This window comes from Leifsonia araucanica (assembly GCF_051161895.1).
Lineage (GTDB): Bacteria > Actinomycetota > Actinomycetes > Actinomycetales > Microbacteriaceae > Leifsonia.
The window spans coordinates 1,636,576-1,691,231 of sequence record NZ_JBMBTW010000002.1; the positions used below are offsets into that span (position 1 = coordinate 1,636,576).

Annotated in this window: 54 protein-coding genes and 1 tRNA gene (2 of these 55 only partly in view); 26 read left to right on the top strand and 29 right to left on the bottom strand. The window is 70.2% G+C overall.

Translation table 11 applies throughout. The annotated features are described in order from the left end of the window. Both ACN6M5_RS07850 and pdhA read right to left on the bottom strand, forming a co-directional pair. On the bottom strand, positions 1 to 875 hold the 5' portion of the coding sequence (locus tag ACN6M5_RS07850; protein WP_434949175.1) for an alpha-ketoacid dehydrogenase subunit beta. 154 nt of this gene lie to the left of the window's left edge; the window shows 875 of its 1,029 coding nt (coding positions 1-875); it begins with the start codon at positions 873 to 875; the stop codon falls past the left edge of the window. Beyond that, positions 872 to 1,981 carry a pyruvate dehydrogenase (acetyl-transferring) E1 component subunit alpha gene (gene pdhA / locus ACN6M5_RS07855; protein WP_434949176.1) on the bottom strand — a complete coding sequence of 370 codons (1,110 nt, stop codon included), beginning with the start codon at positions 1,979 to 1,981 and terminating at the stop codon, positions 872 to 874. Before pdhA ends, ACN6M5_RS07850 begins: the two co-directional genes overlap by 4 nt. A 128-nt stretch (positions 1,982 to 2,109) precedes the next feature. Between pdhA and ACN6M5_RS07860 the strand changes: the two genes are divergently transcribed. Beyond that, positions 2,110 to 2,538 (top strand): Lrp/AsnC family transcriptional regulator, encoded by a 429-nt coding sequence (locus ACN6M5_RS07860; RefSeq protein ID WP_085371283.1) that lies wholly within the window; start codon positions 2,110 to 2,112, stop codon positions 2,536 to 2,538. A 29-nt stretch (positions 2,539 to 2,567) separates the two neighbouring features. Here the strand turns inward: ACN6M5_RS07860 and ACN6M5_RS07865 are convergent, their stop codons facing one another. Further along, the gene (locus tag ACN6M5_RS07865) at positions 2,568 to 2,966 is read right to left on the bottom strand and encodes a PaaI family thioesterase (RefSeq protein ID WP_168689907.1); all 399 of its coding nucleotides are present in this window, start codon (positions 2,964 to 2,966) and stop codon (positions 2,568 to 2,570) included. Positions 2,967 to 3,092: 126 nt separating this feature from the next. Between ACN6M5_RS07865 and ACN6M5_RS07870 the strand changes: the two genes are divergently transcribed. Genes ACN6M5_RS07870 through paaZ form a run of 4 tightly spaced genes read left to right on the top strand, consistent with a single transcriptional unit; the run spans position 3,093 to position 8,054 of the window. Continuing rightward, a complete protein-coding gene (locus ACN6M5_RS07870) occupies positions 3,093 to 4,277 on the top strand; it encodes a thiolase family protein (RefSeq protein ID WP_434949177.1) in 1,185 nt (394 codons plus the stop codon). After that, positions 4,274 to 5,020 (top strand): enoyl-CoA hydratase/isomerase family protein, encoded by a 747-nt coding sequence (locus ACN6M5_RS07875; RefSeq protein WP_434949179.1) that lies wholly within the window; start codon positions 4,274 to 4,276, stop codon positions 5,018 to 5,020. Before ACN6M5_RS07870 ends, ACN6M5_RS07875 begins: the two co-directional genes overlap by 4 nt. After that, complete coding sequence (locus ACN6M5_RS07880) at positions 5,017 to 5,988, top strand: 3-hydroxyacyl-CoA dehydrogenase family protein (protein ID WP_434949180.1); 972 nt, start codon at positions 5,017 to 5,019, stop codon at positions 5,986 to 5,988. The genes ACN6M5_RS07875 and ACN6M5_RS07880 overlap by 4 nt, the downstream gene beginning before the upstream one ends. Continuing rightward, complete coding sequence (paaZ, locus tag ACN6M5_RS07885; RefSeq protein WP_434949181.1) at positions 5,985 to 8,054, top strand: phenylacetic acid degradation bifunctional protein PaaZ; 2,070 nt, start codon at positions 5,985 to 5,987, stop codon at positions 8,052 to 8,054. The genes ACN6M5_RS07880 and paaZ overlap by 4 nt, the downstream gene beginning before the upstream one ends. 249 nt (positions 8,055 to 8,303) lie before the next feature. On the opposite strand, the gene ACN6M5_RS07890 is transcribed toward paaZ, so the two are convergent. The 3 genes from ACN6M5_RS07890 to paaI all read right to left on the bottom strand — a co-directional run bounded on the left by ACN6M5_RS07890 (position 8,304) and on the right by paaI (position 10,750). Beyond that, entirely contained in the window at positions 8,304 to 8,900 is a 597-nt protein-coding gene (locus tag ACN6M5_RS07890; RefSeq protein WP_085371277.1) for a TetR/AcrR family transcriptional regulator, read from the bottom strand. 65 nt (positions 8,901 to 8,965) lie between these two features. Beyond that, complete coding sequence (paaK, locus tag ACN6M5_RS07895; RefSeq protein WP_434949182.1) at positions 8,966 to 10,291, bottom strand: phenylacetate--CoA ligase PaaK; 1,326 nt, start codon at positions 10,289 to 10,291, stop codon at positions 8,966 to 8,968. A gap of 57 nt (positions 10,292 to 10,348) precedes the next feature. After that, a complete protein-coding gene (gene paaI / locus ACN6M5_RS07900; RefSeq protein ID WP_434949183.1) occupies positions 10,349 to 10,750 on the bottom strand; it encodes a hydroxyphenylacetyl-CoA thioesterase PaaI in 402 nt (133 codons plus the stop codon). Positions 10,751 to 10,847: 97 nt separating this feature from the next. On the opposite strand from paaI, the gene paaA reads away from it, so the two are divergent. The 7 genes from paaA (at position 10,848) to ACN6M5_RS07935 (ending at position 16,843) form a co-directional block, all read left to right on the top strand. Further along, complete coding sequence (paaA, locus tag ACN6M5_RS07905; protein WP_085371274.1) at positions 10,848 to 11,810, top strand: 1,2-phenylacetyl-CoA epoxidase subunit PaaA; 963 nt, start codon at positions 10,848 to 10,850, stop codon at positions 11,808 to 11,810. Further along, positions 11,810 to 12,124, top strand: coding sequence for a 1,2-phenylacetyl-CoA epoxidase subunit PaaB (paaB, locus tag ACN6M5_RS07910; protein WP_434949184.1), 315 nt, complete (start codon positions 11,810 to 11,812; stop codon positions 12,122 to 12,124). Before paaA ends, paaB begins: the two co-directional genes overlap by 1 nt. Beyond that, positions 12,121 to 12,945: a 1,2-phenylacetyl-CoA epoxidase subunit PaaC gene (paaC, locus tag ACN6M5_RS07915; RefSeq protein WP_434949185.1), complete on the top strand. Its 825-nt coding sequence runs from the start codon at positions 12,121 to 12,123 to the stop codon at positions 12,943 to 12,945. Before paaB ends, paaC begins: the two co-directional genes overlap by 4 nt. Next, positions 12,942 to 13,439: a 1,2-phenylacetyl-CoA epoxidase subunit PaaD gene (gene paaD, locus ACN6M5_RS07920; protein ID WP_434949186.1), complete on the top strand. Its 498-nt coding sequence runs from the start codon at positions 12,942 to 12,944 to the stop codon at positions 13,437 to 13,439. Before paaC ends, paaD begins: the two co-directional genes overlap by 4 nt. Next, positions 13,439 to 14,527 (top strand): 1,2-phenylacetyl-CoA epoxidase subunit PaaE, encoded by a 1,089-nt coding sequence (gene paaE, locus ACN6M5_RS07925; protein ID WP_434949187.1) that lies wholly within the window; start codon positions 13,439 to 13,441, stop codon positions 14,525 to 14,527. Before paaD ends, paaE begins: the two co-directional genes overlap by 1 nt. 21 nt (positions 14,528 to 14,548) lie before the next feature. Next, positions 14,549 to 15,319, top strand: coding sequence for an enoyl-CoA hydratase/isomerase family protein (locus tag ACN6M5_RS07930; protein ID WP_434949189.1), 771 nt, complete (start codon positions 14,549 to 14,551; stop codon positions 15,317 to 15,319). 135 nt (positions 15,320 to 15,454) lie between these two features. Then, positions 15,455 to 16,843: an LLM class flavin-dependent oxidoreductase gene (locus tag ACN6M5_RS07935; protein ID WP_434949190.1), complete on the top strand. Its 1,389-nt coding sequence runs from the start codon at positions 15,455 to 15,457 to the stop codon at positions 16,841 to 16,843. Positions 16,844 to 17,348: 505 nt separating this feature from the next. Here ACN6M5_RS07935 and ACN6M5_RS07940 read toward each other — a convergent pair. The 4 genes from ACN6M5_RS07940 to ACN6M5_RS07955 form a co-directional block, all read right to left on the bottom strand. Further along, entirely contained in the window at positions 17,349 to 18,584 is a 1,236-nt protein-coding gene (locus ACN6M5_RS07940) for an MFS transporter (protein ID WP_218775188.1), read from the bottom strand. Further along, the gene (locus ACN6M5_RS07945) at positions 18,581 to 19,243 is read right to left on the bottom strand and encodes a GntR family transcriptional regulator (protein WP_434949191.1); all 663 of its coding nucleotides are present in this window, start codon (positions 19,241 to 19,243) and stop codon (positions 18,581 to 18,583) included. Before ACN6M5_RS07945 ends, ACN6M5_RS07940 begins: the two co-directional genes overlap by 4 nt. Positions 19,244 to 19,307: 64 nt before the next feature. Then, complete coding sequence (locus tag ACN6M5_RS07950) at positions 19,308 to 20,648, bottom strand: maltokinase N-terminal cap-like domain-containing protein (protein ID WP_434949192.1); 1,341 nt, start codon at positions 20,646 to 20,648, stop codon at positions 19,308 to 19,310. 66 nt (positions 20,649 to 20,714) lie between these two features. Next, positions 20,715 to 22,190: a M23 family metallopeptidase gene (locus ACN6M5_RS07955; protein WP_434952351.1), complete on the bottom strand. Its 1,476-nt coding sequence runs from the start codon at positions 22,188 to 22,190 to the stop codon at positions 20,715 to 20,717. Between the two features lie 139 nt (positions 22,191 to 22,329). Here ACN6M5_RS07955 and lepB point away from each other — a divergent pair, with 139 nt between their 5' ends. After that, a complete protein-coding gene (gene lepB, locus ACN6M5_RS07960) occupies positions 22,330 to 23,064 on the top strand; it encodes a signal peptidase I (protein WP_085371440.1) in 735 nt (244 codons plus the stop codon). A gap of 13 nt (positions 23,065 to 23,077) precedes the next feature. On the opposite strand, the gene ACN6M5_RS07965 is transcribed toward lepB, so the two are convergent. Beyond that, positions 23,078 to 24,019 carry a siderophore-interacting protein gene (locus ACN6M5_RS07965; RefSeq protein ID WP_434949193.1) on the bottom strand — a complete coding sequence of 314 codons (942 nt, stop codon included), beginning with the start codon at positions 24,017 to 24,019 and terminating at the stop codon, positions 23,078 to 23,080. A gap of 105 nt (positions 24,020 to 24,124) precedes the next feature. Here ACN6M5_RS07965 and ACN6M5_RS07970 point away from each other — a divergent pair, with 105 nt between their 5' ends. The 4 genes from ACN6M5_RS07970 to araA all read left to right on the top strand — a co-directional run bounded on the left by ACN6M5_RS07970 (position 24,125) and on the right by araA (position 29,210). Then, positions 24,125 to 25,153, top strand: coding sequence for a LacI family DNA-binding transcriptional regulator (locus ACN6M5_RS07970; protein ID WP_434949195.1), 1,029 nt, complete (start codon positions 24,125 to 24,127; stop codon positions 25,151 to 25,153). Positions 25,154 to 25,306: 153 nt separating this feature from the next. Next, complete coding sequence (locus ACN6M5_RS07975) at positions 25,307 to 26,983, top strand: xylulokinase (RefSeq protein ID WP_434949196.1); 1,677 nt, start codon at positions 25,307 to 25,309, stop codon at positions 26,981 to 26,983. Further along, a complete protein-coding gene (locus tag ACN6M5_RS07980; protein ID WP_434949197.1) occupies positions 26,980 to 27,693 on the top strand; it encodes an L-ribulose-5-phosphate 4-epimerase in 714 nt (237 codons plus the stop codon). The genes ACN6M5_RS07975 and ACN6M5_RS07980 overlap by 4 nt, the downstream gene beginning before the upstream one ends. Further along, the gene (gene araA / locus ACN6M5_RS07985; RefSeq protein ID WP_434949198.1) at positions 27,693 to 29,210 is read left to right on the top strand and encodes an L-arabinose isomerase; all 1,518 of its coding nucleotides are present in this window, start codon (positions 27,693 to 27,695) and stop codon (positions 29,208 to 29,210) included. Before ACN6M5_RS07980 ends, araA begins: the two co-directional genes overlap by 1 nt. A 91-nt stretch (positions 29,211 to 29,301) precedes the next feature. Here the strand turns inward: araA and ACN6M5_RS07990 are convergent, their stop codons facing one another. After that, the gene (locus ACN6M5_RS07990; RefSeq protein ID WP_434949199.1) at positions 29,302 to 31,146 is read right to left on the bottom strand and encodes a glycoside hydrolase family 35 protein; all 1,845 of its coding nucleotides are present in this window, start codon (positions 31,144 to 31,146) and stop codon (positions 29,302 to 29,304) included. Here ACN6M5_RS07990 and ACN6M5_RS07995 point away from each other — a divergent pair. Further along, positions 31,133 to 31,279, top strand: coding sequence for a hypothetical protein (locus ACN6M5_RS07995; RefSeq protein WP_434949200.1), 147 nt, complete (start codon positions 31,133 to 31,135; stop codon positions 31,277 to 31,279). The two genes, ACN6M5_RS07990 and ACN6M5_RS07995, sit on opposite strands and share 14 nt — an antisense overlap. Here ACN6M5_RS07995 and ACN6M5_RS08000 read toward each other — a convergent pair. The 3 genes from ACN6M5_RS08000 to ACN6M5_RS08010 all read right to left on the bottom strand — a co-directional run bounded on the left by ACN6M5_RS08000 (position 31,266) and on the right by ACN6M5_RS08010 (position 34,581). Beyond that, positions 31,266 to 32,612: an ABC transporter substrate-binding protein gene (locus tag ACN6M5_RS08000; protein WP_434949201.1), complete on the bottom strand. Its 1,347-nt coding sequence runs from the start codon at positions 32,610 to 32,612 to the stop codon at positions 31,266 to 31,268. The two genes, ACN6M5_RS07995 and ACN6M5_RS08000, sit on opposite strands and share 14 nt — an antisense overlap. A 107-nt stretch (positions 32,613 to 32,719) precedes the next feature. Beyond that, positions 32,720 to 33,664 (bottom strand): carbohydrate ABC transporter permease, encoded by a 945-nt coding sequence (locus tag ACN6M5_RS08005; RefSeq protein WP_434949202.1) that lies wholly within the window; start codon positions 33,662 to 33,664, stop codon positions 32,720 to 32,722. Next, complete coding sequence (locus ACN6M5_RS08010) at positions 33,664 to 34,581, bottom strand: carbohydrate ABC transporter permease (RefSeq protein ID WP_085371388.1); 918 nt, start codon at positions 34,579 to 34,581, stop codon at positions 33,664 to 33,666. Before ACN6M5_RS08010 ends, ACN6M5_RS08005 begins: the two co-directional genes overlap by 1 nt. A gap of 150 nt (positions 34,582 to 34,731) precedes the next feature. Between ACN6M5_RS08010 and ACN6M5_RS08015 the strand changes: the two genes are divergently transcribed. Together ACN6M5_RS08015 and ACN6M5_RS08020 are read left to right on the top strand one after the other, a co-directional pair. Next, positions 34,732 to 35,769, top strand: a complete 1,038-nt coding sequence (locus tag ACN6M5_RS08015; protein WP_434949204.1) for a LacI family DNA-binding transcriptional regulator — start codon at positions 34,732 to 34,734, stop codon at positions 35,767 to 35,769. A 101-nt stretch (positions 35,770 to 35,870) separates the two neighbouring features. Further along, positions 35,871 to 36,200 (top strand): YciI family protein, encoded by a 330-nt coding sequence (locus ACN6M5_RS08020; RefSeq protein ID WP_085371390.1) that lies wholly within the window; start codon positions 35,871 to 35,873, stop codon positions 36,198 to 36,200. A gap of 24 nt (positions 36,201 to 36,224) precedes the next feature. Here ACN6M5_RS08020 and ACN6M5_RS08025 read toward each other — a convergent pair whose 3' ends face one another. Together ACN6M5_RS08025 and ACN6M5_RS08030 are read right to left on the bottom strand one after the other, a co-directional pair. Continuing rightward, positions 36,225 to 36,878, bottom strand: coding sequence for a response regulator (locus tag ACN6M5_RS08025; RefSeq protein ID WP_085371391.1), 654 nt, complete (start codon positions 36,876 to 36,878; stop codon positions 36,225 to 36,227). Continuing rightward, a complete protein-coding gene (locus ACN6M5_RS08030; RefSeq protein WP_434949206.1) occupies positions 36,875 to 38,545 on the bottom strand; it encodes a sensor histidine kinase in 1,671 nt (556 codons plus the stop codon). Before ACN6M5_RS08030 ends, ACN6M5_RS08025 begins: the two co-directional genes overlap by 4 nt. 201 nt (positions 38,546 to 38,746) lie before the next feature. Here ACN6M5_RS08030 and ACN6M5_RS08035 point away from each other — a divergent pair, with 201 nt between their 5' ends. From ACN6M5_RS08035 to ACN6M5_RS08045, 3 genes are all read left to right on the top strand, one after another. Further along, positions 38,747 to 40,189: a CitMHS family transporter gene (locus ACN6M5_RS08035; RefSeq protein ID WP_434952353.1), complete on the top strand. Its 1,443-nt coding sequence runs from the start codon at positions 38,747 to 38,749 to the stop codon at positions 40,187 to 40,189. Between the two features lie 74 nt (positions 40,190 to 40,263). Next, positions 40,264 to 40,653, top strand: a complete 390-nt coding sequence (locus ACN6M5_RS08040; RefSeq protein WP_434949208.1) for a PLD nuclease N-terminal domain-containing protein — start codon at positions 40,264 to 40,266, stop codon at positions 40,651 to 40,653. Between the two features lie 87 nt (positions 40,654 to 40,740). Next, complete coding sequence (locus ACN6M5_RS08045; RefSeq protein ID WP_434949211.1) at positions 40,741 to 41,931, top strand: MalY/PatB family protein; 1,191 nt, start codon at positions 40,741 to 40,743, stop codon at positions 41,929 to 41,931. Between the two features lie 122 nt (positions 41,932 to 42,053). On the opposite strand, the gene ACN6M5_RS08050 is transcribed toward ACN6M5_RS08045, so the two are convergent. Together ACN6M5_RS08050 and ACN6M5_RS08055 are read right to left on the bottom strand one after the other, a co-directional pair. After that, positions 42,054 to 43,334, bottom strand: coding sequence for an O-acetylhomoserine aminocarboxypropyltransferase/cysteine synthase family protein (locus tag ACN6M5_RS08050; RefSeq protein WP_434949213.1), 1,281 nt, complete (start codon positions 43,332 to 43,334; stop codon positions 42,054 to 42,056). A gap of 118 nt (positions 43,335 to 43,452) precedes the next feature. Beyond that, positions 43,453 to 44,304, bottom strand: a complete 852-nt coding sequence (locus tag ACN6M5_RS08055) for a siderophore-interacting protein (RefSeq protein ID WP_434949215.1) — start codon at positions 44,302 to 44,304, stop codon at positions 43,453 to 43,455. Between the two features lie 155 nt (positions 44,305 to 44,459). Here ACN6M5_RS08055 and nhaA point away from each other — a divergent pair, with 155 nt between their 5' ends. Then, the gene (nhaA, locus tag ACN6M5_RS08060) at positions 44,460 to 46,334 is read left to right on the top strand and encodes a Na+/H+ antiporter NhaA (protein ID WP_434949217.1); all 1,875 of its coding nucleotides are present in this window, start codon (positions 44,460 to 44,462) and stop codon (positions 46,332 to 46,334) included. Positions 46,335 to 46,396: 62 nt separating this feature from the next. Here the strand turns inward: nhaA and ACN6M5_RS08065 are convergent, their stop codons facing one another. From ACN6M5_RS08065 to ACN6M5_RS08085, 5 genes are all read right to left on the bottom strand, one after another. Then, a complete protein-coding gene (locus tag ACN6M5_RS08065) occupies positions 46,397 to 47,587 on the bottom strand; it encodes an NAD-dependent formate dehydrogenase (RefSeq protein ID WP_434949218.1) in 1,191 nt (396 codons plus the stop codon). Between the two features lie 143 nt (positions 47,588 to 47,730). Then, complete coding sequence (locus tag ACN6M5_RS08070) at positions 47,731 to 47,871, bottom strand: hypothetical protein (protein ID WP_434949219.1); 141 nt, start codon at positions 47,869 to 47,871, stop codon at positions 47,731 to 47,733. 49 nt (positions 47,872 to 47,920) lie between these two features. After that, positions 47,921 to 49,105 carry a PucR family transcriptional regulator gene (locus tag ACN6M5_RS08075; protein ID WP_434949220.1) on the bottom strand — a complete coding sequence of 395 codons (1,185 nt, stop codon included), beginning with the start codon at positions 49,103 to 49,105 and terminating at the stop codon, positions 47,921 to 47,923. Beyond that, positions 49,105 to 49,764, bottom strand: coding sequence for a hypothetical protein (locus ACN6M5_RS08080; RefSeq protein WP_434949221.1), 660 nt, complete (start codon positions 49,762 to 49,764; stop codon positions 49,105 to 49,107). Before ACN6M5_RS08080 ends, ACN6M5_RS08075 begins: the two co-directional genes overlap by 1 nt. Then, positions 49,761 to 49,997, bottom strand: coding sequence for a hypothetical protein (locus tag ACN6M5_RS08085; protein ID WP_434949222.1), 237 nt, complete (start codon positions 49,995 to 49,997; stop codon positions 49,761 to 49,763). The genes ACN6M5_RS08080 and ACN6M5_RS08085 overlap by 4 nt, the downstream gene beginning before the upstream one ends. 145 nt (positions 49,998 to 50,142) lie before the next feature. Here ACN6M5_RS08085 and ACN6M5_RS08090 point away from each other — a divergent pair, with 145 nt between their 5' ends. Then, positions 50,143 to 50,595, top strand: a complete 453-nt coding sequence (locus ACN6M5_RS08090; RefSeq protein WP_434949223.1) for a hypothetical protein — start codon at positions 50,143 to 50,145, stop codon at positions 50,593 to 50,595. A 40-nt stretch (positions 50,596 to 50,635) separates the two neighbouring features. Here ACN6M5_RS08090 and ACN6M5_RS08095 read toward each other — a convergent pair whose 3' ends face one another. From ACN6M5_RS08095 to ACN6M5_RS08115, 5 genes are all read right to left on the bottom strand, one after another. Next, entirely contained in the window at positions 50,636 to 51,532 is an 897-nt protein-coding gene (locus ACN6M5_RS08095; protein WP_434949224.1) for an NAD-dependent epimerase/dehydratase family protein, read from the bottom strand. Between the two features lie 4 nt (positions 51,533 to 51,536). After that, positions 51,537 to 52,097, bottom strand: coding sequence for a DUF421 domain-containing protein (locus ACN6M5_RS08100; RefSeq protein ID WP_434949225.1), 561 nt, complete (start codon positions 52,095 to 52,097; stop codon positions 51,537 to 51,539). A 24-nt stretch (positions 52,098 to 52,121) separates the two neighbouring features. Continuing rightward, on the bottom strand, positions 52,122 to 52,286 hold the full coding sequence (locus ACN6M5_RS08105) for a hypothetical protein (protein WP_434949226.1): 165 nt from the start codon (positions 52,284 to 52,286) through the stop codon (positions 52,122 to 52,124). Between the two features lie 121 nt (positions 52,287 to 52,407). Continuing rightward, positions 52,408 to 52,480 (bottom strand) — tRNA-Thr (locus tag ACN6M5_RS08110). Positions 52,481 to 52,537: 57 nt separating this feature from the next. Then, positions 52,538 to 53,443 carry a DsbA family protein gene (locus tag ACN6M5_RS08115; protein ID WP_434949227.1) on the bottom strand — a complete coding sequence of 302 codons (906 nt, stop codon included), beginning with the start codon at positions 53,441 to 53,443 and terminating at the stop codon, positions 52,538 to 52,540. A 280-nt stretch (positions 53,444 to 53,723) separates the two neighbouring features. Here ACN6M5_RS08115 and ACN6M5_RS08120 point away from each other — a divergent pair, with 280 nt between their 5' ends. Beyond that, positions 53,724 to 54,656, top strand: partial view of an ABC transporter ATP-binding protein gene (locus ACN6M5_RS08120; RefSeq protein WP_085371096.1) — the 5' portion only. The gene runs 162 nt beyond the window's last position; the window shows 933 of its 1,095 coding nt (coding positions 1-933); it begins with the start codon at positions 53,724 to 53,726; its stop codon lies off the right edge, out of view.

The window sequence follows — 54,656 nt, forward strand, 5'->3', positions numbered from 1 at the left end:
ACGCGGGCGGCGATCTCGCTGGCCATGCTGGCGAAGCCGGGCGCCTCCGCGATCACCACGGCGCGACCCGTGGACCGTACGGCGGCGCACACGGTCTCGTCGTCGAACGGCACCAGGCTGCGCAGGTCGACCACCTGCAGACTGCGGCCCTCCTCCTCCGCCGCCTCGGCTGCGGCGAGCGCGACCGGCACGCTCGGGCCATATGCGATGAGCGTCGCGTCCGTGCCCTCCCTGGCGATGCGCGCGGAGCCCAGCTGCGGGAGCGGCGCCGTGACGTCGACCTCGCCCGTCGACCAGTACAGCTTCTTCGGTTCGAGGAACACCACCGGGTCCGGCGAGGCGATGGATGCGCGCAGCAGGCCGTACGCATCCTGCGCGTTGGCCGGCGACACCACCGTGAGCCCCGGCGTGTGGGCGTAGTACGACTCCGACGAGTCCGAGTGGTGCTCGACGCCGCCGATGCCGCCCGCGTACGGGATGCGGATCACCATCGGCAGCCGCACGGCCCCCTTGGTGCGGTTTCCCATCTTGGCGACGTGATCGACGATCTGCTCGAACGCCGGGTACGCGAACGCGTCGAACTGCATCTCGACCACCGGCCGCATCCCGTTCATGGCCATGCCGACGGCGGTGCCGACGATGCCGGCCTCCGCGAGAGGGGTGTCGAAGCAGCGGGTCTCGCCGAAGCGGGCCGCGAGGCCGTCGGTGATGCGGAAGACGCCGCCGAGTACGCCGACGTCCTCGCCGAAGACGAGGACTGCCGGGTCGGCGTCGAGGGCGTCGGCGAGCGCGCGGTTGATGGCCTGAGCCATCGACATCGTGGTCGTGGCCGGAGCCGTGCCGTGGTCGGCCGGGGCGTCGTGCATGAGCGTCATCGGGCTGCCTCCTGGTCTGCGTTTCCTGCCTGCTGGCGAGCGAGCTCGTCGGCCAGCTGCGCGGCCTGCTCCTTCAGTTGCGGGGTCTGCGTGGCGTAGACGTGGGCGAACAGGTCCTCCGGATGCGGTTCGGCCTCCGCGTTGATCGCCTGGCGCAGGTCGCTGGCGACCCGCTCCGCGTGGGCCTGCAGCTCGACCTCGTCTCCGTCGCTCAGCGCATCCATCGCCCGCAGCCAGGTGCGCACCCGCGCCAGCGGATCGCGGGCGAGCCACGGGGTCACCTCGTCGTCGCTGCGGTAGCGGGTGGCGTCGTCGGCGTTGGTGTGCGACTGGATGCGGTAGGTCAGCGCCTCCACGAGCGTCGGGCCTCCGCCGTCCCGGGCCTCGTCGACGGCTTCGCCGAGCACGGCGAGCAGGGCGGCGAGGTCGTTGCCGTCGACCTGGCGGCCGCGCATCCCGTAGCCGACGCCCTTGTGCGCGATGCTCGGCGCAGCGGTCTGCCTGCTGAGCGGCACGGAGATGGCGTAGCCGTTGTTCTGCACGAGGAAGACGACGGGCAGATGGAAGACGGCGGCGAAGTTCAGAGCCTCGTGGAAGTCGCCCTCGCTGGTCGCGCCGTCCCCGCAGATGGCGAGGACGACCGTGTCCTCCCCGCGCATCCTGGCCGCGTGCGCGAAGCCGACGGCGTGCAGCAGCTGGGTGGCGAGCGGGGTGGCCTGCGGGGCGACGTTGTGCTCGTGCGGGTCGTAGCCGGAGTGCCAGTCTCCGCGCAGCAGCAGGAACGCGTCGAACGGGTCGACGCCTCGCGTGATGACCGCGACAGTGTCACGGTAGGTGGGGAACAGCCAGTCCTGGTCGCCGAGCACCATCGCCGCCGCGACCTCGCAGGCCTCCTGGCCGTGCGACGACGGGTAGACGGCCAGGCGGCCCTGGCGCACCAGAGCGTTGGCCTGGTCGTTGATCCGGCGGCCGATGACCAGCTTGCGATAGCCGTCGAGCATCCGCTCGGTGGACGGGGTGGGGTACTGGTCGTCCTCGTGGGACGAACCATCCTGATCGATCAGCCGCACCGGGGTGGCGCGCGGCAGCAGGTCGTCGGCGTGCATCCGTTCTCCTTTGAAAGACGTCGCTGTCTCTCAGAATGACTCGGCTGGATTCGCTGCGCCAGATGTCCGCCGTTTTCGAGACGAACGGGTGCGGATGGGCGATGTGCGTGTCAAACTGTCTGACAGACATGGACGACATCGACACCCGCATCCTCGACGCGCTCCGCGCCGACGGCCGCGCCTCCATCACCGCGGTCGCCGAGGCGGCGCACGTCTCCCGCGCGAACGCGTACACCCGGCTCTCGCGGCTGATCGAAGACGGCGTGATCACCGGGTTCACGGCGAAGGTCGACCCCCGGCTCTCCGGGCGGGCGTCGTCGGCGTACGTGACGATGCGGGTGGAGCAGGCGTCGTGGCACGAACTGCGGGACACCCTGCGCGCCATCCCGGAGGTGGAGCACTTCGCCCTGGTCGGCGGGGACTTCGACGTGATCCTGCTCGTGCGGGCGCGCGACAACGAAGACCTGCGCAGGGTGGTGCTGGAGGAGCTGCCGGCAATCCCGTCCGTGCGGGATACGAAAACCTCGCTGGTGTTCGAGGACCACGACCTGCGCTGAGGGCGCTGCCGGGCCTGCTGTCGGGGCCGCTACTCGGGCTTGTCCAGGATCAGGTTGGTGATCCTCGCGGTGCAGAGGCGGTTGCCGTCCTCGTCGGTGACGACGATCTCGTGGGAGGCGACCGTGCGGCCCAGCCGGATGGCCGTGGCGACGCCGGTGACCAGGCCGCTGCGGGCCGAGCGATGGTGGGTGGCGTTGATGTCGACGCCCACAGCGGTGCGTCCTGGACCCGCGTGGATGACGGCCGCCCAGGAGCCGAGTGCCTCGGCGAAGGCGACGGACGCCCCGCCATGCAGCAGCCCGAACGACTGGCGGTTGCCCTCCACTGGCATCGTGGCGACCACGCGCTCCGCCGACTGCTCCAGGATGCGGACGCCCATCTTCTCGTCCAGTTCGCCGAGGTGGATGGTCCAGTCGCCGTCGCTCATGCGCCACAGCATACCGGCGGAGTTGTGGTGAGCGGCCGCGTCTGAAAAGATTACTTCCTGAACGTTCGGTCGGTAATTCTGGCCGACGTCGCTCGATGGCGAACGACAGGAAGACGGGGCAGCACGATGACCGAGGCCTACCTGGTCGGCGGAGTCCGCACGGCGGTCGGACGGTACGGCGGAGCCCTCAGCGGCGTGCGCCCAGACGACCTGGCCGCTCTCGTCGTCGCCGAGGCGGTGCGGCGCGCGGGCGTCGACCCGCAGACCATCGACGAGGTGATCCTCGGCGCGGCCAACCAGGCGGGAGAGGACAACCGCAACGTCGCCCGCATGGCCGCGTTGCTCGGCGGGCTGCCGGATGCGGTGCCGGGCGTCACGGTGAACCGGCTCTGCGCATCCGGGCTCTCGGCGGTCACGATGGCGGCGCAAGCGGTCCGGGCGGGCGACGCGGACATCGTGGTCGCCGGCGGTGTCGAGTCGATGACGAGGGCGCCGTGGGTGCAGGGCAAGCCGGAACGCGCGTTCGCCAAGCCGGGCCCCCAGTTCGACACCTCCATCGGCTGGCGGTTCACCAACCCGCGCTTCCTCGAACGGGACAAGGCGACGTACTCGATGCCGGAGACGGCGGAGGAGGTGGCCCGCATCGACGGCATCAGCAGGGAGGACGCCGACGCGTTCGCGCTGCGCAGCCACCAGCGCGCGGCAGCGGCGACGGACGCCGGACGGTTCGCCGACGAGATCGTGCCGGTGCAGACGCCCCGCGGCTCCGTCACGGCCGACGAGAGCATCCGGCGCGACACGACTCTGGATGCGCTGGCCGGGCTCCGTCCGGTGGTGGCAGGCGGCAGCGTGGTCACCGCCGGCAACGCGTCGCCGCTCAACGACGGAGCGTCCGCGATCGTCGTGGCGAGCGCTGACGCCGTCGCCCGTTACGGGCTCACGCCGCGGGCGCGCGTGGTCGTCGGCACGAGCGTCGGCGTCGCTCCGGAGATCATGGGGCTCGGACCGGTGCCCGCCGTGAACAAGGCGCTCGAACGCTCCGGCCTGGAGCTCGGGCAGCTGGGCAGCATCGAGCTGAACGAGGCGTTCGCGAGCCAGGCGCTCGCGTGCATCCGGCGGCTTGGGCTCGACGAAGACCGCGTCAACGCCGACGGCGGGGCCATCGCACTCGGCCACGCGCTGGGTTCCAGCGGCTCGCGGCTGCTGGTGACGCTGCTCGGCCGGATGGAACGGGAAGGCTCGCAGTACGGGCTCGCCACGATGTGCGTGGGCGTCGGGCAGGGTGCGGCGATGATCGTGGAGGCAGCATGAACGGGATGCGCACCCTCCTGGTCGAGGAGGCGGACGACCGCGTCGTCGTACGTCTGAACCGGCCGGAGACCAGGAACGCGATCGACCAGCGGATGGTCGACGACCTGCACGAGGTGTGCGCCGCCCTGGAGGCGGAGCCGCGCATCCTGATCGTGACCGGCGGAGACGGCGTGTTCGCGTCCGGCGCAGACATCGCCGAGCTGCGCGAGCGCACGGCCGCCGACGCGCGCCTCCTCATCAACGCCACAGTGTTCGGCAGGATCGCCGCGCTGCCGCTGCCCGTGATCGCCGCGCTCGACGGCTATGCGCTCGGCGGAGGGGCGGAGCTGGCGTACGCGGCCGACTTCCGCATCGGCACTCCCCGGCTGCGCATCGGCAACCCGGAGACCGGACTCGGCATCATCGCAGCAGCCGGTGCGCTCTGGCGGCTGGCCGAGCTGGTCGGCGAACCGCTGGCGAAGGAGATCGTGCTGGCGGGGCGCATCCTGAACGGCGAGGAGGCGCTGGCCGCGCGGCTCGTCACCGAACTGCACGAACCGGATGCGCTGCTCCCCGCCGCGCACGCGCTCGCCGACCGAATCGCCGCCAACGACCGGCTGGCGACGCGCTACACCAAGGCGGTGTTCCACGCGCCGCGCTCCGAGCATCCGGCTGCGGAGGCGGACGCGCAGGCGGTGCTGTTCGAGTCGCCGGAGAAGCTGCGGCGGATGACGGCGTTCCTGGAGCGAAGGCGGCGCGCATGAGCGACGTGGCTGAGCAGGTGAGGGTTCGTGAGCAGGTGAGGGTGCCCGACCGGGTCGGCGTGCTCGGCGGAGGGCGGATGGGCGCGGGGATCGCGCATGCGTTCCTGCTGGCAGGGGCGACCGTGACGGTGGTCGAGCGCGACGGCGAGGCGGCCGACGCTGCGCGGGCGCGCATCCAGAGTGCCGTCGAGGCATCGGTGCAGCGTGGCACGACCGCGCTCGGCGCCGACGACCTGGAGGCACGGCTCGAGACCGCGACCGACGTGGGCGGCTTCGCCGCCTGCGGTCTGGTGATCGAGGCGGTGCCGGAGGACCGGTCGCTCAAAGCGGACGCGCTCCTCCGGGCGGAGAGCGCCTTGGCCGACAGCGCCGTGCTCGCCAGCAACACGTCGTCCATCTCCATCGACGAGCTGGCCGCCGACCTCCGCTCCCCCGGCCGCTTCCTCGGGATGCACTTCTTCAACCCGGTCCCCGCGTCTGCGCTCGTCGAGGTGGTCACCGGCGCCGCGACGCTGCCCGAGGTGGTCGCGGCGGCCCAAGGCTGGGTCTCCGCGATCGGCAAGACGCCGATCACCGTCGCGGACGCCCCCGGCTTCGCCTCGTCGCGCCTCGGCGTCGCGCTCGGGCTGGAGGCGATCCGGATGCTCGAAGACGGCGTCGCGAGCGCCGACGACATCGACGCGGCGATGGTCCTCGGCTACAAGCATCCGGTCGGGCCGCTGCGGCTGACCGACCTGGTCGGCCTGGATGTGCGGCTCGGCATCGCCGAGTACCTGCACGAACACCTCGGCCCGCGCTTCGAGCCCCCGGCACTGCTGCGCACGATGGTCGCGGAGGGGCGGCTCGGGCGGAAGTCCGGGCGCGGCTTCTACGACTGGCCGGATGCGCAGGGTGCGCCCGCCAGCGCCGCACCGGCCACCACAGCCACACCGACCACCACCCCAGCCACACCGGAGGTTCACCGATGAGCCAGCACGACATCATGCCCAGCTACGTGATGGGCGGGTGGTGGACGCCGGCCGAGGCGGACGCCGCCGACGCCGCGGAGGTGCGCGACGCATCCACTGGCGAGCTCGTCGCCCGGGTGAGCACCGCCGGGCTCGACCTGGCCGGAGTGCTCGAGTACGCCCGCACCGTCGGGCAGGCGTCGCTCGGCGAGCTCACCTTCCATCAGCGGGCGGTGCTGCTCAAGCAGTTCGCCCAGGCGCTGACCGCGAGGAAGGACGAACTGTACGCACTGTCGAGCAGGGCCGGCGCGACGAAGACAGACTCCTGGATCGACATCGACGGTGGCATCGGCGTGCTGTTCACCTTCTCGTCGAAGGGACGCCGCGAGCTGCCGAACGGTCAGGTCTACCTGGACGGTCCCGTCGAGTCGCTCTCGGCGGACGGGTCGTTCCTCGCCAGACACATCTACACCCGGCTGCCGGGCGTCGCCGTGCAGATCAACGCGTTCAACTTCCCGGTCTGGGGTGCGCTGGAGAAGTTCGCGCCCGCGTTCCTCGCCGGGGTGCCGACCGTCGTGAAGCCCGCGACGCCGACCGGCTACGTCGCCGAGGCGATGGTGCGCATCCTGGACGAGACCGGGCTGCTGCCCGCCGGTTCGCTGCAGTTGGTGTCCGGCGGCGTCCCCGACCTGTTCGAGCACCTGCGGCTCGGCGACATCGTCGCGTTCACCGGATCGGCCTCGACCGCGGAGAAGCTGCGGGCGCACGACTCCGTGCAGACCGGAGGGGTGCGCTTCACGAGCGAGACGGACTCGATCAACGCGTCGGTGCTCGGCGCGGACGCCGGGGCGGGCACGCCGGAGTTCGACGCGTACGTGAAGCAGCTGGTGACCGAGCTGACGGCGAAATCGGGCCAGAAGTGCACCGCGATCCGCCGGGCCATCGTGCCGGCCGCGGCGGTCGGCGACCTGGTGGATGCTGTGCGGGACCGCATCCGGCAGCGGGTGGTGATCGGAGACCCGCGCGCGGACGGCGTGACGATGGGGCCGCTCGCGTCGCTCGCGCAGCGGGACGAGGTGCTGCGCCAGGTGCACAGGCTGGTCGACGCGGGCGGCGAGATCGTCGTGGGCGACCTCGCGACCCCCGACGTGCTGCGTGCGGACGGCACGACAGGACCGGCGGACGACGGCGCGTTCGTCGCGCCCCTCCTGCTCCGCTTCGCCGACCCCGACGTGGATGCGGTGCACACGGTCGAGGCGTTCGGCCCTGTCGCGAGCATCCTGAGCTACGACAGCACGGAGGATGCCGTGCGCCTGGTCGCGCGCGGCGGAGGCTCGCTCGTCACCAGCGTCGCGACCCACGATCCGGCCATCGCGCGCGAGCTGGTGGGCGGGATCGCCGCCTCCAACGGCCGCGTGCTGCTGCTCGACCGCGACGATGCGCGCACCTCCACCGGCCACGGCTCCCCAATGCCGCACCTCGTGCACGGCGGACCGGGCCGGGCAGGAGGCGGCGAGGAGCTGGGCGGCATCCGGGCGGTGCTGCACCACATGCAGCGCACCGCGATCCAGGGCACCCCCGAGCTGCTGACCGCGGTGACCGGTGTGTGGCACCAGGGGGCGACGGCGAGCGCAGAGGGGGTACACCCGTTCCGCAAGGCGCTGTCGACCCTGACCATCGGCGACCAGGTGGAGTCGAAGAGCCGCAGGGTGACGCTCGACGACATCGAGACGTTCGCGACGTTCACGGGCGACACCTTCTACGCGCACATGGACGAGGAGGCTGCGGCCGCGAACCCGTTCTTCCCCGGCAGGGTGGCCCACGGCTACCTGCTCGTGTCCTGGGCGGCGGGGCTGTTCGTCGACCCGGCGCCCGGACCGGTGCTCGCGAACTACGGTCTGGAGAACCTGCGCTTCCTCACGCCGGTGGTGCCGGGCGACAGCATCCGGGTGACGCTGACAGCCAAGCAGATCACCCCGCGCGAGACCGACGAATACGGCGAGGTGCGCTGGGACGCTGTCATCCACAACCAGCACGACGAGACGGTGGCGACGTACGACGTGCTGACGCTGGTGGCGAAGGAGTAGCCGGCGCTCCGAGCGGAGTTCCGCCGCGCCACGCCGCACTCACCTCCGCTCATGCGGAGATCCCGCGCGATCCGGCCCGCATCTCCGCAGCAGCGGAGACTCCGCGCCACCAGCACCTCCCGCAGTACGCCGCCCGAAACTCCGCTTGAACGGAACCGCGACGGGATGCGTCGCTCGAACTCCGCTAGAGCGGAACGTTCGGCGGCGTGGCGCGGCGGAACTCCGCTGGAACGGAGCGCGGAGGCGCGGCTACGGCACGCGGAGGCCGTCGAGGGCGACGGTCAGCACGTCGGCGGCGAGCTGCTCGGCGTCTTCCGGGCCGCCGGGGCGGTACCACTCGGCGATCGAGTTGATCATGCCGAAGAGGAGGCGGGAGACGATGCCGGGGTCGAGGTCGGCGCGCAGCGAACCCTCGTCGCGGGCCTCGACCACGAGAGCCGCGACCGCCCTGTCGAAGGCGCGGCGGCGGGACAGTGCCGCCCGCTCCACCTCGGTGTTGCCGCGCACGCGCAGCAGCAGTGTCACATACGGCAGCTTGTCGACGAGCACGCGCACAGCGCCACGCAGCACGTGCGCGAGACGGTCGGCGGCAGGGCCGGTGGTCGCGCCGCTCTCCGCGAGCACGCCCTCCAGGCTGTCGAGGGCCTCTCCGAGGGCCAGCTCCAGCAGTTCGTCCTTGGACGAGACGTGGTGGTAGATGGCCGACTTGGACAGGCCGAGACGTTCGGCGAGCATCCCGATGGAGGTGGCGTCGTAGCCGTGCTCGTTGAACGCCGCGACGGAGACCTCGAGGATGCCGCGCTGGTCGTAGCCGGGGCGGCCCCGTCGGATCTCGGTCTCAGTCATGACTCCCCAGTCTGGCACGCGACGCCCACGCCGGATGCCGGCACGCGACGCTCACGCCGCGACGCCTACCGCAGGTCGTACAGCCGCTTCTGCTTGCCAGCGCTCGGCTCCAGCGTGCCCGGTTCCTCGCGCGCGACGTTCACGGTCACGCCCACCCTCTCCTTCACCCGCTGCACGAGCAGCGCGCAGGCCCGGTCCGCCGCATCCGGACTCGCGCCAGAACGGGACTCGATGCGCACGGTCAGCACATCCAGGGACGCCGGCCGGGTGAGTTCGAGGACGAAGTGCGGGGAGAGGTCGTCGATGCCGAGCACCAGCTCCTCGATCTGGGTCGGGAACAGGTTCACCCCGCGCAGGATGATCATGTCGTCGTCGCGGCCCGTCACCTTCTCCATCCGGCGCATTCCGGGCCTCGCGGTGCCGGGGAGCAGCCGGGTGAGGTCGCGGGTGCGGTAGCGCAGCACGGGGAAGGCCTCCTTGGTGAGGCTGGTGAAGACCAGCTCGCCCGGGCTGCCGTCCTGCAACACGGCGCCGGACTCCTGGTCGACCACCTCCGGCAGGAAATGGTCCTCCCAGATGTGCGGGCCGTCCTTGGTCTCCAGGCACTCGCTGCCGACGCCCGGACCCATCACCTCGCTGAGGCCGTAGATGTCGAGGGCGTCGATGCCGAGCCGTTCCTCCAGTTCGAGGCGCATGGCGTTGGTCCACGGCTCGGCACCGAGCACCGCTGCGCGCAGGCTGGTGGTGCGCGGGTCGATCCCGGCCTCCACCATCGCGTCTGCGATCGTGAGCAGGTAGCTGGGGGTGCAGAGGATCACATCCGGTTCGAAGTCCTGGATGAGCTGCACCTGCTTGGCGGTCTGGCCTCCCGACATCGGGATGACCGTCGCGCCCAGCTTCTCGATGCCCGCGTGCGCGCCGAGGCCGCCGGTGAACAGGCCGTACCCGTACGCATTGTGCACGCGCATCCCGGGCCGGACGCCCGCGGCCCGCAGCGAGCGCGCGACGAGCGACGCCCAGCGGTCGAGGTCGCCGGCGGTGTAGCCGACGACCGTCGGGCGTCCCGTCGTACCGGAGGAACAGTGGATGCGCGCGATCCGCTCCGTGGGCACGGCGAACATCCCGAACGGGTACGTCTGCCGCAGGTCCTCCTTGGTGGTGAACGGGAGCAGCGCCACGTCGTCGAGGCTGCGGATGTCGGCGGGGCGGACGCCGGCCGCATCCAGTTTGGCGGTGTAGAGCGGCACGTTCTCGTATGCGTGGCGCACCGTCCACTGCAGCCGTTCGAGCTGCAGGGCGCGGAGGGCGTCGCGGTCGAGGCGTTCCTCCTGGTCGAGTTCGTCGGCCGCCGGTGGGCGGAAGGCCGGCATGGTCGGTGTCGTCGTCGACATCGGGACCTCCGTGGTGCTTCAGGTGGATGGGTGGTGCGTGGTGGTGCTGGGCCGGCGTCAGGCCGTGCGCGTGGTCGTGTGGCTGCGGCCGCGGAACTCCGCGACGGGTCGGCCGTCGTCGTCGGTCACGGTCACGTCGTAGACGCCGGTGCGTCCGCTGCGTGCCCGCACGCGTGCCGTCGCGGTGAGGGTCTGCCCGGATGTGGTCGGCGCGAGGAAGACGATGTCTGCCCCGGCGGCGAGCGTGATCCGCTCGTCCTCGTTGCAGGCGATGGCGAACGCCGTGTCGGCGAGCGCGAAGACGAAGCCGCCATGCGTGACGTCGAAGCCGTTCAGCATGTCGTCGCGGACGAGCATCCTGACCGTGGCCGCGCCGGGTTCCGATTGAACCACGACCATGCCGAGTGCCCGGGATGCGCGGTCGCGCGCCATCATCGCTTCGGCGGGCGCCTGCGTCATTCCGACCTCCTCGTCGCCGGTCCTGCGGTGTTTGCCGGACCGTGAACCAGACTATATACTAACCGAACGATCAGTTAGTAATTCGGAAGGGTCGACGATGACCATCACGGCAGAGCCGCTCCCCCAGGAGAGCACACCGGAAGAGGCCCGCTTCGCCGAGCTCCTCGACACCGACTCGCGGGTCGAGCCGCGCGACTGGATGCCGGAGGCATACCGCAAGACCCTCATCCGGCAGATGTCGCAGCACGCGCACTCCGAGATCATCGGGATGCAGCCGGAAGCCAACTGGATCAGCCGCGCCCCGAGCCTCAAGCGCAAGGCCATCCTGATGGCCAAGGTGCAGGACGAGGCCGGTCACGGCCTCTACCTCTACTCCGCCACCCAGACGCTCGGCATCACCCGCGACGAGATGACGGAGCAGCTCATCGCCGGCAAGGCGCGATACTCGTCGATCTTCAACTACCCCACACTCAGCTGGGCGGACATGGGCGCGATCGGCTGGCTCGTCGACGGCGCAGCGATCTGCAACCAGGTGCCGCTGTGCCGGGCGTCCTACGCCCCGTACGGCCGGGCGATGGTCCGCATCTGCAAAGAGGAGTCGTTCCACCAGCGGCAGGGCTTCGAGATCCTGCTCACGCTGATGCGCGGAACGGAGGCGCAGCGGCAGATGGCCCAGGATGCGGTGAACCGCTGGTACTGGCCGTCGCTGATGATGTTCGGGCCGCCGGACGACGACTCGCCCAACTCGGCCAGGTCGATGGCGTGGAAGATCAAGCGGTTCTCCAACGACGAGCTGCGCCAGCGGTTCGTCGGGATGCTCGTGCCCCAGGCCGAGGTGCTCGGCGTCACGCTGCCCGACCCCGACCTGCGCTGGAACGAGGAGCGCCAGGCATACGACCTGGGCGAGATCGACTGGACGGAGTTCCAGGAGGTGCTGGCCGGGCGCGGCCCGTGCAACGCCCAGCGGATGCAGCGCAGGCGCGAGGCGCACGAGGACGGACGCTGGGTGCGCGAGGCTGCTGCCGCGTACGCCGCCAAGCAGTCCGGACAGGCGGCATGATGCCCGCCCAGGGAATCCCGGACGCCGGGCACGCCGAGGTGTGGCCGCTCTGGGAGGTGTTCGTGCGGTCGAGCCGCGGCCTCAGCCACGTGCACGTCGGGTCGCTGCACGCCCCGGACGAGACGATGGCCGTGCGCAACGCCCGCGACCTGTACACGCGCCGCAGCGAAGGGGTCTCGATCTGGGTGGTGCCGTCCGACGCGATCACCGCCAGCGACCCGGATGCGAAGGGCGCGTTCTTCGAGTCGCCCGCCGGGAAGAACTACCGGCACGCCACCTACTACACCGAGAGCGAGGGGGTGAAGCACCTGTGAGCGAACCCGAGCTGGAGCACGGCCACGTCGAGCTCTCCGCCGTCACCCTCGACAGCGAGTTCATCGCGGGCGACGAGGTCGCGACCCCCGACGTGGCCGAGTACGCCCTGCGGCTCGGCGACGACTCCCTCGTGCTCGCCCAGCGGCTCGGCGGCTGGATCTCCCGTGCCCCCGAGCTGGAGGAGGACGTCGCCCTCGGCAACATCGCCCTCGACCTGCTCGGGCACGCCCGATCCCTCCTGCGCTACGCGGGCACGGCATCCGGCCGGTCGGAGGACGACCTCGCATACTGGCGCGACGAGCACGAGTTCCGCTCCGCGCACCTGATGGAGCAGCCGAACGGCGACTTCGCACACACCATCGTGCGGCAGTTCGCTGTGGCGCACTATCTGTTCGAGCTGTACGCGCGGCTGCGGGCATCGTCCGACCCCGTGCTCGCCGCCATCGCGGCGAAGGCCGTGAAAGAGGTGGACTACCACCGCGACCACGCCGACCAGTGGATGCTCCGCCTCGCGCTCGGCACCGACGAGTCGCGCCGCCGCACCGTCACCGCCCTGTCCGACCTGTGGCCGAACGTCGACGAGCTCTTCACCGACGACGAGCTGTTCGACCGGCTGGAGGACGTGGCGCCGCGACCGTCGTCGCTGCGGCCGGCGTTCGACGGGAGCATCCGGCCGGTTCTCGACGAGACCGGCCTCGAACCGCCGGCCGTGTTCTCCGCCTCGGGCGGCGGCAGACACGGACGGCACTCCGAATACCTGGGACCGCTGCTCGCCGAGATGCAGGTGCTCGCCAGGCAGTTCCCCGGGGCCACCTGGTGAGCGGCCACTTCGCCGACGCGCACCAGGCCTGGGCCGTCGCCGCCTCCGTCGTCGATCCCGAGGTTCCCGTGCTCACGATCGACGACCTGGGGGTGCTGCGCGAGGTCACCGTCACCGACGACGGCGTGAACGTGGTCGTCACCCCGACGTACAGCGGCTGCCCGGCGATGGAGACCATCCGCGCCGACGTCGTGCGGGCGCTCAGCGCGGCGGGCTTCGGCCCCGTCACCGTGCGCCTCGCCCTCTCCCCTGCGTGGACCACCGACTGGATCAGCGACAAGGGCAAGGCGGCGCTGGCCGCGTTCGGCATCGCGCCGCCGACCGGGGCCGCACCGGCGGTGGACGGTCCGGTGCGCATCCGGATGGCCGTGAAGTGCCCGAACTGCCAGTCGCTCGACACCCGCGAGGTCTCGCACTTCGGCTCGACCTCGTGCAAGGCGCTGTACGAGTGCTCCGCGTGCGGGGAGCCGTTCGACTACTTCAAGGTGCTGTGATGGCGCGCGCCCGTTTCCACACGCTCGCCGTCGCGGACGTGCGGCCGCTCACCGCGGCCAGCGTCGAGGTGACGTTCGCGGTGCCGGACGAGCTCCGCGGCGAATACGACTACCAGCCGGGGCAGCACGTCGCCCTGCGCGCCACCGTCTCCGGCCGCGAACTGCGCCGCAGCTATTCGATCTGCCGCCCTCCGACAGCCGGGAGCATCAGCGTCGCGATCAAGCACGACCTGGGCGGGGCGTTTTCCACCTGGGCGACCAGCGAGCTGAAGGCGGGAGACCGGATCGACGTGATGAGCCCGCAGGGCACCTTCACCACCGACCTCGCCGCACTGGACGGGAAGCACATCGTCGGGATCGCGGCCGGTTCGGGCATCACGCCGCTGATGGCGCTCGCGCACAGCATCCTGTCGGCGTCGGAGACCTCGCAGTTCACGCTCGTCTACACGAACAGGACGGCGATCGACGTCATGTTCCTCGAAGAGCTGGCCGACCTGAAAGACCGGTTCCCCTCCCGGCTCGCGCTGCACCACGTGCTCTCCCGCGAGCAGCGTTCCGCTCCTCTTCTCTCCGGTCGCATCGACGACGACCGGTTCCGCAGGATGCTCGACGTGCTCATCCCGCCCGCGACCGTCGACGAGTGGTTCCTGTGCGGTCCGTTCGAGCTGGTGCAGCTGTGCCGGGATGTGCTCGAATCGGTCGGCGTCGACCGCTCGCACATCCGGTTCGAGCTGTTCACCACCGGGGAGCCGACGCAGGTCACCGGCGACGCCGGGCATCCGGTGATCGCGCGCGACGGCGACAAGACGGTGCAGATCGAGTTCACGCTGGACGGCCAGACCTCCACGGTGGACACCCCGGTGGACGCGAACGAGTCCGTGCTCAACGCCGCGCTGCGGGTGCGACCGGATGTGCCGTTCGCGTGCGCAGGCGGGGTCTGCGGAACCTGCCGGGCCCGGCTGGTCAGCGGGGACGTGCGGATGACGGAGAACTACGCGCTGGAGCCGGAAGAGCTGGAGCGCGGATACGTTCTCACCTGCCAGTCGCATCCACTCACCGACCGCGTGGTGGTCGACTATGACGGATAGCACCGCGCGGAGGGAGCGCCGATGATCGACCTCACCATCACGGACAGCATCGCCAGGATCACGCTGAACGCCCCGGAGAAGCTGAACGCGCTCGACGAGACGGGCCTGCGCGAGCTCTCCGCCGCATACGGCGAGGCCGAGGCGGCCGGCGTGCGCGCCCTCGTGCTCACCGGCGCGGGGCGCGCGTTCTGCGCGGGGCGCGACATCGCCGGCGTGCATGCGGCGACCGACGACGTGAGCGGATACCTCGACGGCCTGGTCACGCCGCTGCTGCGCCGGATGAGCGCCTTCCCGGCGCCGACCTTCGCCGCTGCGCAGGGCGCATCCCTCGGCGTCGGGCTCGGCCTGCTGCTGGCGACCGACGTGGTCTACGTTGCGGAGGACGCCAAGATCGGCTCGCCGTTCGCCGCGCTCGGCGCGCTGCTCGACTCGGGAGGGCACTCGCTCTTCGTGACGCGGCTGGGGCCGCACAAGGCCCTCGACCTCATCTACACCGGGCGGCTGATGAGCGGGACGGAGGCGGTGGCGTCCGGCCTGTTCAGCAGGGCACTCCCCGCCGACGAGCTGCAGGCCGCCGTGTCCGCTGCTGCCGAGACGGCGGCATCCGGAGCGACGGCGGCGCTGCTGGCCAGCAAACGGATCGTGGCGGCCATCCGGGACGGCGAGCTGGCGCTGTGGGATGCGGTCGCCGCGGAGAACCGCGCGCAGGCCGAACTGCGCGACACGGCCGACTACCGCGAGGGGTTCGCGGCGTTCCAGCAGAAGCGCCGGCCGCAGTTCCGCGGGGAGTGACACGCGGGGTGACGCGCGGGGTGACCCGCGGCGCGTGACGCGCGGGGTGACGCTGTCGCATCCCGTCGCCCGCCGTTCGTTACGTCACGTTGCGGCGCACGTGCATCCCGGGCCGTCGTCGCGCATTCTGGCTTCATGACCCGTCAGATCCGATTCAACGCCTTCGACATGAACTGCGTCGCCCACCAGTCCTCCGGCATGTGGCGACACCCGGACGACCAGGCCTGGCGGTACAAGGACCTCGCGTACTGGACCGAGCTGGCCAAGCTGCTGGAGCGCGGCGCGTTCGACGGCATCTTCATCGCGGACGTGCTCGGCACATACGACGTCTACGGCGGCTCCAACGAGGCGGCCATCCGGCACGGCGCACAGGTGCCCGTGAACGACCCCATCCTGCTGGTGTCGGCGATGGCGCTCGTCACCGAGCACCTCGGATTCGGGATCACGGCCGGAACGGCGTACGAGCACCCGTATCCGTTCGCGCGCCGCATGTCGACGCTCGACCATCTGACCAACGGACGCGTCGGCTGGAACGTCGTCACCGGCTACCTGCCCTCCGCCGCCCGCAACATGGGCCACGACGACCAGCTGCAGCACGACGACCGCTACGACCAGGCCGACGAGTACCTCGAAGTGCTCTACAAGCTGTGGGAAGGCTCGTGGGAGGACGACGCCGTGATCCGCGACCGCGAATCCGGGGTGTTCACCGACCCGTCGAAGGTGCACGAGATCGGCCACCAGGGCAAGCACTTCACGGTGCCGGGCATCCACCTGTCCGAGCCGAGCACCCAGCGCACGCCGGTGATCTACCAGGCGGGCGCCTCCAAGCGCGGCATCTCGTTCGCGGCGGAGAACGCGGAGGCGATCTTCGTGGCAGCCTCCACCAAGGAGGGGCTGAAGGAGACGGTCGCCAAGCTGCGGGATGCGCTCGAAGCCGCCGGCAGGGACCGGTACGCCGCACGCATCTACACCCTCCTCACGATCATCACCGACGAGACCGACGAGAAGGCGCAGGCGAAGTTCGAGGACTACCTGCAGTACACGAGCGACGAGGGCGCGCTGGTGTTCATGTCCGGCTGGATGGGCGTCGACCTGTCCCAGTACGACCTGGACGAGCCCATCGGCAACGTCAAGAGCAACGCCATCCAGTCCGCCGTCGCCAACTTCCAGCGCCCGAACGCCGACGGCGGTGAGTGGACGGTGCGCGACATCGGCCGCAACGGCGTCATCGGCGGGCTCGGCCCGTTCATCGTCGGCGGGGCCGTGAGCATCGCCGACCAGCTGCAGGAGTGGGTCGACGAGACGGACGTGGACGGGTTCAACCTCGCGTATGCGATCACGCCCGGCACGTTCGAGGACATCGTCGAGTTCGTCATCCCGGAGCTGCGGAAGCGCGGTGCATACCCGGAGGAGTACGTGGAGGGCAGCCTGCGCCACAAGCTGCACGGCGCGGGCGACCGGCTGCCGGAGAACCACCGCGGCGCCCGATACCGCATCGGCGCCACGGCGGCCGCGCAGCAGTAGAATCCCCTGTCTGTCTACCGCTCGACGGCAGACGGACGGACAATCACCGCAAGGCGGCACAGGGCTTCAATGCGCCGACCCCACGTGGCGCCGGACGCGCGGGTAACGCTCCGGCGCCGCGGCGTGTGCGGCGGGGCCGCGCGGCGCTGCTGGGCGGTGCGTCCGCGCGCCTGAGGCCCCCTCTCCCGCTCACCCGGTCACCCACCCCACTCGGCGCAGACTCCGCTCTTGCGGAGTCTCCGAGCAGTTCGGCCGATAACTCCTGTCGTGCGGAGTTCCGGGCGGCGTGTCCTGGAGGAACTCCGGCTTTACGCGCCGCCAGCTCGTGCGCGTCGGCGCTGCCATAACACCGGAAAGTTGGGGCGACACGCCGCCGGGAACTCCGTTCGAACGGATGAAGCGGGCGCGAGCCGCAGGAACTCCGTTCGAACGGATGAAGCAGGCGCGAGCCGCAGGAACTCCGCGTGAACGGAGGACGTGCGCGAGTGGGGGGCGGCCGCGCGGGTCAGGAGCCGATGGCCGGGGTGGGCGCCGTCGGCGGGTGCGGCAGGTGCTTCGTGTACGAGGCGAGCAGCAGTAGGGCCGAGAGGGCGGCCAGCACGACGAGGGCGATGAACAGGCCGATCGTGCTGAGCGGCGGGGTGAGCGCCGCCATGATCGTCGGCACCAGGAAGCCGGCGTACGCAACGGCGTAAAACATCCCGGTCAGCCCGGCGAGGTCGCGGGGCGTCGCGATGCGCTGCACCTCCAGCAGCCCGGACACCAGGGCGACGCCCATGCCGGCGCCGAGCACCACGCTCGCCGCGGCGCCCAGCCACAGCGATCCCCACGCGACGGCGCCGGTGAGCACCACCAGTCCCGCCGCGATGATGACGAGCGCCGCCACCAGGCCGCGCGCGCTGGAGACGGAGTGCAGCCGCTTCGCGATCGGCTGCACCAGCGAGGCGACGCCGAGCGCCACCACGGTCAGCACGGTCGCGTATCCGAGGCCCCACTCGCCGGTCTGCTTCGCCAGCAGCACGGGGAGGTAACCGTATGCCAGGGCGGCGGCCGCGAAGATCCACGGCGCAGCGACGATCACCACACGGCGGAACCGCTTGTGCCCTGCGCCCGGGATGCGCAGCTGCGCCACGAGCGGACCGCGCTCACCGCCGGTGGTCGCGGTCTCCGGTGCGCGCAGCACCAGCCACGCGAACGGCAGGGTCAACAGGATGTGCACGGCGAACGGCAGCTCCTCGCCGAGCGTGGTGAACTGGGCGATCCCTCCGGCGACGAGGGCGCCGGTGGCCGAGCCCAGGGTGAAGGCGAGGGAGGAGCGTCGTGCGCCTGCCGCCGCATCCACCCCCGGCTCGAAGCGCGGAGAGGACACCTCCTTCATCCAGCTGGTGCCCACCGCCATCGCGATGCCGACGGTGATGCCGGAGAGCAAACGGCCGATGTAGATCGGCACGGGTCCGAACGTGCCGAGCGCGAGGCTCGCGCTCGCGAGCACGGCGGTGAGCACGCCCACGAGCATGAGCGGCCGTCTGCCGTGCCGGTCGGAGAGCGGCCCCGCGATGAGCAGGGCAGGCGCGAGACCGAGCACGTACACGCCGAGGAACATGTTGACGGTCAGCTCGGAGTAGTGCTGGACGTCCTTGTACATCAGCAGCAGCGGGCTGAACTGGTTGCCGCACCAGGAGCAGAAGAACATCAGCGCGAACACGATGCGCCACGGCGGCGTCTGTTTCGTGCGGCTCACAGCGCCCCCTGGTTCCTGGCGATGTGGGCGCGCAGCTGCTCGTCGAACGCGGCGGTGCCGCTGTTGCCGTCGCCGTCGCCATCGCCGTCATCGTTGCCGTCGCGCAGCGCGGCGAGCAGCGCCTCGTGGTCGGCGAGCGAGTCGGCGAGCGTGCCGGGCCGCACCCGGAACAGCTGGTGCCGGATGCGCTGCTGCCTGTCCCTGAGCATCCCGAAGAAGTGCACGGCCAGGTCGTTGCCCGACGCTTCCACGATCGCGGCGTGGAACCACTGGTCGGCCTCCACGAACCGCTCGACGTCGTCCGCGGCGATGGCGGCGCGCTGCTCGGCGAGCGCATCGTCGAGGGCCGTCAGTAGCGTCTCGTCGGGACCGCCCGCATCCAGGATGCGGCGTGCGGCTCCCGCCTCGATGACCTCGCGCAGGTCGAGCACGTTCTGCGCCTCCCTCGGCGGCATCGGCGTCACGACGGCGCCGCGCCGGGTCTCCAGCGTGAGCAGCCCCTCGGCGGCGAGACGCAGGAACGCCTCGTGCACCGGCGTGCGGCTGACGCCGAGCTCCGCGCCGACCTGGGCCTCGCTGAGGAGCGCGCCTCCCGGCGCCGTCCCGCTGAGGATGAGTCGTTTGGTGGTGGCGTACGCAAGCTCTGCCGCGGGGATCATGCCCCCAGTCTACGCGCTTGCATGCAAGCTTGCGTACAAGCTGTTCAGCTCACGCCAGCGCTGTTCAGCTCACGCGCGCCGAGAGCAGCCTGCGCACCGCGGCGAGCGGGATCGGCACCCACGACGGCCGGTGCCGTGCCTCGTACGTCACCTCGTACACCGCCTTGTCCAGCTCGAACGCGTCGAGCAGCTGCTGGTGTTCCGCCAGGGCCGGGCCGGCGACCGAGGCGTACCCGTCGAGGTACGCCTGCCGTGCCCTGGCCGCCCATGCGCTCACGTCGATCGGCGGCTCCCGCCTGGCCAGCGACCCGGCGACGTAGTCGAACGAGCGCAGCATTCCCGCCACATCCCGCATCGTCGCATCCGGGATCGCCCGCTCGGACAGGGGTCGCAGCGGCTCCCCCTCGAAGTCGATGAACTGCCAGCCGCGCTCCGGCGAATACAGCACCTGCCCGAGGTGCAGGTCGCCGTGGATACGCTGCAAAAGTGGATGCGGCTCCTCGGCGGCCACCTCGTACACCGCCGCGATCCCCGCCCGCAGCTCGGCCACCTCCGGCACTTCGCTGGACGTGATCGTGAGGCGCTGGAACATCCCGTCGAGGGCGAGCGCCACGTCGTCCCGGGTCGCGGTCTTCGTCGGGAGTGCCTGCGCGAGCGAGAGGTGCAGCTCGGCCGTGCCGGCTCCGAGCGCCCACGCGCGCTCGGCGAAGTCCTCTCCCCGCTCCGCCGCGCTCACCGCGAGCTCCCAGCCGTCCTCCGCTCCAGTGAGGAAGTCCTGCACGAGCGCCAGCTCACCGGATGCGCGGCCGGCGCCGGTGGGCGACGGCCAGCTGCCGGTCAGCCAGCCGAGCAGCGCCGGGGTGCGCAGCGAACCGCCGGCCGTCAGCGCGGCCAGGGTCGACACATCCGGGTTCTCGCCGTCCTGCACAACCCGGAACACCTTGATGAGCGCGAGCCTGCCACCCTCCAGCTCCCCCACGATCGACGTGTTGGACTGCTCGCCGGTGAGCTTGCGCGACGACCGGACCACGATGGGCGCTCCGAGCGTATGTCCGAGCGCGTCCGCGTCCCTGCCGTCGACGCCGAGCGCTCCGTCCATCAGCGCGACGAGGGCGGCGACGTACGCTTCGTCGTCCGGGCCGTCGTAGAGGTAGCGGCCACCCGCCTCGCCGATGAGCGCGGTGGGGTCGCCGTCCGCCCGCGGCCTGGCGACGACGGGCACCTGGTAGACACGCGGCGTGCGCGGCGCGTCGTCGGCGAAGAAGTGCGTGACGATGCGCACGTCATCGTCCGCGTGTCCGGTCTCGAAGGACGCCAGCAGCCGCAGGCGCGGTTCGACGCTCTTGGTCGAGTACCAGCGCTGGCGCCGCATCCATGACCCGACGAGCTCGGTGAGTTCGGTCATATTTGCACCGTACGCCCGAGGGACGGAAAACCGCGAGACCACCCTGGCAACACGGAGGAACGCGTTTCAGCGGGTGCCGAGCACCACGCCTCTGGCGGCCATGAATGGCATCGGGTCGATCTGCAGACCGTTCACCCGCACCTCGAAATGCAGGTGGCATCCAGTGGATGCTCCCGTGCTGCCGACGAGCGCGATCGGCTGCCCGGCCTGCACGGTCTCGCCCACGGTGACGCCGATCCCGCCGTCGACGATGTGACCGTACGCGGTGTCGACGCCGCCGCCGTGGTCGATCATCACGAAGTTCCCGTACGAGCCGTTCGGCCCGGCCGCCACGACGGTGCCCGCCGACGCCGCGACGATGGTGGATCCGCATCCGGCGCCGAGGTCGTCTCCCGGGTGGAACAGCGCGGTCCCGGCGGGGCGAGACGGGCGTGGGCCGAAGCCGTCGGTGAGCGGGCCGTGCACCGGGAGCACCCAGCCGGTGACGCCGACCGGGACGTTCACCAGGGCTTGCCAGCCGACCCCCGCCGCCTGCAGCGTCGGCATCGACGCGAGTGCGGACTCCGCGGTGTCGACCGCCGCCTGCGCGTCGGCGACCGCCTGCTCGCTGCCGTCGAGGTCGACGCCGTCCGCCGTCTGCTGCGCCTCGTCGGCCCTGTCGCGCAGGACGGCGGCCCGCTCGGCGTCGCGCTTCGCGACGGTCATCGCGGCCTCACGGTCGGCGGTGACCGACCGGAACCGGTCCACGGCGCCCAGCTTGTCGAGCAGGTTGCCCGGGCTGGCGAGCGCTGCGGTCAGCGGGTCCATCGTCAGCGACCGCGACCCTTGCGACCGGACGAGGGCGGTCGCGAACCCGGCGGACTGCTCGGCCTGCTGCTTCGCCGCCTTCGCCTGCGCGGCGAGCGCGTCAGCGGCGGCCACGGCCTGGTCCTTCTCGCGCTGGACGCCGCGCGACGCCTCTGTGGCGTCGGAGAGGGTCTGCTGGGCGGAAGCCAGATCGCTCGCGAGCTGGGCGGCCTGTTGAACCTGAGAATCGTCGAGGGTGACGCCGTTGTCGAAGACGGGGGACGGTTCGAGCGGGACCTGGTCGGTGGGAGCGGGGGTGGTCGGAGGCGGGGTGGGGGTCGGCGTGGGAGTCGGTGTCTTGGTGGGCGTGGGGGTTGGAGTCGGTGTTGGCGTGGGAGTCGGTGTCTGGGTGGGCGTGGGAGTCGAGGTCGGCGTGGGTGTTGGTGTTGGTGTTGGTGTCTCGGTCGGCTTCGGGGTGGGGGTGGGCGTGGGGCTCGTCGTCGAGTCGTCCGCGTCATCGTGGCCGGTGGAGGGGGTTGGCGATGGCGTCGGCGTCGGTGTGGAGGTCGAGCATCCGGTGTCGTCGGTGTCGCATCCCGCGGCGAAAGCCGTCTGCTGGGTGCCGAAGATCAGAGAGAGTGCGACGATGGCGACGGCGCCGATCCTGCCCGCACCCGCCTGGCCGCGGCCGCGATCACCGCGGCGCGGACGTTCGCGTCGTGACCACTGCTCAGCGTGTTTCGGAGCTTTTCGCATCGTCACGCGGGCGGCCGGTGGGACCGGCGCGCCCGTGACTGAATGCTCTCACCGGCGGACACCCAGCACAAGGGTCCCAAAGCGGGGTACCGGGGAGTCGGATGCAGCTCACAGGGTCGGCACGCTACGGTGAAAGATTGTGACCGAAAGCACCACAGCCACCCCGCGCCGAGGCGCTAAGAAGTCGACCTGGAAATCGCTCCTGCGCGATGTCGTGGTCATCTTCCTGGTGGCCGTGCTGGTGTCGTTCCTGGTCAAGACGTTCGTGGTCCGCTCGTTCTACATCCCGTCGGGTTCGATGGAGAACACGCTGCAGATCAACGACAGGATCATCGTCAACGAGTTCCAGCCGAAACTGTTCGGCCTGCAGCGCGGCGACGTCGTGGTGTTCAAGGATCCGGGCGGCTGGCTGCCTGCCCCGGCCCCCAGCACCGCCAACCCCCTGCAGAAGGGAGTCGGCGCTGTCCTCGACTTCGTCGGCCTCGGCGCCTCCGACAGCGACCAGCACCTGGTCAAGCGCGTCATCGGCCTGCCGGGCGACCACATCACCTGCTGCAACGCCCTCGGCCAGCTGAGCGTCAACGGCGTCCCACTGAAGGAGCCGTACGTGCTCCTCCCGGTCGGCGTCCAGGCGGTCTCCGCCAAGGCCTTCGACGTGACGGTCCCCGCCGGGAAGCTCTGGGTGATGGGCGACAACCGCTACGCCTCCGCAGACTCCCGCTACCACATGGACGACCCGGGCAAGGGCTTCGTCCCCCTCGACGACGTGGTCGGCCGCGCCTTCGTGGTCAGCTGGCCGGTCAGCCACTGGTCGTGGCTCAGCAACTACCCGGAGACGTTCGCGGGCACCGACAAGCAGAGCAGCGGGGGCTGAGGGCAGGCGGCGCCTACGACTCCGCTTTCCCCAGCCGCCAATACCCCATGAACGCGACGCGGCTTCTGTCGATGCCGCTGCCGGTCACCAGCATCCTGCGCAGGGTCTTCACGGTGGACGACTCCCCCGCGATCCAGGCGTAGAAGCCGCTCGGCGCCTGCTCGGGGCTCTCCCACAAGGTCTCGACGTCGATGTCGACGTCGTCGAGTCGCTGCTCGCGGGTGGCGGATGCGCCCTCGACCGTCTCCGGATGCGCGGCGAGCCAGTCCTGCACCGCCGGGATGAGGCGGCAGCCGTTGTCTCCGCCCGCGCGGTCGAGCCAGGTGACCGTGCACCCGGCCGGGTGGCTGAGCGCGAGGCTGTCGCGCGCATCCGGCACCTCTATGTATGCGTGGGCGCGGCGGCCGGCCGGGAGGGTTTCGAGGATCGCGGAGATCGCGGGGGCGGCGGTCTCGTCGCCGACCAGGAGCAGGTCGCTCGCGTCGCCGGGCCGCCAGTCGATGCCCGTGCCGCAGTGGATGCTGCGGGCGTCCGGTCCGACCACGATCACCTCGGCGCCCGGTGCCGCATCTGCAAGCCAGCGGGCGGCCGGGCCGCCGTCGCCGTGGGAGACGAAGTCGACGTCGAGGAGGCGTGCATCCTGGTCGATCGCGCGGACCGTGTACGTGCGGAACGGGTTGCGGAGGTGGTCGGGGAGGGAACGCCAGCGGTCGTACCAATCGCCGGCGAGCATCGCATCCTCGCTGTCGGCGCCGAGGTCGGAGAAGCTGCCGTCCGGCAGGGGAAAGACGATCTTGATGCGCTGGTCGAGGCAGTCCGTGCCGAACGTGTCGAAGGCGTCGGACGCGAAGGTGACGCGGACGAAGCTCGGGCTGAGCTGCCGCACACCGACGACGGTCGCGCGGTACGGGCGGTAGCCGGGTCGGTCGGTCTTCTCGAGTGCGAGCAACGGCACAGGGCGCCTTCCTGATCGGGTGGTCCGGACTTAGGTAAGGCTACACTAACCACCTTCCGAGCTTCCAGGTCCGGGGTCCCCGCTGCAGGCCATACAGTGTTCACCGTGGAGAGCAACGGCCAGAGCAGAGCGCCCGGCGTGCGCGACGTCGCCCGGGTCGCCGGAGTGTCGCGCCAGACCGTCTCGCGCGTGATGAACGAGCACCCCAGCATCCGTGACGAGACCAGGATGCGGGTGCTCGCCGCGATGGAGGAGCTGCGGTTCCGCCCCAACCGCGCCGCCAGGATGCTCACCACGGCACGCTCGATGACCATCGGCGTGCTCGCGTCCTCCGCCTCCACCCTGTTCGGACCGGCGAGCAGCATCGACGCCGTCGAGAAGGCCGCCCGCGACGCCGGATACTTCGTGACCGTCGCCCACGTCGCCGACACGACCGCGGAGGAGGTGGACGCCGCCCTCGAACACCTGGCGGCGCAGGCGGTGGACGGGATCGTGGTCGTCGCCCCCGAACGCCCGGTGGTGGATGCGCTCCGCTCGGCGGCACCCGGCGTCCCGTTCGTCACGCTGCACGGCTCGCAGGAGCCGGGAGAGGACGGCGTCGTCGTCGACCAGTTCGCCGGCGCGCGACTGGCGGTACGCCACCTGCTCGACCTCGGGCACCGGCGCATCGCCCACCTCGCCGGACCGGCCGAGTGGGAGGAAGCGGCCGCCCGCCAGCGCGGCTTCACCGCGGAGCTGGCGGTGGACGGACTGGAGGGGATCGTGACGGAGCCGGGCGACTGGACCTCCGCATCCGGAGCACGCATCGGCGCCGCGTTGTTCGACGGGTCGGGTGGAGGCGGCGTGACGGCGGTGTTCTCGTCGAACGACCAGATGGCGCTCGGGCTGCTGCACGTCCTGCGCGAGAGCGGACGCCGGGTGCCGGAGGACGTGAGCGTGATCGGCTTCGACGACATCCCGGAGGCCGCGTACTTCGCGCCGCCGCTCGCCACGGTGCGGCAGGATTTCCGCGAGCTGGGCCGCCGCTGCGTCGCCCGCCTCCTCGCCGAGATCGCGGCGGCCGCCGCACCCCCGCTCGCCGCCCCCATCGCCCCCACGCTCGTCCTCCGCGCCTCCACCGGCGCCCCCCGATAATCGAGTCCGCAGTTATGCACGCGACACGCCGCGGGGAGCGTGCATAAGTCCGGACTCGATGGCTTCGCGGGTTACCCCGGATTGACAGAGCGCGAGCGCGCGGGCGATACTGATGCAGCAATGTGACCGGTCACACTGGTGTGAGGGAGACGGATGACGGACCACGAGAACAGCCACGCGCCCGAAGCCGCGACCGGCCCAGCCACCGGCCACGCCACCGGCCACGACGCCATCGCCGCCGCCCGCACGGCCCTCGGCATCGAGTTCGGCTCGACGCGCATCAAGGCGTGCCTGGTCGACGCCGACGACCCGTCCACCGTGCTCGCCGTCGGCTCGCACGAGTGGGAGAACGAGTTCGTCGACCGCATCTGGACGTACTCCCTCGACGCCGTCCGCACCGGCCTGCAGGCCGCATACGCCGACCTCGTCGCCGACGCGGAGCGCCGCCACGGCATCCGCCCGCAGAGCTTCGGCACCATCGGCGTCTCCGCCATGATGCACGGCTACCTCCCGCTCGACGAGCACGGCGAGGCCATCGCCCCGTTCCGCACCTGGCGCAACACCACCACGGGAGCGGCCGCCGCCGAGCTCACCGAGCTGTTCGGCGTGAACATCCCGCTCCGCTGGTCCATCGCCCACCTGCACCAGGCCGTGCTCGACGCCGAGCAGCACCTTCCGCGGCTGCGTTCGCTGACCACGCTCGCCGGGTACGTGCACCGGCTGCTCACCGGGCGCTCCGTGCTCGGCGTCGGCGACGCATCCGGGATGTTCCCGATCGACTCGTCCACGAAGGGCTACGACGCCGAGCTGATCGCGCGCTACGACGCCCTCGCCGCCGACCGCCTCCCGACCGGGAGCGTCGCCGATCTGCTGCCCGAGGTGCTCGTCGCCGGTGAGCACGCGGGCGAGCTGACCGCGGAGGGCGCCGCCTACCTCGACCCGTCCGGTGAGCTGCGCCCCGGCGTCGCGTTCTGCCCGCCGGAGGGCGACGCGGGAACCGGGATGGTCGCCACGGACTCCGTCGCGCCGCGCACCGGCAACGTCAGCGCCGGCACCAGCATCTTCGCGATGGTCGTGCTGGAACGCCCGCTCGGCGGCCTGCACCACGAACTCGACCTGGTCACGACGCCCGCGGGCGATCAGGTCGCGATGGTGCACTGCAACAACGGGGCGAGCGAGCTCGCGGCGTGGGCAGGCCTGTTCGCCCGGTTCTCCGCCGCATCCGGGGCGGCCCTCGACACCGACGCCGTCTACGACACGCTGTTCCGCGAGGCGCTCGACGGCGACAGCGACGCCGGGGGAATCCTCGCGTACAACACGCTCGCCGGCGAGCCCATCGCCGGACTCACCGAGGGCCGGCCGCTCGTCGTCCGCACCCCCGAGAGCCGTTTCACCCTCGGCAACGTGGTCCGCGCCCAGCTCTACGGCGTGTTCGGGATCCTCGCACTCGGGATGCGCGTGCTCGCCGACGAGGGCGTCGCGCTCGACAGGATGTTCGCCCACGGCGGCATGTTCCGCACGGCGGGCGTCGCGCAGCGCTTCCTCGCCGGGGCACTGGATGCGCCGGTCTCCGTCTCCGAGACGGCGTCGGAGGGCGGCGCGTGGGGTATCGCGGTGCTCGCCGCGTTCACCGGTTCCTCATCGGACTCCCCCGTCGACCTCGACACCTACCTGCGCACCGCCGTCTTCGGCACCTTCGCGTTCGAGACCACCACCCCCGACCCCGACGACGTCGCCGGCTTCGCCTCCTACCTCGACCGCTACCGCTCCGGCCTCGCCATCGAGCAGGCGGCCGTCGACGCGATGCCCCTGGAAGGACCTGCAGCATGACCGACACTCCCGAGAACCCGGACACCCCCGCCGTCCGCGCCGTGCGCGAGCAGGTCTCCGCCCTGCACGCCGAACTCACCCGCAACGGCCTCGTGGTCTGGACAGGTGGGAACATCTCGGGCCGCGTCCCCGGCACCGATCTGTTCGTCATCAAGCCGAGCGGCGTCGACTACGACGACCTGTCGCCGGAGAACATGATCCTCTGCACGCTCGACGGCGACGTCGTCCCCGGCTCAGCCGGATCCGACCGCTCCCCCTCCAGCGACACCGCAGCGCACGCGTACGTCTACCGCAACATGCCCGAGGTGGGCGGCGTCGTCCACACCCACTCCACGTACGCGACGGCGTGGGCGGCGCGCGCCGAGCCCATCCCGTGCGTCATCACCGCGATGGCGGATGAGTTCGGCGGCGACATCCCGGTCGGCCCGTTCGCGATCATCGGCGACGACTCGATCGGCCGCGGCATCGTCGCGACGCTCACCGGGCACCGCTCGCGCGCCGTGCTCATGCAGAACCACGGCGTCTTCACCATCGGCAGGGATGCCCGGGATGCGGTCAAGGCCGCCGTCATGACGGAGGACGTCGCCCGCACCGTGCACATCGCCAAGCAGGGCGGCGAGCTCGTGCCCATCGCCCAGGACGCCATCGACGCCCTTTACCACCGCTACCAGAACGTCTACGGACAGAACCCGGAAGGATCCCTCAGCTGATGCCGAAGCTCTCGACCACGCTCGACCACTACGAGGTCTGGTTCCTCACCGGAAGCCAGCACCTCTACGGCCCGGAGACGCTCGCGCAGGTCGCCGAGCAGTCCCGCGCGATCGCCGACCAGCTCGCCGCCTCCAGCGACGTCCCCGTGCGCATCGTCTGGAAGCCGGTGCTCACCGACGCGGACGCCATCCGCCGCATCGCCCTGGAGGCCAACGCCGACGACGCCGTCATCGGCCTCATCGCGTGGATGCACACGTTCAGTCCGGCGAAGATGTGGATCGCCGGTCTCGACGCGCTCCGCAAGCCGCTGCTGCACTTCCACACCCAGGCGAACGTCGAGCTTCCGTGGGGCGAGATCGACTTCGACTTCATGAACCTCAACCAGGCGGCGCACGGCGACCGCGAGTTCGGCTACATCCAGTCACGGCTCGGCGTTCCGCGCACCACGATCGTCGGCCACGTGTCGAACCCGGACGTCGCATCCCGGATCGGCACGTGGATGCGCGCCGCAGCGGGCTGGGCGGCCACCCGCTCGCTCAAGCTGGCGCGCTTCGGCGACAACATGCGGTTCGTCGCCGTCACCGAGGGCGACAAGACGGAGGCGGAGCTGCGGTTCGGCGTGCAGGTGAACACCTGGGGCGTCAACGAACTGGCCGACGCCGTCGCGGCGGCCGCCGAGTCGGACATCGACGCCCTGGTCGCCGAGTACGAGGACCTCTACGACGTGGCGCCCGAACTGCGCCGCGGCGGAGAGCGCCACTCCTCCCTCCGGGACGGCGCCGCGATCGAGATCGGCCTGCGGTCGTTCCTCGAAGAGGGCGGCTTCGGCGCGTTCACCACGAGTTTCGAAGACCTCGGCGCGCTGAAGCAGCTGCCCGGTCTCGCCGTGCAGCGGCTGATGGCCGAGGGATACGGCTTCGGCGCTGAGGGCGACTGGAAGACCGCGATCCTGGTGCGCGCGGCGAACGTAATGGGAGCGGGCCTCCCCGGCGGCGCCTCCCTGATGGAGGACTACACGTACGATCTCACCCCCGGCGACGAGCGCATCCTCGGAGCGCACATGCTCGAGGTGAGCCCGGCGCTCAGCTCGACGAAGGCGACGCTCGAGGTGCATCCCCTCGGCATCGGCGGCAAGGACGACCCCGTGCGCCTCGTGTTCACCGCCGACCCCGGCCCCGCCGTGGTCGTGGCGCTCTCGGACATGCGCGACCGGTTCCGCCTGGTGGCGAACGTGGTCGAGGTGGTCGAGCCGACCGCCCCGCTCCCCCACCTGCCGGTGGGCAGGGCGGTCTGGAAGCCTGCCCCCGACTTCACGACCTCCGCCACGGCCTGGCTGGAGGCGGGCGCCGCGCACCACACGGTGATGTCGACCGCCGTCGGCCTGCAGGCGTTCGAGGACTTCGCCAGGATGGCGGAGACCGAGCTGCTGATCATCGACGAGCAGACCACGCTCCGCGGCTTCACCGAGTCGCTGCGCTGGAACGCGGCGTACTACCGCCTCGCTCGCGGCATCTAGCCGCCCACCGACCCCTGGCCGCCGGCCTGTCATCGGCGACGGCGGCCAGGTCCACCTCTGCACGGGGCCATCGGGCCCGGCGGGCCGTCGGCTAGAGGTCGAGCGGGCCGAGCGACGGGTGCGCGACGAAGCGGACCGCGGGGTCCGTTGCGATCTCGAGTTCGAGCGCGACGATGCTGTTCGTGCCTGCGCGGAGGATCGGCGCCGGGACATAGAGCGTGTACTGCGGGCCGCGCGACCAGTACCGGCCGAGGCAGAACCCGTTGATCCACACGGCGCCCTTCCCCCAGCCGCTCGTGTCGAGGTACAGGTCGGCGGGCTCGTCCAGCTCGAACGTCCCCGACGCGAACACCGGCCCGGACAGCACGTCGACGACCTCGCCGCGCACCGCGGCGAGCGCGTTCTCGATGCCGGCGACCGCCGCGGAGGAGGAGACGTCGATCGGGTCGACCGTCCATCCCGTCACCTCGCGCCCGTCGACGGCGACCGGACCGATCAGCCCCTTCGCCTCGCCGATGCGCGTGCCGTAGTCGACGCGCCCCTGATTCTCGATCAGGATGCGCAGCTCTCCGCCGCCCGGGAGCACCAGCGCGCGCTCCTTGTTCTCCCGCGCGAGTCGTCCGACGGGGACGCCGTCGAGCGTCAGCCAGGCGCGGTCGCGCACCTCGCCGACCGAGAGCACCGAGCCGGCGTGGGCGTCGATGGATGCGCGGTATGACGCGAACGGACCGTAGTGGCCGAGCGCATCCATCGTCGGAGGCTGCTCGGCGTCCACGGAGCCGGAGAAGACGGCGCGGACGGCGTCGAGCGGCAGCGCCGCGTCAAACGCGCTCGTCCCGACGGGCGCAGCACCGGAGGCGACGGGTACCTCGTCCGGAATCGGCGCGTGCCGGGCGATCGTCTCCCGGAACGCCCAGTACTTCGCCGTGGGGTTGCCCGCCTCGTCGAGCGGGGCGTCGTAGTCGTAGCTCGTGACGATCGGCGTGTAGTGGCCCTTGTGGTTGGCCCCGTTGGTGAAGCCGAAGTTCGTTCCGCCGTGCACGACGTAGAGGTTCACCGAGGCGCCGGCCGCGAGCAGCGCATCCAGTTCGGCCGCCGAGTCCTCCGGCGCGGTGATGTGGTGGTACTCGCCCCACTGGTCGAACCAGCCGTTCCAGAACTCGGAGCACATCAGCGGTCCGGTCGGCTGGTGCTCGCGCAGGGTGGCGAGGCGGTCGACGGCACGCGAGCCGAACGACGCCGTGCGGTGCAGCTCCGGCAGGGAGCCGTTCTCGAGCATCGTGGGCTGCGGCTGGTCGACCGTGGTCAGCGGCACGACGATCCCGGATGCACGGGTCACGTCGACGAGCGCCCTCAGGTAGTCCTTGTCGTCGCCGTACGCGCCGTACTCGTTCTCGATCTGCACGAGCACGACGGGGCCGCCCTCGTCGATCTGCCGCGGGGCGACGATCGCGTAGACCTCGCGCAGGTAGCGCGTGACGGCCGCGAGGTAGCGCGGCTCGCTGCGGCGGATGCCGACGCCGGGCTCCGCGGTCAGCCAGGCCGGCAGGCCGCCGTTGACCCACTCGGCGCAGATGTACGGGCCCGGCCGCACGATGGCCCGCATCCCTTCGGCGGCGACGGCGTCGAGGAACGCGCCCAGGTCGAGGCCGTCCTCGGCCGTCCAGGTGCCTTCGACGGGCTCGTGCAGGTTCCACGGTACGTAGGTCTCGATGGTGTTCAGCCCCATCAGCCTGGCCTTGTGGATGCGGTCGGCCCACAGCCCGGGGTGCACGCGGAAGTAGTGCAGCGCGCCGGAGATCACCTGGAACGGTTCGCCGTCGAGCAGGAAGTCACGCTCGCCGATCTCGAACCGGGCAGGCCGCTCCGCCGTGGCGGTCCCTGTCTCCCGGGTGCCCGTGTCCCGGATGTCGGTGTCTGCTGTGCCCGTAGCCATCGGTGCCGTCGTCTCCATCGTGTCGTCCGCGCCCGCCGGGGCGCCCGTGTTCGTGCTGTTCCGTGGCTGCGGCCGGCCGCGCTGGGCGACCGGCCGCATCCACTGTCGTGCTGTGCTGCTTACTTGCCTGTGACGGTGAAGCCCTGCTGGTTGCCGTAGTCGACCAGCGACTTCTGCCAGGCCTGCAGGCCCGCGTTCAGATCGCTGTTGTTCGAGTACGCCTGACCGACCGTGTCGCCGTAGATGCTGTTCGCGTAGACCTGGAACGGCAGGTACTGCCAGCCGGTCGAGACGTTCTTCGCACCGTCGACGAGCACCTCGTTGATCTTCTGGCCGCCGAAGTAGTCGGGCGCAGAGGCGAGGAAGTCGCTCGCTTCGAGGTCCTTCGTGGTCGACGGGAAGCCGCCGGACTGCAGGAAGACCTTGATCGACTCCGGGCTGTTGTTCAGCCACTTGAGGAAGCCGGCGGCGAGCGCCGGGTTCTTGCTCTGCTTGAGCACGACCTGGCCGCCTCCGCCGTTCTCGGCGTTGGCCGGGGTGCCGTCGTAGGTCGGGACCGGAGCCACGCGCCACTGGCCGGAGCCGTCCTTCACCGACGACTCGAGCACGCCGGGCATCCAGGCGCCGGTGACGAGGGTGGCGATGGAGCCGTTGCCGAGGGCCTTGAACCAGTCGTCGCTCCAGCCGGGGACGGAGGAGAGCAGCTTGTTCTCGACGAGCTTGTTCCAGGTGCCCGTCCACTTCTTGGTGCCGTCGTCCTGGAGGTTGATCGACACCTTGGTGCCGTCGACCTGGAACGGACGCCCGCCGGCCTGCCAGATCATGCTGGTGGTGAAGCCGGAGTCACCCGAGTCACTGGTGATGTACTTGGTCGGGTCTGCCGCGTGCAGCTTGGTGGCGGCATCCACGTACTCGTCCCAGGTCTTCGGGACGGCGATGCCGTACTTGTCGAAGACCGTCTTGTTATAGAACATGGCCATGGGGCCGGAGTCCTGCGGGAGGCCGACGAGCTCGCCGCCGACGTTCACGGAGCCCCACGGGCCGGGCGTGTAGTCGCTCTTCAACTTGTCGAAGCCGTACTGCTTGAGGTCGACGAGGGCCTTGCCGAGCGCGAACTGCGGGATGGCGTAGTACTCGACCTGGGCGACATCCGGGGCGCCGGAGCCCGCCTTGATGGCGTTCTGCAGCTTGGTGTACTCGGTGGTGTTCGTGCCGGCGTTGACCAGCTTGACCTTCACCTTCGGGTACTGCTTCTCGAACGCGGCGACCTGGGCCTCTGCCGACGGGGTCCACGACCAGTACGTGATCGTGCCGCCCTCCTTCAGTGCCGCCTCGATGTCGGAGGAGCTGCCTCCGGATGCTGCGGTGCCGCCGGAGCAGGCGGCGAGCGACGCGCCGATCACGGCGCTGACGGCGATGGCCGTCGCGACGCGTCGAAGCACCGACGAACGCGAGATGCGCTTCATGGTGTTCCTTTCACTTCATTCACTTCATTCACTTCATCGGGATGAGGGTGTGTGCTGGGCAGGACGCCCGTGGGAGGGGTGGTGCGGGTGCAAGCAGCGGTCTCCCGTCACTGCTTGACGCTTCCGGCGCTCAACCCCGACTGCCAGAACCGCTGCAGGAAGAGGAAGGCGATGACGATGGGCACGATGGTGAGCAGCGAGCCCGTGATGACGAGGTTGTAGATCGGCTGCGCGCCGACGCCGATGGCCTGCGCGCTCCACTGGCCGAGGCCGACGGTGAGCGGGTACCACTGCGGGTCGCTCAGCATGATCAGCGGCAGGAAGTAGTTGTTCCAGGTGGCGACGATCGCGAACAGCAGCACCGTGACGATGCCGGGGGCGAGCAGCCGCAGCGAGATGGTGAAGAAGGTGCGGAACTCGCCCGCGCCGTCCATCCTGGCCGCTTCGAGCAGCTCGGTCGGGATGGCCTCCGACGCGTACGTCCAGACCAGGTAGAGGCCGAACGGGCTGACCAGCGACGGCAGGATGACCGCCCACGGCGTGTTCGTCAGGCCCACCTGGCTGAACATGAGGAAGGTCGGGACGGCGAGGGCCGTTCCCGGCACCGCGATGGCACCGAGGACGATGGCGAACACCGCGCGCTTGCCGGGGAAGTTGTACTTCGCGAGCCCGTATCCCGCGACGGTCGCCAGCAGGGTCGCGCCGCCGGCGCCCACCACCACGTAGAGCAGGGTGTTGCCGAACCACTGCAGGAAGATCCCGTTGCGGTAGGTGAGGGTGTCCGCGATGTTCTGGAACAGCGAGAACCCGTTGCCGAACCAGAGGCCGAACGAGGAGAACAGCTCCGGCTGGGTCTTGGTGGCGTTCACGATCAGCCAGACCAGCGGGACGATCGAGTAGATCGTGAAGATCACCATGACGATGGTGAGCACGATCGACCGGCGCTGCCGCGGGTTGCGGCGGGCGGCGCCCGACGATCCGGATGCACGGGATGCTCGGGATGCGCGCCGCGCCGGGGTGCGGCCCTCGCGCTCGGGGGCGATGGCGACCATCAGGCGTTCTCCTTCCTCGAGCCGCGCAACTGCACGACGTAGGCGATGACTGCGGTGAGCACGCCCATGACGATCGCGACGGTGGCCGCGTAGTTGAATTGCTGACCGGCGAACGAGAGGTTGTATGCGTACATGTTCGGGGTGAAGTAGCTGGAGATGGCGTTCGGCGCCAGCGGCTTCAGCAGGTTCGGCTCGTTGAAGAGCTGGAAGCTGCCGATGATCGAGAAGATCGTGGCGATCACGATGGCGCCGCGCACGGCCGGGATCTTGATGCTGAACACCGTGCGGAACGCTCCGGCGCCGTCGATCTCGGCCGCCTCGTACAGCTCGCCCGGGATGACTTTGAGGGCCGCGTAAAAGATGAGCATGTTGTAGCCCATGAACTCCCAGGTGACGATGTTGCCGATGGAGCCGAGGATCCACGAGCCGCTCAGCGGGGCGAAGCTGGTGCCGAGCAGGTCGTTGAGGCTTGCGGTGAGGCCGAACTGGTCGCCGTAGATGAAGCCCCAGATGAGGGCGGCGACGACGCCGGGCACCGCGTACGGCAGGAAGATCGCGATGCGAAAGAAGCCGGCGCCGTGGAGGCGGGCGCTGTCCAGGGCCAGTGCCGCCGTGAGGGAGAGCACCAGCATGATCGGCACCTGCACCACCAGGAACACGGTGACGCGACCGAGCGACTCCCAGAACTTCGCGTCGGTGAAGACGGCGATGTAGTTCTCCAGGCCGACGAAGGCGTTACCTCCGATCAGCTGCTGCCGGAACAGGCTGAGGTAGATCGCGTAGATCACCGGCGCGACGATCATGGCCGCGAACACGATCAGGAACGGGGCTACGAACGCCCAGCCGCGCCAGTCGCGACGGTGGCGTCGGCGCGGCGCGCTGAGGGCTGCGCTACGGGGTGCGGACGTCGTTGTCAATGTGGTCTTCCTTGTCGTCACGCCGATGTTTACGTCAACATCAGCGGGGCTACACTAGCATGTTGACGTCAACATGGCGCAAGTCCGAGTTCCGGATCTGCCAGAGTTGGCTCAGCAGACGACACACACCTTCACGGAAAGGGCGGCGCGATGACCGAGCCGAACAGCGCACGCACCCGCGCCAGACGGGGGCCATCGCTCGCCGACGTCGCCGGTCACGCCGGAGTGTCCACGCAGACCGTCTCCCGCGTCGCCAACGGGCTCACGAACGTCGAGCCAGCCACCCGCGACCGCGTCCTCACCTCGATGCAGGCGCTCGGCTACCGCCCGAACCGCGCGGCCAGGGCGCTGCGCTCCGGTCACTTCCGCAGCATCGGCGTGGTGATGTTCACGCTGTCGTCGTACGGCAACATGCGCACCCTCGACGCCATCGCCGTCTCGGCCGCCCGCGCCGGATACTCGATCAACCTCGTTCCGGTCGAGCACCCCACCCAGCAGGATGTGTCCGTCGCCTTCTCCCGGCTGCTCGAACAGGCGGTCGACGGCATCATCATCGTCATCGAGGCGCACATCGTCGACCGCGCGGACGTGGAACTGCCACCCGGCCTCTCCGTGGTGGTCATCGACTCGACGGCCCGCGCGGACTACCCGCAGGTCGACACCGATCAGGCGCAGGGCGCCAGGCTCGCCACCGAGCACCTGCTCGCGCTCGGCCACGAGACGGTCTGGCACGTCTCCGGCCCGGCAGACTCGTACTCCGCCACCCGCCGTGAGCAGTCCTGGCGGTCCGTGCTCGAAGCCGCCGGCCGTCCGGTGCCGGAACCGATGCCGGGAGACTGGTCGACGACCGCCGGATACGAGCACGGCAAGACCATCGCAGCGCATCCGGAGATCACGGCCGTCTTCGCCGCCAACGACCAGATGGCGCTCGGCGTGCTGCGCGCCCTGCACGAGAACGGCCGCCGCGTTCCGGAGGACGTGAGCGTCGTCGGCTTCGACGACATGGCGGAGTCCGACTCGTTCTGGCCGCCGCTGACCACGGTGCACCAGGAGTTCGAGGCGACGGGTCACCGTGCCGTCGAGCTGCTCATCGCCGAGATCGAATCCCGCCCGGAGCCCGCGGCGGCCACCGTCCTTCCGACCCGGCTCGTGGTGCGCGCATCCACCGGTCCGGCACCGCAGCGCTGAGTCGAATCCGGCCCGCGAACTTTTTTCGCTGCAGAATGTCGATCAGCGGGTGTCCTCGTTCGACGTGGGGGTGAAGCGTTCGCGAAGCGAAAGGATGAACGATGAAGTACATGATGTTCGTGGTCACCGACTCCAGCCCAGACACCGAGTCGGACGAATCGGATGTGAACCTCTGGGTCGACGAGCTCGACGCCAGCGGGAAGCGCGTGATCGGCGAGGTGCTCGAGCCTCCGGCGAAGTCCACGGTCGTGCGGGTGCGCGACGGGAAGCGTCACGTCACAGACGGGCCGTTCGCGGAGACCAAGGAGTGGATCTGCGGTTTCGACATCCTCGAGTGCGAGAGCCTCGACGAGGCCATCGAGATCGCCGCCAAGCACCCGATGGCGCGCAACGGCCAGCTGGAGATCCGGCCGTTCATGACCTGGGAGTAGCGGGCAGGAGGTAGCCGCAGGGGGTCACGCGCGGCGGTAGCGGTGCTCCGGACGACCGGTGGTGCCGTAGCGCAGGGCGACCTCGACCAGTCCGCGGGCGGCGAGCGCGGCGAGATAGCGCTGCGCCGTCGCCCGCGACACCCCGGTCGCCGCCGCGACGTCCGCGGCCGTCACCTCTCCGCCGTCGAGCTGCGCGAGCACCAGCTGCTCCGTGGCCGACCGCGACGACGACGCCGCTCCGGTGTCGCCGGAGTGCAGGATGCGCAGCGCCCGCTCGACCGCCTCCTGATCTGCTCCCCTGTCGTCGCGCAGCACGTTGCGGTAGCGCAGGTACGCATCCAGCCGGTCGGAGAGCAGGCGGGCGTCGAATGGCTTGATCAGGTAGGTCAGCGCGCCGGAGCGCAGGGCGCGCCGGATGGTCGCGCCGTCCGTCGCCGCGCTGATGACGAACGCATCCACGTCGAGTTCGGCGAGGAGCGCCAGGCCGTCGCCGTCCGGCAGGTAGACGTCGAGCAGCACGAGGTCCGGCGCGTTGTCGCGCACGACGGCGCGGGCCTCCCTGGCGGTGTGGACGGGATCCAGGGCCGCGAAACCGGGACGAGAGGCGACGACGTCGCTGTGCAACCCCGCCACGTGGAAGTCGTCGTCGACGACGAGGACCCGGATGTCGTCGCTCACGGGCGACCCCCTTCCGTTGCGGTGCCGACCGGCTCCGGATGCATCGTGCCCGGCAGCCGCGCGCAGAGCACGGCGCCGCCGGCGTCGCCGCCCGCGTCGACCAGCCACACGTCGCCTCCGCGGCGCCGCGCGATGTCGCGGCACAGCGGCAGGCCGAACCCGTGGCCGTGCACCGCGTCCGCTCCCGCGCGCTCCCGGTCGTCCCCACGCTCGAACAGCGCGGAGGGGTCGGCAACCCCCGCACCGGAGTCCGCGACCGTCAGGAACAGGTCTGTCCCGTCGTCGAGCAGCTCCACCTCCACCCAGCGCGGCTCCTCGCCGTCGACGGCGGCGCTGATGGCGTTGTCGATCAGGTTGCCGAGCACGGTCGCCACGTCCTCCGGCTCCGCGACGGCGCCGGTCACGAGAGTCTCCGCGCCCAGCGTCAGCAGCACGCCGCGCTCCGCCGCCTCGATGCCCTTCGCCCCGAGCAGCGCCTGCAGGTACGGCTCCTGGATGCGGTCGGCGTGCTCGACAGGGAACTTCAGCGGCCCCCGTGCCACCACGTCGGCGAGGTAGCTGCGCGCATCCGGCACCCGGTCGGCGTCGATCAGCCCGGCGACCACGTGCAGCCGGTTCGCGAACTCGTGCCGCTGCGCGCGCAGCGCGTTCGTCATCGTCGCGACGGCGTCGAGTCGCCTGGCGAGCGCGTCGAGGTCCGTGCGGTCGCGCAGCACGGCCACGGTTCCGAGGTCGTGGCCGTCGCGCTCGACACGGCGCACATCCACGTAGACGACGCGTCCGTCCGCCACGAAGACGTCCTGCGCGGCCTCCCCCGTCGCTCCTCCCGCGTCCGCGAGCAGCCGCGCGAGCGGGGCGGGCAGACCGAGCTCCCGCGCGGGCGACCCGACGGGATGCGTCAGCCCGAGCATCCGGGCGGCGCGCTCGTTGCAGACGCTCACTTCGCCGCCGGGCGTCAGCGCGAGCACGCCCTCTCCGACGCCGTCGAGCACGGCGGCCTGGTCCTGCACGAGGACGGCCAGCTCCTCCGGCTGCAATCCGATGGTCAGCCTGGTCAGCCTCCTGCGGATCAGCACGGACGCGACGACGCCGATCGCGAGCGCCACCACCGCCGTCACCGCGATCCCGCCGAGCAGCCCAGGCAGCTCGGTGAACACGCTCGCCCGTGCGAACCCGACGCTGACCTCGCCCACCGGGGCACCGCTGCCGCCGCCCGGCGCGTACACCGGCACCTTCGCCCGCGCCGACTCCCCGAGCGTCCCGGTCTCCCAGGAGACCGTCTCCCGCCCGGCGACCGCGTCCTCGAAGCTCGTGCTCACCCGCTCGCCCAGCCTGCTCTCGTCCGGATGCGCGAGCCGGATGCCGTGGTCGTCGGTGATCACGACGAACAGGGCTCCGGTGCGCGTCCGCACAGCCTCGGCGAGCGGCTGCAACGGACCGGCCGCCACCGCAGCGTGCGTCGGCGTTCCCGGGGCCTCGCTGAATTCGGCCACCGACGCGCGCACCTCCACGTCCTCCGCGACGGTCCGCGCGATGGCGAGCGCCGACGACTCGGCCTCCCGCTGCAGCTGCTGCACGCCGAGCACGGTGAACACCCCGGCGCTCACCGCGACGACGGCGGACACCGTGGCCAGCTGGAGGAGCAGCACATGGCTGGCGAACCGCATCCCGAGACTCCTTCGTGTCCCACCCAGGGTAGGCGTCAGTACCGCCCGCCGCCGAATGAGCAGAATGCGCAGAACCCGGAGAATGCGCAGATCGTTCCGGAACGCGCGATACCCGGCCGCTCGGCGCATCCCCTCGTAGCGTGACACCGTCCCATCCGCTACGACAAAGGAGTCGGCGTGCTCGTCATCCTCGGATTCGCCATGATCCTCACCTTCATGGCGCTCATCATGACCAAACGGCTGACGCCGATGGTCGCCCTCATCCTCGTGCCGACCATCTTCGGGCTGTTCGCCGGGGCGGGCCTCGGGCTCGGCGACATGATCCTCAAGGCCATCGGCGACCTCGCGCCGACCGCTGCGCTACTGATGTTCGCGATCATGTTCTTCGGCATCATGATCGACGTCGGGCTGTTCGATCCGCTCATCCGGTTCATCGTCCGGTTCCTCGGAAACGACCCGGCCAAGGTGGTCATCGGCACGGCAGTGCTCGCCGGAGCCGTCTCGCTCGACGGCGACGGGTCGACCACGTTCATCATCACCACCTCGGCGATGCTGCCGATCTACCTCAGACTCGGGATGAGCCCTGTCGTGCTCACCTGTGTCGCCGGCCTGGTCAACGGCACCCTGAACATCGTCCCGTGGGGAGGCCCGACCGCCCGGGCGGCGTCGGCGCTCAACGTCTCCCCGACGGACATCTTCGTGCCCATGCTCCCTTCGCTCGGCGTCGGCCTGGTCGTGGCGTTCACGCTGGTCTGGATGCTCGGCCTCGGCGAGCGCCGCCGGCTCGGCACGCTGGCCCTCGCGACCCCGATGCTGCGGGAGACGGAGACGGTCGGCGCCGGCAGCGCATCCACCGGCCGGTTCTCGCTGTTCCAGGGCGGGCGGCTGGTCCGTGGAACGCAGGCTGCTCCCGGCGCGCGCGGCTCGGTCGACACCACCGGCATCGTCACGGTGTCCGGCGCGAAGCCCGACCGCGGGGACACCGCGATGGCCGACACCATGCTCGACCCGAACCGCGCCACCCTCCGTCCGCGCCTCATCTGGGTGAACCTCGCCCTCACGCTCATCGTGATGGTGCTGCTCGTGCTCGACGTGCTGCCGCTGGCGTACATCTTCATGGTCGGCACCGCGCTCGCCCTGGTGATCAACTTCCCGAAGCTGCGCAGCCAGGCGGACGAGATCGTCGCGCACGCCCCGAGCATCGTCGGCGTCGTGTCGATGGTCCTCGCCGCCGGGGTGCTCGTCGGAGTGCTGAACGGCACGGGCATGGTGACCGCGATGGCCAACTGGGTGGTGGATGTGGTCCCCGCGTCGATGGGACCGTTCCTCGCCGTCATCACCGGCCTGCTCTCGATCCCGATGACGTTCTTCATGTCGAACGACGCGTTCTACTTCGGCATCCTGCCGATCCTGTCCGAGACGGCGGCTACATACGGCATCAGCCCGGTGGAGATGGCCAGGGCGTCGATCATCGGCCAGCCCGTCCACCTGCAGAGCCCGCTGGTGCCCGCGATCCTGCTGCTGGTGTCCCTGGCGAACGTCAACCTCGGCGACCACCACAAGAAGGTCCTCTGGCGTGCACTCGTGGTGTCGCTGGTGATGCTCACGGTCGGCGTCGTGCTCGGCGCCATCCCGTTCGGCTGACCGGCGCGGCGAGCGCGGGCGGCGAGCGCGGGCAGCATGGTCAGGGGACACAGCGTTCCCATAGGATCGGGGCCATGCTGCTCGTTCCGCTGCTCGCGCTCACGCTGTTCGTCTTCGCCCTGGTGGACATCATCCTGCGTCCGTCCGACCAGGTGCGGCACCTGCCGAAGCTGGCCTGGGTGTTCATCGTGATCCTGCTTCCGCTGATCGGCAGCATCCTGTGGTTCGCGCTCGGGCGCGAGTACGCCGAGCGCGCTCCCCGTCCGCAGCGCCCGGTCGTCGTGCGCGAGGAGCAGCGGGCGCCGCAGCAGCAGAGCAGCCACCGCACGCGCGCGCTCAGCACGGAGGAGCAGCTCGCCGCCGTCGAGGAGGAGATCGCGTACCACCAGCGGCAGGAGCGCATCCGGCAGCTGGAGCAGGAGGTCAGGGCGCGCCGCGACACCTCCGGGGATGCCGCCGTCTGACGCGGATTCCGGGCGGCGCTCGCCCGGATTGTTTCAGTTTTCGACAGCCCGTTGGCGCTCGGAGCCGCAGCCGAGGACAGTTGTCCCATGAGTGGCATTCACGCGCGACCCCTCGCCGACCTGCGCGAACGCAGGACCAGCATCAAGTGGCACCGGTTCCCCGCCGATGTGCTTCCGATGTCGGTGGCCGAGATGGATTTCGAGATCGCGCCCTCCGTCGCTCAGACCGCGATCGACCACCTGCTGCGCTCCGACACCGGCTACCTCGACTCCCCCGGTCCGCTGGCCGCGGCCTTCGCCGGGTTTGCCTCCGCCGCGTGGGGCTGGCAGGTCGACGAGTCCCGAGTGCACCTGGCCACGGACGTGACCGTCGGAGTGCTCGAGACGCTCCGCCTTGCGGTGCCGAGCGTCGGCGGCCGCGTCGTGCTCACCCCTCCCGTCTACGCGCCGTTCTACGAGATGGTCGGGGAGGCCCGTGCGGAAGCGGTCGACGTCCCGCTGCGCGAAGATGCGGGATGGTCGCTCGACCTTCCGGCCATCGAGCGCGCGTTCGCCACCGGGGTGGATGCGTTCCTCCTCTGCAACCCGCACAACCCCACCGGCCGTTCGCACAGCAGGGAGAGCCTGCGCGAGCTCGCGCGCCTCGCCGCCGAGTACGACGTGCTCGTGGTGAGCGACGAGGTGCACGCTCCGCTCGCGCATCCCGGTTCCCCGTTCACGCCGTTCGCCGTCGCGTGTACCGGGGCGGGGGTCCGTTCCGTCACGGTGACCTCCGCCAGCAAAGGCTGGAACCTCGCAGCCCTCAAGTGCGCCGTCGCCGTCGCGAACGACGCAGACTCCGCCGCGATGCTCACCCGGTTCCCCGAAGAGCTCGCCGCACGCACCAGCATCATCGGCCTCCACGCCAACATCGCCGCGTACGAGGCGCAGACCTGGCTGCACCAGACCGTCGACCGGATCACGGACAACTACCGGCTGCTGGTCGGCGAGCTGAGCATCCACCTGCCGGAGGTCCGGGTGGTCGAACCGGACGCCGGCTATCTGGTCTGGCTCGACCTCCGCGCTCTCGGCCTCGGCGACGACCCCGCCGCCACCCTCCTCGCCGACGCCCGCGTCGCCCTCAACTCGGGCCCGACCTTCGGCACGGGCGGCCACGGCTTCGCCCGGATGAACATCGCCTGCGACCCGGCCACCATCTCCGAGGCGGTCCGCCGCATCGCGGCCACCGTCCGCGCCCGGGCCGCTTCCCGCCCCCACGCCCCCGCCATCCCGGCCTGACCCACCCGCACACCCCACGCCTGCACGCGGCCCGTCCGCACCAGCGGAGAAACGACCCCCGCCAGCGCCGGATCTCCGTCCGAACGGACCCCCGAGCGGCGTGTCGCCGAACTTCTCCGCCGCTACCCCCCGGCGGCGACCAGCCCGCGCTCCAGGTCGGCGATCACGTCCCTGGCGCTCTCCAGCCCGATCGACAGCCGCACCAGTCCAGGCGTGATCCCCGCATCCCGTCGTTCCTGCTCGGTCAGCTTGGCGTGGATCGTGCTGCCCAGGTGGATCGCGAGCGTGCGGACGTCGCCGATGTGCGTCATCGGCGTGACCAGTTCGAGCGCGTCGATGAACCGCCGCGCCGCCTCCCTGCCACCCGCCAGGTCGATGCTGACGATCGACCCGGGACCGAGAGGAAGATACTTCTGCGCCCGCTCGTGGAACGGGTCGCCCGGCAGCCCCGGATAGTGCACCGCCGCCAGCTCGGGACGCCCGGCCAGCCACTCCGCGATCTCCTGCGCGTTCCGGATGTGCTTGTCCATCCGCAGCGACAGCGTCTCGATCCCGTGCAGCAGCAGGAACGTGCTGGTCGGCGGCACCGTCGGCCCGTACTCGAGCACCGTCACCGTGCGCAGGTAGCCGAGGTATGCGCCGGCCCCGAAGCGCTCGACGTACGACGGGACGCCCGGCCGCGGCTCATCCACCAGGTGCGGGAACCGGTCGGCGTTGGCCGCCCAGTCGAACGTCCCCCCGTCGATCACGGCCCCGCCGATCACCGCCCCGTGCCCCGCCAGCCACTTGGAGGTGGAGTGGATCACGATGTCGGCGCCCCACTCGATCGGGCGACAGAGATATGGCGTCGCCACCGTGCTGTCCACCACGAGCGGGATGCCGGCCCGGTGGGCGATCCCGGCCAGCCGCTCCAGGTCGACCACCTGGTTCAGCGGGTTCGGGATGGTCTCGGTGTACACCGCCCTCGTGCGGTCGGTGATCCGCGACGCCCACTCCGCCTCGTCGGCGTCGTCGGCGACGTACTCGACCTCCAGCCCCTGGCGCTGCAGGGCGCCGCGGAACATCTCCCGGGTCCCCTCGTACAGCGACGACGTGGCCAGGATGTGGTCTCCGGCACGAGCGAGCGAGAACAGCGCGGCCGCGATGGCCGCCTGCCCGCTGGCCACGACGATCCCGTCGACCCCGCCCTCCAGGTCGGCCAGCCGTCGCCCCGCCACCTGATTGGTGGGGTTCTCGTTGCGCGAATACGCCCGCATCGTGCTGCGACCGGCAAACCGCTCCTCTCCGTCGTCGAAGTCGGAGAACACGTACCCGGCGGTCTGGTAGATCGGGGTCACCCGCGCGCTGGTCTGCGCGTCCACGACCGCGCCGGCGTGGATCTGCCTGGTCTCGAAGTCAGCCATGCAGCAACTGTACGAATCCCGGCGTGGATGCGCGCACCCTCGCGCAACATTCGGTCGTACGCGGCAGTGCGCCCGCTCGGTGCCGCCCGCTCAGTCCGGGTCGCTCAGTCCGGGTCGCTCAGTCCGGGTCGCTCGGGTCCACCGGCGCGTGGTGGTCGAGCGCGACGACGCCGCGCTTCCAGTACCCGCTCGCCGAGACCTGCTCCGCCGGCATCCCCAGCTCCCTCCGCAGGTAGCGCCGCAACGGGATGAGCGCCCCGGCCTCCCCCGCCAGGAACACGTACGTGTCGCCGCCGATCGGCCCCAGCTCCCGCAGCGCCGTCTCGACAGTGGATGCGCCACCAGCGCCACTACCGCCGGCGCCACTGCCGCTCAGCCACCGCGCATCCACGCGCTCCGCCACTTCCGCCGGCAGATACCCGGACACGCTCTCGTCCGCCACGAAGAACAGCGCCGTCACGGGAACAGCAGGGTCGACAGCGGCCAGCCACCGGCTCGCCGCGGGCAGCGCCGTCTCGTCGGCGACCAGGATCAGCCTCCCGACGCCCTCCGGCGCGAGCTGCGATCCGCGCGGGCCGCCGATGGCGACCACGTCTCCGGGCGTCGCACGTGCCGCCCACGCCGACGCCGGCCCTTCGTCGCCGTGCAGCACGAAGTCGATGTCCAGTTCGGCCGCGTTCCCGTCGGCCGCCGCCCGGAACGCGAGCGGCGTGTAGTCGCGCGCGATCGGCGTCCCGTGCTCCGGCGGCTCGATGCCGTCCGGCGTCACGGTCGGCACCACGAGCATCCCGGACTGCTGGTCGGGGAAGAACACCTTCACGTGGTCGGCCGGCCCTGCGCTCGTGAACCCATCCAGGTCTTTGCCGCTGAAGGTGACGCGCACGATCGTCGGCACGATCCTGCTCACACGGCGGACGGTGACGTGACGCACGGCGAATTCGTGCCGCAGGCGCTGACGAGCGAAAGGCATTTCCGGGAACTCCAGTCGACGGGGGGCGAACTGTTGATGAGGCCAACCTAACGTAGCCGATCCGGGTCGCACGGCAGGCCACCCCGAGCAGCGGCGAGCACCCCCGATTCCGCCGAAAACCCCACAAACCCTCTCCGGCGCGCCAGAATATTGGGATGACCCGACTGACCGTCATCGAGCGGTCGCCCGACCCCGACCTGCCACAGTCCGGCGGCCGCCGGCCCTCCATCGCCGAGCGCATCCGGAACCTGGGGCAGAACAGGATCGGCGCGCTCCTGCTGCTCATCGCGACCGTCGCCGCGATCGTGTGGGCGAACATCGCCGCCTCGTCGTACGAGGCGTTCTGGGAGACCCACTTCACCGTCGGCGTCCAGGATGTGCACCTCGATTTCACGCTGCACGCCCTCGTCAACGACGCCCTGATGGCGATCTTCTTCTTCACGGTCGGACTCGAAGTGCGCCGCGAGTTCGCCATCGGCGAGCTGACCAGCTGGTCGCGCGCCGTGATCCCGGTCGTGGCCGCCGTCGCCGGCCTGGTGGTGCCTGCACTGCTGTTCGTCCTGATCAGTTCCGGCTCGGGGCAGGAGCATGCCTGGGGAGTCGTGATCTCCACCGACACCGCGTTCCTGGTCGGCGCGCTCGCGCTGATCGGGCCGCGTGCGCCGGGGCGTCTCCGGGTGTTCCTGCTGGCCCTGGCGGTCGTCGACGACATCGGAGCGCTCAGCATCATCGCGCTCGTCTACACCGAGAACTTCAACCCCGTGCCGCTGATCGTCGCGGCCGTCTGCCTCGTCGGGGTCTTCTTCACGCGCTACCTGCGCGGCGGCCGGGGGCCGGTGTATGCGACCCTCGCGATCATCGTGTGGTTCTCGTTCCTCGCCTCCGGCGTGCATCCCACCCTCGCCGGCGTCGCCATCGCGCTGCTCGTGCCGGTGTACCGGCCGAACCGGCGGGACGTCGAGCACGCCCTCGACCTCGCGCGCACGTTCCGCCAGTCGCCGAACACCGAGTACGCGCGGGCGGCCGCGAACAGCCTGCGGGAGTCGATCTCGATCAACGAGCGCCTCCAGTCCGCGTACGCGCCCTATGTCGCCTACGTGATCCTCCCCCTCTTCGCGCTCGCGAACGCCGGGGTGCAGCTGAGCCCGGACATCCTGGCCGCCGCCGTCACGTCCCCGGTGAGCTGGGGCATCCTGGCCGGCCTGGTCGCCGGGAAGTTCCTCGGCGTGTTCGGGTCGAGTGCTCTGATGCGCGTCTTCCGGATCGGCGATTTCGGCGCAGGGCTGTCGCTGGACCGCGTCGCGGGCGGTGCAGCGCTGTGCGGCATCGGGTTCACCATCTCGCTGTTCATCATCGACCTCGCGATCGACGACCCCGCCGTGCAGAACGAGGCGCGCGTCGCCGTGCTGACCGCCTCCGTCGTCGCGTTCCTGCTGGCCGCCCTGATCTTCCGGATCTCGGATGCGCGCCACCCGGGCAAGGAGAGCGGCCGCTTTCTCGCGCGCCCCGTCGACCCGCGCCGCGACCACATCTACGGCCGCGAGGACGCCAGGTACACGCTGGTCGAGTACGGCGACTTCCAGTGCGGCTTCTGCTTGAAGGCCACCGGCTCGGTCGAGGAGGTCCGGCGTGAGATCGGCGACGACCTGCGCTACGTCTGGCGGCACGCCCCTCTCAGCCACTACCACCCCAACGCCCAGGCCGCGGCGGAGGCGTCGGAGGCTGCGGCGCTCCAGGGCCGCTTCTTCGACTTCGAGCGCAGCCTGTTCGCCGACCAGGAGCACCAGCTGCCCTCCGACATCGTGCGACGGGCTCAGGAGCTCGGTCTCGACGTCGAACGATTCGAGGCCGACCTCAACTCCGCCGAGGTCGCCGCCCGCGTCCGCGACGACATGCTCGACGCCGAGGCGATGGACATCACGGCCGTCCCGACCTTCTTCGTCAACGGCCGCCGCCACGTGGGCCCGTTCGACGCCCAGTCCCTGATCCGCGCCCTGGAGGCGACAGCACCGGATGCGCGCACCCGGTAGCGGCGAACCCGGCCCGCGGGGACGGGCTGGGGATGGGGAGCCCCCGCGGGCCGGTCCTTCGTCTACTGGCCGGAACTGCCAGGACTCCCTGTGCCGTCCGTGCTGTACGACGCCTCACCCGTTCCCGCGAGTGCCCCACTATCCACGATGAGGTACTCCGGCCGGATGGGTTTGTGATCGAAGTAGTCTTCAAGAATCTCGCGGACGCCCGCCGAGTACCTGGCCTGTGCAGATAGGGACGTCCCGGAGATGTGCGGCGTCATGGCGTTGTTCGGCATCGTCCGCCACGGGTGGTCCGCCTCGGGCGGCTGCGGGTACCACACGTCTCCCGCGTATCCGGCGAGTTGCCCCGTCTCGAGCGCCTCGACGACGGCGTCCCGCTCCAGGATCTCGGCGCGCGCCGTGTTGACGATGTACGACCCGCGTCGCATGGTGCCGAGCAGCGCGGAATCGAACAGATGGAAGGTCTCGTGGGTCAGCGGGGCGTGGATGGAGAGCACGTCGACCCGCGTGACGAGTTCCGCCACCGATGGCACGAAGGTGAGGCCGAGTTCGGTCTCCGTCGCCTCCGGGAGCCGCCGCTTGTCCGTGTAGAACAGGTGGACGTCGAAGGGCTTGAGCCGACGCATCACCGCGACGCCGATGCGGCCCGCCGCGATGACGCCGACGTCCATCCCCTCGAGGTCGTATGAGCGCGAGACGGCGTCGGCGATGTTCCAGCCGCGCCGCGAGGTGACCCATTCGTGTGCGGGGACGAAATTGCGCACGAGGTCGAGGATCAGCATCACCGCGTGCTCGGCGACGCTGATCGAGTTGCTGTACGTGACCTCCGCAACCGTGATGTCGTGCCGCATCGCCGCGTCGAGGTCGACGTGGTCGGAGCCGATCCCGGCGGTGATGACGAGCCTGAGGTTCTTCGCCTTCTCGATGCGCGCCGCATCCAGGTACGCGGGCCAGAACGGCTGGGAGATCACCACGTCGGCGGTCGGCAGCTCTCGTTCGAAGACCGAGTCAGGGCCGTCCTTGTCGCTGGTGACGACGAGTTCGTTCCCTCCGTCGTCGAGGAACTTTCTCAAACCCAGTTCGCCGGAGACCGAGCCGAGGAGCTGGCCCGGCGTGAAGTCGATCGCCGCCGGCGACGGCACCGTCTGGCCGCCGGGGTATCCGGTGATGACGGGGATGCTGTCCCTGGCGTACGTCGGCGGGTATCCGTCGAGTGGATCCGGGTAGAGAACAACCAGCACTTTCGCCATCGACGTCTTCCTCCGCTAGAGGGCGTTTGCGCGGCCGGGGGTCGCCCCTGGCCGCTCCCTGTTCGTCACGCTAGCCACGAACAGCGGGCCGCGGCACTCGATCGCCGGACGTTTGTCCTCCGTCACAACGGCGGTTGTCGGCGCTAGACGTCCGGCTCCTCTTCCGACTCGAGTTCCTCGTCAGGGTCGATCGACGAATCGTCGGTCTCGCTCGCTTCGACGGCCGCTTGTGCCTGTGCTTCCGCCTCGGCGGCCGCTGCGCGTTCGCGCTTTTCTCTGTTCAACGCCTTCCACCTTCCTTCTCATCTTCTGGCTGGACGATCGTGAGGGTTCTCATGCCGTGTCGGACAGGTCGACGGCCAACGTCGCCGTGGCCAGTTCGGCGACGTTCTCCGGCACGGAGAACGAGCGCCCGGTGAGTTCCTCGATGCGACGCAACCGGTATCGCACCGTGTTCGCATGGCAGTGCAGGGTGAGAGCGGCGTCCGTCGCGGAACCGTCGGCGGCGAGGTAGGCGTTGAGCGTGTCGAGCAGCACGCTCCGGTCCGCGTCTGGCAGATTCAGGACGCTGCCCAGGACACGTGCCGCGAGCCGGTTCGCTTCGGCAGGGTCGGTTGCCAGCAGGGCCGCGATCGGGCTCGAGCTGAACATCCGGACCTCGTCGCTGGCTCGGGGGATCGCGTTCAGCGCCGCTCGCGCAAGGCGAAGGGACCGCGGCGTGTCCGCCGGCGTCAGGTACGCCGGACTGACGCCGGCGCGTGCGCTCGCCTGAGAGGCCAGCAGCTCGAGGACGGCCGGCGTGTTGCCCGGGTGCGCCGCGATCACCCCGAGCTGGAGCGACGGAGTCAGCCTCCAGGCCGAGACGAACCCGCGGCTGGACAGTGCCTTCTCGATCCCCGGCATGCTCTCGACCGCCACCTCGCGCGTGTGCGCGGCGACCACGAGAAGCTCGGCGCCGGGCGGGAAGCCGAGGAGAGCCGCAGCCTCCCATGGTCCGGCGTCCCGTCCGACGTGGCCGGTGAGGAGCACTTCGACGAGCGCTGCGCGACGATGCTCCTGACTGATGAGCATCTCCGCTGTCGCCGCGCGGTACGCATCGGTGAGGGCGGTCGCGTGTTCGTCTGCCACCTCCCAGATGAACGTTGAGGTGGCCAGGAGCGACCCGAGGACCGCTGGGCGCAGCTCGGAGTTGGCGCGCCCCACGATCGCGTTCCACAGGGTCGCGAACCCGATCCGGTACACGTGCAGCACCTCGGGAAGCGGAACGCCCTGGTGGGCACGACGACGCCCTGTGCCTTCCGGGACGGACAGGTCGAGGGTCACCCCGGGATGGCGCAACGCGCCGACCAGGAACCTGACGTTGTCCTCGATCGAACGGCGGAGCTCGTCGGCCGTGATGCGGTCCGTCTCCCGGTAGACGGGAATGGTCTCCATGACGGTGGTGAACACGTGATCGATGATCGCGGGGAGGCGACCCTCCGCCCAGACGATCAGCTCATCGAGTTCACGGCCGCTCATCAGCTTCCAGACGCGGCGAGCGCTGCGTCTTCGATGTCTGCGTCGGTGGCCGCACTGAGGTCCAGGTCGACGACGTTTCTGAGAAGGGCAGCCTCCTCGTGATGGGCCGCCCGGAGGCGTTCGACGAAGCCTTCCGCGACGTTGGCCTTCCCCGTGCCGTGGCCGATCACGATGAACTCCCGGCCCCGCACGGTGGCCCTGAGCGTGTCGGCGATGGCGTCGAAGTAGTGGATGAGGTCGCTCTCGTCGTCGTGTCCTGTGTGGCGTTCGACCGTTCGGAGGTGGTGGCCCTCCCTGGTGTGATCCGTCAGCGTCGTCCGGGTGTCCGTGACCGATTGCGCATCCAGGTCGAAGTCGAAGATTCTCGCTTCGTCGGCCGTGACGGCGATGGCCAGCAGCGCGCCGTGGCCTTTTCGATCGGGGGTCGCTGCGAGCAGGTGGCGGGCGCGCTCGACGTCTTCGATCGAGACCCGGCCGTCGTGAGGGCGCCGGAACACCTCGCGGTGGCCGTTCATCGTCACGGCGAGCCGGTCGCCGGACTCCTGTTCGGTCTCCTCCGCCCGCGCCTCCCAGAACGTGACGAACTCGGACCACTCCAGATCGCGTGGTGCCGGCGTGCCCGTGAGCTTGGCGTACGTCTTCTCCGTGTGACTGCTCATCTCTCCCCTTCCCGGTGGTTGTCGACGCGCGCGGAAACGGCCCAATCGTCCTGCGAGAACGTCTCGGGATCGGACTCGCCGACGAGCGTGAAGAGGGCGCTCGAGTCGGTGACGAGGCTGAGGAACACCGCCTGCTGGGTGTCTTCCCCGCTGCGCAGCGCGTAGACCGTGCCGGGCACAAGGCGTGACCAGTCCTCCACCTCGCCGGGGTCGTCGTTCGGTTGCTCCGCCATAGTCGAAGAGTACGGGCGATGGCTAGGCCGGGGGAAGGCGTTGTGCCGGAGAACAATCGCAGCTGTTGCGGGCAACAGCTGACCGCGTCCGATGAAATCGATGCCGATAACGTGTGTGTCACGTGGAGCAGAGGAGTTCGCCCAGATGGACACGGAAGCGAAGGAACGGATCCGGCAGGCGATGCGTTCGCAGGTGCACGGCGCCGAGGATTCGTCGCAGGCCTCGCTGAGGTCTGAGCACTCCGCCGCGGAGATCGATCCCGATTCGTCGTACTCCATCGACGATCTGTCGCAGTCGGACGACGAGGGACAGTTCGTCGGGCTGTACGAACGGGTGGAGGCCGGCGAGGCGAAGACCCTCACGGAGATCGACGCGCTCGACCTGTCTCACCACGACGTCGTCGGTCCGGGCGCGATCGTCGAGATGGACGGCCTGCGGTACGTGATCGGTGTCGCGCTGAGCGAGTTCGACGTCGACGGTGACGCGTACGTCGGCATCGCGACCGACTCGCCGCTCTACGCGCCGATGGCCGGCCTCCGGGCGGACGACACGTTCGAATTCCGTGGCGTCGGTTATCGGATCGCGTCGGTGTGGTGACGCAGCGTCACCGCGTGAGTCGCCGGCGCTCGGTCCGGCCCTAGCTCCACAGCGGGTCGTCGGCGATGGAGGTGTAGCCGGCGCGAAGCTCGTCGGCCAGGGAGGCACGCGTCGGCTCCCACCCCAGTTCTTCCCGGGCCTTGTCGGCGTGCGCGTGCTGGTCGAGCAGGAGGACGTGCGCCATCCCCGCCCCGAGGCGTTCGGAGGTCTCCTCCACGGATTCGGCACGCACCCCGCCTGAGATGCCGTGCGCGTGTGCCGCTGCCTCGGCCAGCTCCGCGACGGTCGGAGCCGCCTCGGTCGCCGCGATGTAGACCTCGTTGGTGTGCCCCTCCTTCTCGAAGACGCGCAGGTACAGGTCGGCCAGGTCTTCGACGTGGACGGTCGCCCAGTGTTGGGTGCCGTCTCCGATCAGCGGCAGGAACGGCTGGGCGCCCGACGTGTCGACCGCGTCGGTGATCGTCCGCGGGATGCCCTGCCCGTGGCCGTACACGACCGCCGGCGCGACGATCGAGATCCTCACCCCTTCCTCCGCCAGCAGTCGCTTCTGGGCGTCGACGAGCCAGGTGACCGCGCCGGGCGGGTGCTGAGCGGAGGTCTCGGTGATGTCGTTGTTCGACCCGTACGTCCAGAGGTTTCCGGTGTAGATGAAGGGCTTGTCGCTCGACTCCAGTGCAGGCAGCACCGCGTCGATGAAGTCGGGGTCCTCCCGCGCCGAGGTCGCCAGGTGGATGACGCCGTCGCTCCCGAGGATCGCGTCCGACAGCGTCCGGGTCTCCTCTTCGTCACCGAGGAACGGGGTGCCTCCCGCCGCCCGCACCGAGGACGCGTCATCGGCGCTGCTCACCAGGGCGGTGACGCTGTACCCGTCGGAGACGAACCGGTCGAGGACCGCCCGTCCGAGGAATCCGGTCGCTCCTGTCAGGAAAACGTCCATGTGGTCACCGCGTCTTTCTCAGCAGTTCGTCCACTTTGTCCTCAAGCCGTCTCACCGCGGCCATGACCTCCGTCGTCGACGGTGCGTCGTCGTCGCGTCGTGCAACGAGCAGCTGGCCGTTCGGTTCGAGCTGCGCGGTCTTCACGTCCGAGACCGCTGTCACCCCGGAGTCCTGCAACGCGACCATGAGGTCGGACTCGGTGAAGCGCTGCTTGCGAAGCGCCTTCTCGTCGATCACTCCGTCTTTCACCAGGAGCGCCCCTTTCCCCGAGACGATCTCCTGCGCTCGTCTGCTGCGGACGAAGAGGTAGGCGATCACGCCGTTGAGGATGAACAGCGCCGCAGCACCGATGACGGCCCCTGTGACGCTGTTGTCGCTCCCGATCAGCCCGTTCTGGACCGCGTTCGAGACCAGCAGGAGAACGATGAAATCGAACGTGGTCAGCTGCGCCATCAAGCGCTTGCCGCTCAGCCGGAGGGCGAGGATCAGGAACGCGTACAGCAGCACGGTGCGGAGGAGCTTCTCCCACACGGACGGTTCGAGCGAGAAGATCGAGTTCCACATGATCTCGGGCTGCGCGCCGCAGACCTACAGTCGTCCGCGCCCTTCCTTGCGCCGCTCGTCCTGCGAGCCGAAGTCATCCTCGTCGCCTCCGGACTCGTCGAAGACCTCGTCCCGCAGCTCCTGTCGATGCTCCCCCTGCTCCTGGTGTTCCTCGCGCAGTTCGTCGTTCTTGTCGTTGTCGCGGCTCATCGATGACCCTTTCGTTGGCCGCGAGCATACCCGCACCCGAACGCCGGCGACAGGCCACCGGCTGTCTCGGTGGGCGACGAACAAGCGGCGTTGTCGCCGCGGCCAAAGGATGGCATCACAGAGCCGGCCACGGGACTCGAACCCGTAACCCCCGCTTTACAAGAGCGGTGCGCTACCAATTGCGCCAGGCCGGCAGTCGACGGTCGCCCGTCGTCGGCACCCATCCTACGGGATGGGGTCCTGCGGTTCGGTCAGCCTGCGCTGGGGCTCGGGGACGGTGTCGCGGTCGACGAATACTGGTCGCCCTGCGCCTGCAGCACGAACGCCTTGAAGTCGGCCGCGCTGGTCAGGGAGCCGGTGTACTGCTTGCCGTTGACCAGCACCAGCAGAGCGTTCGTCATCTTTTTGACCGACGAGTTCGGGATGGGGCCGCTCAGCGCCCTGTCGCTCGCGGTCGTCACCCAGGTCTTGAACCGGCCGTCGTCGATGCAGGAGGAGATCTCGCTCGTCTTGGTCGCTCCCGCGTCGCTGACACGCGACTTGATCTGCGCGTCGGTGAGGCCGGGGCCGCCCTCCTTGGGCTGCTTCGTGAACATCGTGGCGTTGAACTTCCAGAACGCGTTCGGCGAGTAGTTCGCGACGCACGCCGCGGCGTTGGCCGCACGCAGCGAGTATTTCGTCCCCGCCGAGTGGCTGGTGTAGATGGCGACAGGATGCACTTCCATCGTCACCGCGCCGTCCTTCACGAGCGGTTCGAGCTGCTTGAGGTTGGTGCGCTGGAAGTCGCCGCACAGCGCGCAGAGGTAGTCCGCGTACACCCGGATGTCGACGACGCTGCCGCTGGGGTCCGGCGTCGAGGGGATGGGCTTGGCGTCCGCCGCGAGGGCGGGCGTCGGCTTGACGGTGAGGCCGGAGCCGATCAGGACACCGTCGCTCGCCATGTTCTTCGGGCCGGGGACGGTCGGGCGGATCGCGCTGACGATGATCAGTGCCACGACCGTGACGACGGCGAGCACTCCGATCACGATGCCGCCGGTCAGCAGCGTCTTGTTCCTTCGATCCTTCCGCTGCTGGGACGTGCGCAGCTGGCGGGCCTTCTCCCTGGCTGCCTCACGCCGTTCGTTGGCAGGGCGGCTGTCGTCGGGGCCGTCGGTCATGAATGTCACTTTCGGGGAATCGCTGGGGCACTGCTTCGGGGCAGTGTGGTTCGGGATCGCGCGCTCGGCACGCAACCGGACGATCGTAATTCGGCAGTCTGGGAATCGTCCAGACGCCGGCTGAACGCGCCGTGGACCCCTGGGTGCCCGTGTGGTCACGACGCCGTCGCCGATGTCATACTATGGGGTCGTGGCACCGTCGCCCCAGGACGACAGTTCCACCTACCCATTCACAACGGATCGTCCGGCACGTACCTGCCGGTGAAGGAGTAAGAAAACAATGGCGTCAGTCACCTATGACAAGGCAACCCGTCTGTACCCGGGTTCCAACCGCCCTGCAGTGGATGCACTCGACCTCGAGATCGCCGATGGCGAGTTCCTCGTCCTGGTCGGTCCGTCCGGTTGTGGTAAGTCCACCTCGCTGCGTATGCTCGCCGGCCTCGAAGAGGTCAACGATGGCAACATCTTCATCGGCGAGCGCAACGTCACCGACGTTCCGCCGAAGGACCGCGACATCGCGATGGTCTTCCAGAACTACGCTCTCTACCCGCACATGACCGTCGCAGAGAACATGGGCTTCGCGCTCAAGATCGCCGGCGTCAACAAGGACGAGCGCGCCTCCCGCGTCCTCGAGGCCGCCAAGCTGCTCGACCTGGAGCCCTACCTCGGCCGCAAGCCGAAGGCGCTCTCCGGTGGTCAGCGTCAGCGCGTCGCGATGGGCCGCGCGATCGTCCGCAGCCCCCAGGTGTTCCTCATGGACGAGCCGCTGTCGAACCTCGACGCCAAGCTCCGCGTCCAGACCCGTACGCAGATCGCGTCGCTCACCCGCCGCCTCGGCGTCACCACGGTCTACGTCACGCACGACCAGACCGAGGCTCTGACCATGGGTGACCGCATCGCCGTCCTCAAGGACGGCGTCCTGCAGCAGGTCGGCACCCCGCGCGACCTGTACGCGCAGCCGAACAACGTGTTCGTCGCCGGCTTCATCGGCAGCCCGGCCATGAACCTGTTCTCGGCCGACGTCACCGACGGCGGTGTCAAGTTCGGCACCTCGGTCGTCCCGATCGAGCGCGAGGTCCTCGCGAACGCCGGTTCGGCCGTCACCATCGGTGTGCGCCCGGAGGACGTCGTCGTCTCCACCACCGAGAACACCGGCCTCAAGGTCACGGTCGACCTGGTCGAGGAGCTCGGCGCAGACGGCTACCTCTACGGC

Coding starts and splice junctions, on each gene's coding strand:
- ACN6M5_RS08035 (WP_434952353.1), top strand. CDS start 38,747: ATGATCCTCACCTTCATGGCGCTCATCATGACCAAACGGCTGACGCCG.
- ACN6M5_RS08080 (WP_434949221.1), bottom strand. CDS start 49,764: ATGAGCAGTCACACGGAGAAGACGTACGCCAAGCTCACGGGCACGCCG.
- ACN6M5_RS08095 (WP_434949224.1), bottom strand. CDS start 51,532: ATGGACGTTTTCCTGACAGGAGCGACCGGATTCCTCGGACGGGCGGTC.
- ACN6M5_RS07890 (WP_085371277.1), bottom strand. CDS start 8,900: ATGACTGAGACCGAGATCCGACGGGGCCGCCCCGGCTACGACCAGCGC.
- nhaA (WP_434949217.1), top strand. CDS start 44,460: ATGACCCGACTGACCGTCATCGAGCGGTCGCCCGACCCCGACCTGCCA.
- paaA (WP_085371274.1), top strand. CDS start 10,848: ATGACCATCACGGCAGAGCCGCTCCCCCAGGAGAGCACACCGGAAGAG.
- araA (WP_434949198.1), top strand. CDS start 27,693: ATGCCGAAGCTCTCGACCACGCTCGACCACTACGAGGTCTGGTTCCTC.
- paaB (WP_434949184.1), top strand. CDS start 11,810: ATGCCCGCCCAGGGAATCCCGGACGCCGGGCACGCCGAGGTGTGGCCG.
- ACN6M5_RS08115 (WP_434949227.1), bottom strand. CDS start 53,443: ATGACCGACGGCCCCGACGACAGCCGCCCTGCCAACGAACGGCGTGAG.
- ACN6M5_RS07880 (WP_434949180.1), top strand. CDS start 5,017: ATGAGCGACGTGGCTGAGCAGGTGAGGGTTCGTGAGCAGGTGAGGGTG.
- ACN6M5_RS07975 (WP_434949196.1), top strand. CDS start 25,307: ATGACGGACCACGAGAACAGCCACGCGCCCGAAGCCGCGACCGGCCCA.
- ACN6M5_RS07870 (WP_434949177.1), top strand. CDS start 3,093: ATGACCGAGGCCTACCTGGTCGGCGGAGTCCGCACGGCGGTCGGACGG.
- paaI (WP_434949183.1), bottom strand. CDS start 10,750: ATGACGCAGGCGCCCGCCGAAGCGATGATGGCGCGCGACCGCGCATCC.
- ACN6M5_RS07990 (WP_434949199.1), bottom strand. CDS start 31,146: ATGGCTACGGGCACAGCAGACACCGACATCCGGGACACGGGCACCCGG.
- ACN6M5_RS07860 (WP_085371283.1), top strand. CDS start 2,110: ATGGACGACATCGACACCCGCATCCTCGACGCGCTCCGCGCCGACGGC.
- ACN6M5_RS08005 (WP_434949202.1), bottom strand. CDS start 33,664: ATGGTCGCCATCGCCCCCGAGCGCGAGGGCCGCACCCCGGCGCGGCGC.
- paaK (WP_434949182.1), bottom strand. CDS start 10,291: ATGTCGACGACGACACCGACCATGCCGGCCTTCCGCCCACCGGCGGCC.
- ACN6M5_RS08105 (WP_434949226.1), bottom strand. CDS start 52,286: ATGAGCCGCGACAACGACAAGAACGACGAACTGCGCGAGGAACACCAG.
- ACN6M5_RS07955 (WP_434952351.1), bottom strand. CDS start 22,190: ATGCGAAAAGCTCCGAAACACGCTGAGCAGTGGTCACGACGCGAACGT.
- ACN6M5_RS08100 (WP_434949225.1), bottom strand. CDS start 52,097: ATGTGGAACTCGATCTTCTCGCTCGAACCGTCCGTGTGGGAGAAGCTC.
- ACN6M5_RS07865 (WP_168689907.1), bottom strand. CDS start 2,966: ATGAGCGACGGCGACTGGACCATCCACCTCGGCGAACTGGACGAGAAG.
- ACN6M5_RS08020 (WP_085371390.1), top strand. CDS start 35,871: ATGAAGTACATGATGTTCGTGGTCACCGACTCCAGCCCAGACACCGAG.
- ACN6M5_RS08090 (WP_434949223.1), top strand. CDS start 50,143: ATGGACACGGAAGCGAAGGAACGGATCCGGCAGGCGATGCGTTCGCAG.
- ACN6M5_RS07935 (WP_434949190.1), top strand. CDS start 15,455: ATGACCCGTCAGATCCGATTCAACGCCTTCGACATGAACTGCGTCGCC.
- ACN6M5_RS08040 (WP_434949208.1), top strand. CDS start 40,264: ATGCTGCTCGTTCCGCTGCTCGCGCTCACGCTGTTCGTCTTCGCCCTG.
- ACN6M5_RS07945 (WP_434949191.1), bottom strand. CDS start 19,243: ATGATCCCCGCGGCAGAGCTTGCGTACGCCACCACCAAACGACTCATC.
- ACN6M5_RS08045 (WP_434949211.1), top strand. CDS start 40,741: ATGAGTGGCATTCACGCGCGACCCCTCGCCGACCTGCGCGAACGCAGG.
- ACN6M5_RS08050 (WP_434949213.1), bottom strand. CDS start 43,334: ATGGCTGACTTCGAGACCAGGCAGATCCACGCCGGCGCGGTCGTGGAC.
- ACN6M5_RS07875 (WP_434949179.1), top strand. CDS start 4,274: ATGAACGGGATGCGCACCCTCCTGGTCGAGGAGGCGGACGACCGCGTC.
- paaZ (WP_434949181.1), top strand. CDS start 5,985: ATGAGCCAGCACGACATCATGCCCAGCTACGTGATGGGCGGGTGGTGG.
- ACN6M5_RS08065 (WP_434949218.1), bottom strand. CDS start 47,587: ATGGCGAAAGTGCTGGTTGTTCTCTACCCGGATCCACTCGACGGATAC.
- ACN6M5_RS08075 (WP_434949220.1), bottom strand. CDS start 49,105: ATGAGCGGCCGTGAACTCGATGAGCTGATCGTCTGGGCGGAGGGTCGC.
- ACN6M5_RS08000 (WP_434949201.1), bottom strand. CDS start 32,612: ATGAAGCGCATCTCGCGTTCGTCGGTGCTTCGACGCGTCGCGACGGCC.
- ACN6M5_RS08015 (WP_434949204.1), top strand. CDS start 34,732: ATGACCGAGCCGAACAGCGCACGCACCCGCGCCAGACGGGGGCCATCG.
- ACN6M5_RS08030 (WP_434949206.1), bottom strand. CDS start 38,545: ATGCGGTTCGCCAGCCATGTGCTGCTCCTCCAGCTGGCCACGGTGTCC.
- ACN6M5_RS08085 (WP_434949222.1), bottom strand. CDS start 49,997: ATGGCGGAGCAACCGAACGACGACCCCGGCGAGGTGGAGGACTGGTCA.
- ACN6M5_RS08055 (WP_434949215.1), bottom strand. CDS start 44,304: ATGCCTTTCGCTCGTCAGCGCCTGCGGCACGAATTCGCCGTGCGTCAC.
- pdhA (WP_434949176.1), bottom strand. CDS start 1,981: ATGCACGCCGACGACCTGCTGCCGCGCGCCACCCCGGTGCGGCTGATC.
- ACN6M5_RS07980 (WP_434949197.1), top strand. CDS start 26,980: ATGACCGACACTCCCGAGAACCCGGACACCCCCGCCGTCCGCGCCGTG.
- ACN6M5_RS07930 (WP_434949189.1), top strand. CDS start 14,549: ATGATCGACCTCACCATCACGGACAGCATCGCCAGGATCACGCTGAAC.
- ACN6M5_RS07950 (WP_434949192.1), bottom strand. CDS start 20,648: ATGACCGAACTCACCGAGCTCGTCGGGTCATGGATGCGGCGCCAGCGC.
- paaE (WP_434949187.1), top strand. CDS start 13,439: ATGGCGCGCGCCCGTTTCCACACGCTCGCCGTCGCGGACGTGCGGCCG.